50 protein-coding genes and 4 tRNA genes (2 of these 54 running past the window's edge) are annotated in these 57,671 nt (G+C 47.9%); 21 read left to right on the top strand and 33 right to left on the bottom strand.

The genetic code is table 11. The features are described from left to right. Together B9Y77_RS03865 and B9Y77_RS03870 are read right to left on the bottom strand one after the other, a co-directional pair. Positions 1–527 carry the 5' portion of a hypothetical protein gene (locus B9Y77_RS03865; RefSeq protein WP_085490528.1) on the bottom strand. It extends 244 nt beyond the left edge of the window, so only the first 527 of its 771 coding nucleotides appear in the window; the start codon lies at positions 525–527; its stop codon lies off the left edge, out of view. Between the two features lie 108 nt (positions 528–635). Beyond that, positions 636–1,391 (bottom strand): CAP domain-containing protein, encoded by a 756-nt coding sequence (locus B9Y77_RS03870; protein WP_139829254.1) that lies wholly within the window; start codon positions 1,389–1,391, stop codon positions 636–638. Between the two features lie 193 nt (positions 1,392–1,584). On the opposite strand from B9Y77_RS03870, the gene B9Y77_RS03875 reads away from it, so the two are divergent. Further along, complete coding sequence (locus B9Y77_RS03875; RefSeq protein WP_073424004.1) at positions 1,585–3,180, top strand: ABC-F family ATP-binding cassette domain-containing protein; 1,596 nt, start codon at positions 1,585–1,587, stop codon at positions 3,178–3,180. Positions 3,181–3,385: 205 nt separating this feature from the next. Here B9Y77_RS03875 and B9Y77_RS03880 read toward each other — a convergent pair whose 3' ends face one another. Then, the gene (locus tag B9Y77_RS03880) at positions 3,386–3,940 is read right to left on the bottom strand and encodes a hypothetical protein (RefSeq protein ID WP_085490530.1); all 555 of its coding nucleotides are present in this window, start codon (positions 3,938–3,940) and stop codon (positions 3,386–3,388) included. Positions 3,941–4,227: 287 nt separating this feature from the next. Here B9Y77_RS03880 and B9Y77_RS03885 point away from each other — a divergent pair, with 287 nt between their 5' ends. Next, positions 4,228–6,513 carry an AAA family ATPase gene (locus B9Y77_RS03885; RefSeq protein WP_085490531.1) on the top strand — a complete coding sequence of 762 codons (2,286 nt, stop codon included), beginning with the start codon at positions 4,228–4,230 and terminating at the stop codon, positions 6,511–6,513. Positions 6,514–6,618: 105 nt separating this feature from the next. Here B9Y77_RS03885 and B9Y77_RS03890 read toward each other — a convergent pair whose 3' ends face one another. The 6 genes from B9Y77_RS03890 to B9Y77_RS03915 form a co-directional block, all read right to left on the bottom strand. Then, the gene (locus B9Y77_RS03890) at positions 6,619–8,439 is read right to left on the bottom strand and encodes a BspA family leucine-rich repeat surface protein (RefSeq protein WP_085490532.1); all 1,821 of its coding nucleotides are present in this window, start codon (positions 8,437–8,439) and stop codon (positions 6,619–6,621) included. Positions 8,440–8,573: 134 nt separating this feature from the next. Then, positions 8,574–9,254, bottom strand: coding sequence for a hypothetical protein (locus tag B9Y77_RS03895; protein ID WP_085491440.1), 681 nt, complete (start codon positions 9,252–9,254; stop codon positions 8,574–8,576). A 105-nt stretch (positions 9,255–9,359) separates the two neighbouring features. Further along, positions 9,360–9,704 (bottom strand): hypothetical protein, encoded by a 345-nt coding sequence (locus B9Y77_RS03900; RefSeq protein ID WP_085490533.1) that lies wholly within the window; start codon positions 9,702–9,704, stop codon positions 9,360–9,362. A gap of 254 nt (positions 9,705–9,958) precedes the next feature. Continuing rightward, complete coding sequence (locus B9Y77_RS03905; protein WP_085490534.1) at positions 9,959–10,600, bottom strand: hypothetical protein; 642 nt, start codon at positions 10,598–10,600, stop codon at positions 9,959–9,961. Between the two features lie 77 nt (positions 10,601–10,677). After that, positions 10,678–12,957 carry a BspA family leucine-rich repeat surface protein gene (locus tag B9Y77_RS03910; protein WP_085490535.1) on the bottom strand — a complete coding sequence of 760 codons (2,280 nt, stop codon included), beginning with the start codon at positions 12,955–12,957 and terminating at the stop codon, positions 10,678–10,680. Positions 12,958–13,005: 48 nt separating this feature from the next. Then, entirely contained in the window at positions 13,006–13,896 is an 891-nt protein-coding gene (locus B9Y77_RS03915) for a hypothetical protein (protein WP_085490536.1), read from the bottom strand. 252 nt (positions 13,897–14,148) lie between these two features. Here B9Y77_RS03915 and B9Y77_RS03920 point away from each other — a divergent pair, with 252 nt between their 5' ends. From B9Y77_RS03920 to B9Y77_RS03930, 3 genes are all read left to right on the top strand, one after another. Continuing rightward, positions 14,149–14,709, top strand: coding sequence for a hypothetical protein (locus B9Y77_RS03920; RefSeq protein WP_073423995.1), 561 nt, complete (start codon positions 14,149–14,151; stop codon positions 14,707–14,709). 29 nt (positions 14,710–14,738) lie between these two features. Next, on the top strand, positions 14,739–15,275 hold the full coding sequence (locus B9Y77_RS03925; RefSeq protein ID WP_085490537.1) for a DUF5662 family protein: 537 nt from the start codon (positions 14,739–14,741) through the stop codon (positions 15,273–15,275). 74 nt (positions 15,276–15,349) lie between these two features. Further along, positions 15,350–16,183, top strand: a complete 834-nt coding sequence (locus B9Y77_RS03930; RefSeq protein ID WP_014544884.1) for a CvfB family protein — start codon at positions 15,350–15,352, stop codon at positions 16,181–16,183. 125 nt (positions 16,184–16,308) lie between these two features. Here the strand turns inward: B9Y77_RS03930 and B9Y77_RS03935 are convergent, their stop codons facing one another. Further along, complete coding sequence (locus B9Y77_RS03935; RefSeq protein ID WP_085490538.1) at positions 16,309–17,007, bottom strand: OmpA family protein; 699 nt, start codon at positions 17,005–17,007, stop codon at positions 16,309–16,311. Between the two features lie 123 nt (positions 17,008–17,130). On the opposite strand from B9Y77_RS03935, the gene B9Y77_RS03940 reads away from it, so the two are divergent. After that, entirely contained in the window at positions 17,131–18,183 is a 1,053-nt protein-coding gene (locus B9Y77_RS03940) for a hypothetical protein (protein ID WP_085490539.1), read from the top strand. Positions 18,184–18,503: 320 nt separating this feature from the next. Here the strand turns inward: B9Y77_RS03940 and B9Y77_RS03945 are convergent. Next, positions 18,504–18,576: transfer RNA gene (locus B9Y77_RS03945), tRNA-Glu, on the bottom strand. A gap of 179 nt (positions 18,577–18,755) precedes the next feature. Next, positions 18,756–20,687: a peptidylprolyl isomerase gene (locus B9Y77_RS03950; RefSeq protein ID WP_085490540.1), complete on the bottom strand. Its 1,932-nt coding sequence runs from the start codon at positions 20,685–20,687 to the stop codon at positions 18,756–18,758. A gap of 156 nt (positions 20,688–20,843) precedes the next feature. Here B9Y77_RS03950 and nadB point away from each other — a divergent pair, with 156 nt between their 5' ends. Genes nadB through B9Y77_RS03965 form a run of 3 tightly spaced genes read left to right on the top strand, consistent with a single transcriptional unit; the run spans position 20,844 to position 24,253 of the window. Beyond that, on the top strand, positions 20,844–22,424 hold the full coding sequence (gene nadB, locus B9Y77_RS03955; RefSeq protein ID WP_085490541.1) for an L-aspartate oxidase: 1,581 nt from the start codon (positions 20,844–20,846) through the stop codon (positions 22,422–22,424). A 22-nt stretch (positions 22,425–22,446) separates the two neighbouring features. Beyond that, positions 22,447–23,496 (top strand): serine/threonine protein kinase, encoded by a 1,050-nt coding sequence (locus B9Y77_RS03960; protein ID WP_085490542.1) that lies wholly within the window; start codon positions 22,447–22,449, stop codon positions 23,494–23,496. A gap of 22 nt (positions 23,497–23,518) precedes the next feature. After that, positions 23,519–24,253, top strand: a complete 735-nt coding sequence (locus B9Y77_RS03965) for a CvpA family protein (RefSeq protein WP_073423987.1) — start codon at positions 23,519–23,521, stop codon at positions 24,251–24,253. A gap of 3 nt (positions 24,254–24,256) precedes the next feature. On the opposite strand, the gene B9Y77_RS03970 is transcribed toward B9Y77_RS03965, so the two are convergent. From B9Y77_RS03970 to B9Y77_RS03995, 6 genes are all read right to left on the bottom strand, one after another. Further along, positions 24,257–25,513 carry an amidohydrolase gene (locus B9Y77_RS03970; RefSeq protein WP_085490543.1) on the bottom strand — a complete coding sequence of 419 codons (1,257 nt, stop codon included), beginning with the start codon at positions 25,511–25,513 and terminating at the stop codon, positions 24,257–24,259. Between the two features lie 241 nt (positions 25,514–25,754). After that, positions 25,755–27,182 carry a UDP-N-acetylmuramate--L-alanine ligase gene (gene murC / locus B9Y77_RS03975; protein ID WP_085490544.1) on the bottom strand — a complete coding sequence of 476 codons (1,428 nt, stop codon included), beginning with the start codon at positions 27,180–27,182 and terminating at the stop codon, positions 25,755–25,757. 95 nt (positions 27,183–27,277) lie between these two features. Further along, positions 27,278–28,555: an RluA family pseudouridine synthase gene (locus B9Y77_RS03980; protein ID WP_085490545.1), complete on the bottom strand. Its 1,278-nt coding sequence runs from the start codon at positions 28,553–28,555 to the stop codon at positions 27,278–27,280. Positions 28,556–28,696: 141 nt separating this feature from the next. After that, positions 28,697–29,266, bottom strand: coding sequence for a signal peptidase II (gene lspA, locus B9Y77_RS03985; RefSeq protein WP_085490546.1), 570 nt, complete (start codon positions 29,264–29,266; stop codon positions 28,697–28,699). A gap of 1 nt (position 29,267) precedes the next feature. Beyond that, positions 29,268–30,350 carry a squalene/phytoene synthase family protein gene (locus B9Y77_RS03990; protein WP_085490547.1) on the bottom strand — a complete coding sequence of 361 codons (1,083 nt, stop codon included), beginning with the start codon at positions 30,348–30,350 and terminating at the stop codon, positions 29,268–29,270. 5 nt (positions 30,351–30,355) lie between these two features. Further along, positions 30,356–30,934 carry a hypothetical protein gene (locus B9Y77_RS03995; protein ID WP_254899913.1) on the bottom strand — a complete coding sequence of 193 codons (579 nt, stop codon included), beginning with the start codon at positions 30,932–30,934 and terminating at the stop codon, positions 30,356–30,358. Positions 30,935–31,133: 199 nt separating this feature from the next. On the opposite strand from B9Y77_RS03995, the gene dnaA reads away from it, so the two are divergent. Then, complete coding sequence (gene dnaA, locus B9Y77_RS04000) at positions 31,134–32,459, top strand: chromosomal replication initiator protein DnaA (protein ID WP_073423981.1); 1,326 nt, start codon at positions 31,134–31,136, stop codon at positions 32,457–32,459. A 113-nt stretch (positions 32,460–32,572) separates the two neighbouring features. Here dnaA and B9Y77_RS04005 read toward each other — a convergent pair whose 3' ends face one another. Further along, positions 32,573–33,556, bottom strand: a complete 984-nt coding sequence (locus B9Y77_RS04005) for a diaminopimelate dehydrogenase (RefSeq protein WP_073423980.1) — start codon at positions 33,554–33,556, stop codon at positions 32,573–32,575. Between the two features lie 259 nt (positions 33,557–33,815). Between B9Y77_RS04005 and B9Y77_RS04010 the strand changes: the two genes are divergently transcribed. The 4 genes from B9Y77_RS04010 to B9Y77_RS04025 are packed head-to-tail and all read left to right on the top strand — an operon-like array spanning position 33,816 to position 39,441. Beyond that, on the top strand, positions 33,816–34,604 hold the full coding sequence (locus B9Y77_RS04010) for an outer membrane lipoprotein-sorting protein (RefSeq protein WP_073423979.1): 789 nt from the start codon (positions 33,816–33,818) through the stop codon (positions 34,602–34,604). A 20-nt stretch (positions 34,605–34,624) separates the two neighbouring features. Then, positions 34,625–37,024 (top strand): efflux RND transporter permease subunit, encoded by a 2,400-nt coding sequence (locus tag B9Y77_RS04015; RefSeq protein ID WP_085490548.1) that lies wholly within the window; start codon positions 34,625–34,627, stop codon positions 37,022–37,024. Then, complete coding sequence (locus B9Y77_RS04020; RefSeq protein WP_085490549.1) at positions 37,021–38,409, top strand: DUF1302 family protein; 1,389 nt, start codon at positions 37,021–37,023, stop codon at positions 38,407–38,409. The genes B9Y77_RS04015 and B9Y77_RS04020 overlap by 4 nt, the downstream gene beginning before the upstream one ends. Positions 38,410–38,466: 57 nt before the next feature. Further along, a complete protein-coding gene (locus B9Y77_RS04025; protein WP_085490550.1) occupies positions 38,467–39,441 on the top strand; it encodes a hypothetical protein in 975 nt (324 codons plus the stop codon). A gap of 3 nt (positions 39,442–39,444) precedes the next feature. Here the strand turns inward: B9Y77_RS04025 and B9Y77_RS04030 are convergent, their stop codons facing one another. Next, positions 39,445–39,879, bottom strand: a complete 435-nt coding sequence (locus tag B9Y77_RS04030; RefSeq protein WP_085490551.1) for a dUTP diphosphatase — start codon at positions 39,877–39,879, stop codon at positions 39,445–39,447. A gap of 106 nt (positions 39,880–39,985) precedes the next feature. On the opposite strand from B9Y77_RS04030, the gene B9Y77_RS04035 reads away from it, so the two are divergent. Next, positions 39,986–40,414: a sugar 3,4-ketoisomerase gene (locus B9Y77_RS04035; protein WP_073423973.1), complete on the top strand. Its 429-nt coding sequence runs from the start codon at positions 39,986–39,988 to the stop codon at positions 40,412–40,414. On the opposite strand, the gene B9Y77_RS04040 is transcribed toward B9Y77_RS04035, so the two are convergent. Genes B9Y77_RS04040 through B9Y77_RS04075 form a run of 8 tightly spaced genes read right to left on the bottom strand, consistent with a single transcriptional unit; the run spans position 40,398 to position 46,980 of the window. Continuing rightward, entirely contained in the window at positions 40,398–41,363 is a 966-nt protein-coding gene (locus tag B9Y77_RS04040) for a GNAT family N-acetyltransferase (RefSeq protein ID WP_085490552.1), read from the bottom strand. The genes B9Y77_RS04035 and B9Y77_RS04040 overlap by 17 nt on opposite strands. An 18-nt stretch (positions 41,364–41,381) precedes the next feature. Then, entirely contained in the window at positions 41,382–42,197 is an 816-nt protein-coding gene (locus tag B9Y77_RS04045) for an RNA methyltransferase (protein WP_073423971.1), read from the bottom strand. Positions 42,198–42,200: 3 nt separating this feature from the next. Then, positions 42,201–43,094: a sugar phosphate nucleotidyltransferase gene (locus B9Y77_RS04050; RefSeq protein ID WP_085490553.1), complete on the bottom strand. Its 894-nt coding sequence runs from the start codon at positions 43,092–43,094 to the stop codon at positions 42,201–42,203. 13 nt (positions 43,095–43,107) lie between these two features. Continuing rightward, on the bottom strand, positions 43,108–43,545 hold the full coding sequence (gene fabZ / locus B9Y77_RS04055) for a 3-hydroxyacyl-ACP dehydratase FabZ (RefSeq protein ID WP_014545193.1): 438 nt from the start codon (positions 43,543–43,545) through the stop codon (positions 43,108–43,110). Beyond that, positions 43,532–44,464 carry a UDP-3-O-acyl-N-acetylglucosamine deacetylase gene (locus B9Y77_RS04060; protein WP_085490554.1) on the bottom strand — a complete coding sequence of 311 codons (933 nt, stop codon included), beginning with the start codon at positions 44,462–44,464 and terminating at the stop codon, positions 43,532–43,534. Before B9Y77_RS04060 ends, fabZ begins: the two co-directional genes overlap by 14 nt. Positions 44,465–44,487: 23 nt before the next feature. Further along, a complete protein-coding gene (locus tag B9Y77_RS04065) occupies positions 44,488–45,507 on the bottom strand; it encodes a UDP-3-O-(3-hydroxymyristoyl)glucosamine N-acyltransferase (RefSeq protein WP_254899914.1) in 1,020 nt (339 codons plus the stop codon). Continuing rightward, a complete protein-coding gene (locus tag B9Y77_RS04070; RefSeq protein ID WP_085490556.1) occupies positions 45,507–46,472 on the bottom strand; it encodes a diacylglycerol/lipid kinase family protein in 966 nt (321 codons plus the stop codon). Before B9Y77_RS04070 ends, B9Y77_RS04065 begins: the two co-directional genes overlap by 1 nt. Then, positions 46,465–46,980: a gamma carbonic anhydrase family protein gene (locus B9Y77_RS04075; RefSeq protein WP_073423966.1), complete on the bottom strand. Its 516-nt coding sequence runs from the start codon at positions 46,978–46,980 to the stop codon at positions 46,465–46,467. The genes B9Y77_RS04070 and B9Y77_RS04075 overlap by 8 nt, the downstream gene beginning before the upstream one ends. Positions 46,981–47,095: 115 nt before the next feature. Between B9Y77_RS04075 and B9Y77_RS04080 the strand changes: the two genes are divergently transcribed. Then, positions 47,096–48,547, top strand: a complete 1,452-nt coding sequence (locus tag B9Y77_RS04080; protein ID WP_085490557.1) for an aldehyde dehydrogenase family protein — start codon at positions 47,096–47,098, stop codon at positions 48,545–48,547. Between the two features lie 10 nt (positions 48,548–48,557). After that, a complete protein-coding gene (locus B9Y77_RS04085) occupies positions 48,558–49,778 on the top strand; it encodes an iron-containing alcohol dehydrogenase (protein WP_085490558.1) in 1,221 nt (406 codons plus the stop codon). A 5-nt stretch (positions 49,779–49,783) separates the two neighbouring features. Here B9Y77_RS04085 and B9Y77_RS04090 read toward each other — a convergent pair whose 3' ends face one another. Further along, a complete protein-coding gene (locus B9Y77_RS04090) occupies positions 49,784–50,215 on the bottom strand; it encodes an acyl-CoA thioesterase (protein WP_015732505.1) in 432 nt (143 codons plus the stop codon). Between the two features lie 169 nt (positions 50,216–50,384). Between B9Y77_RS04090 and glgB the strand changes: the two genes are divergently transcribed. Further along, positions 50,385–52,601: a 1,4-alpha-glucan branching protein GlgB gene (gene glgB / locus B9Y77_RS04095; protein ID WP_085490559.1), complete on the top strand. Its 2,217-nt coding sequence runs from the start codon at positions 50,385–50,387 to the stop codon at positions 52,599–52,601. Positions 52,602–52,691: 90 nt separating this feature from the next. Here the strand turns inward: glgB and B9Y77_RS04100 are convergent, their stop codons facing one another. Both B9Y77_RS04100 and B9Y77_RS04105 read right to left on the bottom strand, forming a co-directional pair. Further along, positions 52,692–53,306 carry an outer membrane beta-barrel protein gene (locus B9Y77_RS04100; RefSeq protein ID WP_085490560.1) on the bottom strand — a complete coding sequence of 205 codons (615 nt, stop codon included), beginning with the start codon at positions 53,304–53,306 and terminating at the stop codon, positions 52,692–52,694. Between the two features lie 193 nt (positions 53,307–53,499). After that, entirely contained in the window at positions 53,500–54,414 is a 915-nt protein-coding gene (locus B9Y77_RS04105; RefSeq protein WP_085490561.1) for a tyrosine recombinase, read from the bottom strand. An 84-nt stretch (positions 54,415–54,498) separates the two neighbouring features. Between B9Y77_RS04105 and B9Y77_RS04110 the strand changes: the two genes are divergently transcribed. The 3 genes from B9Y77_RS04110 (at position 54,499) to B9Y77_RS04120 (ending at position 54,999) form a co-directional block, all read left to right on the top strand. Then, a tRNA-Lys gene (locus tag B9Y77_RS04110) sits at positions 54,499–54,571 on the top strand. Between the two features lie 130 nt (positions 54,572–54,701). Then, positions 54,702–54,774 (top strand) — tRNA-Lys (locus tag B9Y77_RS04115). A 152-nt stretch (positions 54,775–54,926) separates the two neighbouring features. Next, positions 54,927–54,999: transfer RNA gene (locus B9Y77_RS04120), tRNA-Lys, on the top strand. A 30-nt stretch (positions 55,000–55,029) separates the two neighbouring features. On the opposite strand, the gene B9Y77_RS04125 is transcribed toward B9Y77_RS04120, so the two are convergent. Together B9Y77_RS04125 and B9Y77_RS04130 are read right to left on the bottom strand one after the other, a co-directional pair. Continuing rightward, positions 55,030–56,235, bottom strand: coding sequence for a hypothetical protein (locus B9Y77_RS04125; protein ID WP_254899915.1), 1,206 nt, complete (start codon positions 56,233–56,235; stop codon positions 55,030–55,032). A 301-nt stretch (positions 56,236–56,536) separates the two neighbouring features. Next, positions 56,537–57,671: the final stretch of a carbohydrate binding domain-containing protein gene (locus B9Y77_RS04130; RefSeq protein WP_085490563.1), read on the bottom strand. Its footprint extends 2,027 nt past the window's final position; 1,135 of the gene's 3,162 nt are visible here — the last part of the coding sequence; its start codon lies beyond the right edge, outside the window — the gene reads right to left on this strand; it ends in the stop codon at positions 56,537–56,539.

Below are 57,671 nucleotides of genomic sequence, written 5' to 3' on the forward strand. Positions count from 1 at the left end.
TCATCCGATTGCGAAATGCCATAAGAATATTCTACCGTAAGAGAAGTTTCGTTAAAGAAGTAGATTGTCTTGGAATCAAAAACCTTCAAATAATTTTTGAGGAACGGCTGCACGAAAAAGCCATTGCTCACATACTTGCGGTGTTCCTTAACATCTGCAATATCTTCGAGGATTGAATAGTCGATATCGACATACGTGCGGCTGTAACCGGAGCGCATCCCCACCGCCATTGCATCACGAACAAAATATCCGCCAAATACTTCGGCTGTAAAAGTATAACCTTCCGCCTTGTAAATATCTCCGAAAAGAATGTTCAACGCATCTTCATCGGAATTTCCTTGAAGCAAGAAAAGTGTTGCTCCCGTGAGGATATTGCCACGATGAATAGCCTCATCTTCTTCAACTGAGAAAAGGCTCCCGAGAAGCCCACCTTTTTTCGTTGGTTTTGTAGAATCCGCAGAAGTTGCCGAAAACGCAAATGCAACAAGCGTCAGCAAAATAATGAAAAATTTTGACTTTAAACTCATAGGGTCAAAAATAAAAAATTGAACCCATGAGGTAAATAGAACTTTTATTACAAAAAAATTCCCATGTAACAAAATAACATGGGAAATTCTTACAATTTTATTAGGATTTTACTTTCTGAAGAAATTGATATTCAGCCAGCCTTTTTTGCCATCTTCTGTAAGAGCAATTCCGCAAGCAACTGTTTTGTAATTGCCCTTCATATTGAGGTAATGACCGATGTAGGAATAATCCTCTCTTTTGTCGGGATCGCGTTCGCCGCTAGTCACGAGAGCTTTTTCATCTTCCCACATCATCTTGAGGAAAGCATCGGTTGCTTCAGTTGCAGTTTTGCGCCAAGAGGTGCTGAAATTCGGCCCCGAGTTTTGTGCGCCTTCGCCGCAGTTGCCAAAATGCCCGTGAGCCTTGTTTTCGGCGAGGTCATCAGCGGCTTCTTGATCGGTGCAGGTCTGCTTTTCTTCAGGTGCAAGCGTCAGCAGTTCGAGATTTTCTGTCGCACGGTATTCGTTGATTTTAGCGAGGCAATCTTCACGCCATGTCGCGCTGAAAAAAGAATTTTCTGTCGAAGAAGAGGACTTCGCAGAGGATGAAGATGCAGCGACCTTTTCAGAAGAACTGCTAACAGGTTTCGACGATGAAGATGAGGATTTCTCCGAAGACGAAGATGCGGCAAATTTCTCGGACGACGAACTGTGTGTAGACTTTTGAGAAGACGATGAACTGAGCTCGGTATTTTCAGAAGATGAGCTCACAACTTCTGCAACATCCGGTATTTCTATATAAGTCACGCTACTGCTTTCGGAACAACCCGACACAACACAAGACATTGCAAAGGCAAAAGTTGCGCAAGTTGCATACTTTGCCATATTACCAAACAAATTAATTTTCATAGTAAACCTAAAAAACAACTGGATTCCTCGCGATGCTCGGAATGATGGTTTTTCTACTGGATCTTTCGACTTCGCTCAGGATGACACGTTTAATACATAATAGCTTTTTCGGGTCAGCGATGCACGCGCCCCCTACAATCCCAACCCACAATTTACTATCTTTGGCGCCATGCTTAATGTTTCTAATGTCAGTCTCCAGTATGGTAGCCGCGTCCTCTTCAAGGAAGTGAACCTTTCCTTCAAGAGAGGCAACTGCTACGGTGTCATCGGCGCAAACGGTGCCGGCAAATCCACATTCCTCAAGATTCTTTCGGGCGAACTCGAACCGAACACGGGTGAAGTCACAAAGGACCCGGGCGAACGTATCGCCGTTTTGAAGCAGGACCACTTTGCTTACGAAAATAACACGGTCCTCGAAACCGTAATGATGGGTTTCCCAGAACTTTATGAACTTAGCAAGAAGCGCGACGAACTTTACGCGCTCCCTGAAATGACCGAAGAACAGGGCATGCAGGCCATGGAAATCGAAACGCGCTTTGGCGAAATCGGCGGTTACGAAGCCGACTCCAACGCAGCCGTGCTCCTCAAGGGCCTCGGCATTCCCGAAGAATTCCACTACAACTTGATGTCCGAACTCGATGGCGGCCAGAAGATCCGCGTGCTCCTCGCCCAGGCTCTGTTTGGCAACCCGGACATTTTGCTCTTGGACGAACCGACGAACCACCTTGACTTGGAAACCGTCGGCTGGCTCGAAGACTACCTCGAACGCTTCGAAAACATCGTGATCGTGGTGAGCCATGACCGTCACTTCTTGAACGCCGTCTGCACGCACACTTGCGATATCGACTACGGCAAGATCAACATTTACGGCGGTAACTACGAATTCTGGTACGCAGCAAGCCAGCTCGCCCAGAAGCAGCGCAAGGACCAGAACCGCCGCGCTGAAGAAAAGATTGAAGAACTCAAGGCGTTCATCCGCCGCTTCGCTTCGAACGCCGCTAAGGCTAAGCAGGCAACCAGCCGTAAGAAGCTTTTGGACAAGATGACCGTCGAAGAAATGCCGGCCTCCAGCCGTAAGTTCCCGTGGGTGAACTTCAAGATGGACCGCGAACCGGGTAAGATTGTGCTCGAAGTCAAGAACGCCACCGTTGATGGCGGCGACGGCATCGTCTGCAAGGGATTCGACTTCTCGCTCGGCAACCAGGACAAGGTCGCTCTCGTCGGTGAATACGACACACTCAAGACGGCATTCTTCCAGCTCATTGCCGAAGAAATCAAGGCTCCGGATGGCGTGCTCAAGTGGGGCAACACCATCAGCTACAACTACTTCCCGAAGAACAACGACGCTTACTTCAAGACGGACCTCTCTCTCGTGGATTGGCTGCGCCAGTACAGCAAGGAACAGGACGAAACGTTCATCCGCGGATTCCTCGGCCGTATGCTCTTTACCGGTGAAGAAGCCCTCAAGAGCGCAAACGTGCTCTCCGGTGGTGAAAAGGTGCGCTGCATGCTTTCGAAGATGATGCTCTCGAACGCAAACTGCTTGCTCCTCGACGAACCGACCGCACACCTCGACTTGGAAGCCATCACCGCATTGAACAACGGTCTCAAGGCTTTCCAGGGTCCGGTCATCTTCTGCTCTCAGGACCATGAATTTGTCCAAACAGTCGCTAACCGCGTTTTGGAACTCACGCCGAACGGTGTTGTTGACCGCAGCATTACCTTCGACGAATGGCTTGAAACAAAGAAGACGAAGAAGAAGTAAAAATCACTTTGGATTTGAGAAATCCCTGTCACAGCAAGTGGCAGGGATTTTTTTCCACTAAACCTTCATGGCGAGCGGTACTCACACACGCATTAAATTCGTCTCTATCAATCATACTAGAGCCTCCATCATCAACTCGTTTAATATACTTTTTTCGAGAATTGGTCGGCAAGAGGGCGGAATTTTGTAGAATTTGAGCTTTTTTCTAATCCCATTCGACATTGCGGTTGTACGTTCCGTTACGCATTTGGACGTGCAAGTGTTCGTTTTCCAGCCCAATATCTTCGTGCAAGACTGTATAACGTTTTCCCAAGAAGTCACGCACCATTTGCGCAATCTCTATACGTTTTTCAAGGCTCCCCATATTCTTGATTCTAAAGTCGAGCGCAGCCCCCACATAATGAGCAGACCCTGCAGAATGCCCTTCGTAATCATTGGCACTTGTAATTAGCGGTTTGTATTCTTCATCATTCGATGCTATATGATAAACACTCACAACCACTGAAATAGCGCTATCCATTTCAGGGCGGAGCTTTTTAAAACATACCCCCGGTTTGTGCAATGTCATCGAAAGCATCTCCTCATGATATTCCTGTTGTGCAGGATCGCGATGCATTTCAAAAGATTGCTCAACAATCTCCGTTTGAGGAACGCATTCGGAACTATCCTCGCTACAGCCAAGAATACCAAAAACACCAATAGCAAGGCTCTTGCTGAGAGTCCCAATACCACTAATCATCTTTTCAAGAATTTCAAACATATACCATCTCCTTGAAGCCTCATTTATATATCGCTTATGATTTGCAATATGTAAACAAGAAAAAGAATTTCTTCTCAAACGCAAATCTATATTTAACCCTTGACAAAAAAAGTCATTTTTACTATATTTGGAAGCGTGATGCAAAAATCATGCATACACTAAAATTCATTTTTCAATTTTAATTTTCCATAAAATTCTTTTTTAAACGCCCCCATAAAAAAAAAATTTGGGGATATTGTACCCTTTTGAATAAAAGGTACGGTATTCTCGCTATATATGAGGTCATCATGAATAAAAAAGAATACTTCCAGAACATCGCCAACAAGCTCCAGAGCAACGCACCGCAAGGCTGCACAAGCTCCAAGTTCACACTCTTGAAGGTGCTGGAATACTGGGTTCGTTACTTACAAGCTAATCAAGACTATCTCAACCCCGAAGCGGTTGTCGGCCTCATGGATTTTGAAACGCAAACCGAGTTCGTCAACGCACTTGCCCAAATTGACAGACAAAACAAGCTCGAAGGTTCCGCACCACTCGCTGTCGCACGAGGAAACTACTGTGGTCCGCACGGAGCAATCTTCCTCAAAAAATACCCACACAAAGATTTCCACATCGAGGTTGCCCGCAGCATCGAAAACATCAAACACCTTACCAAGGACGTTTTCACCGATGATGAATGGAAGCGTTTCCTCAATACCGTCATTCCGCTGTTCATGAAATTCGCCTGGCAGGAACTCAACAAAGGCACCGACGAAAGCGACTCGACCATGCAGCGCGTCGAAAAACTCCAGGAAATGTTCCACCTGAGCGATGACGAAATCGAAATCATTCTCTATCTCTGGATACAGGAATACGACGAAATGGAAGTCAAGGGCGTCAAGAGACGCTTGACTTGCGGGATGAGGACTCGTTTCTCGGAAAAGGACTTGGAACTCATCCCCATCGCGACCGGACTTTCCAAGCAGCGCCTTTCTGAACTAACCAACAGCGACGCGCTCATCTCCAAGCTCGGCATTCTTGACAACGATATGGATCTGGACGGGGACATTGTCCGCCACCTGAATGGTCAAAACGAGATTACCAAAGTTGGCGATATCGGCATTGCTGAAGATTCCAAAATTCCGTTTGAGACGCTCGCCAAGGACCGCCCGGAAGCTGACACACTCGTGTACTTGCTTGCCAATCACGATTACAAGAAGCCGCTCAACATTCTGTTCTACGGTCGCGCGGGTACCGGCAAGACAGAGCTTTCAAAAGCACTCGCCAATGAACTCGGGCTCAAGATGTACACCATCAAAGCGCCGGCGGAGCAAGACCGATTCGGTGGCGATGGCGGCATGTACGACGCGATTCTCCGCCGCCGCGTGCGCACACTCCGACTCGCTGCCTGGCAATGCGAAAACACAAACGCCATCATCCTCGTCGATGAAGCCGACCAGATGCTGAACTGGCTTGAAAAAGGGATGCTCAACATGCTCATGGAAGACATCCACACGCCCATCATCTGGATTTCGAATTCTATGACGTTCGTCGAAGAAAGCACCCGCCGCCGTTTCGACTTTTCGATGGAATTCAAGAACTTTACGGCGGAAAAACGCGCTTTGCAGCTGCACTCCGTGTTGAACGCGCTCCACGTTCCCGACATGATCAGTGAAGAAGATATCCAGAACATCGCTGCGGAATATCCCGTTACGGTCGGAGGCTACACCAAGGCAGTCCAAAACGCCATCCCCGCCGCCAAGCAGGACAAGGGAATCGCGGTCACCGTCATCCGCAAGATGCTCGATGCCCACGCGAATTTGCTCAACATCGCCCGCGACAACACCCGCGAAAAGACAACGCACGCTCCCGCCTACACGTTGACCGGGCTCAACATCGACCAGAACATCGACGACATCGTTGAAATCGCCGAGAACTTCAATGGTATTTGGGACAAGTTAAACGACAAAGACGCTGCGCAGTCACTGAACATTCTGCTCTACGGCGCACCGGGAACCGGCAAGACAGAATTCGTGCGATTCCTCGCCCGCAAGCTGAACAGAAATCTCGTCGTCAAACGCGCTAGCGACTTGCTCGGGATGTACGTCGGCGAAACCGAAGCCAAAATCAAGGCGGCTTTCGAAGAAGCCGAAGAACAAAAAGCCATTCTCTTCTTCGATGAAGCCGATAGCTTCTTAAACGACCGCAATGGCGCCGTCCGCAATTTCGAAGTAACGCAGGTCAACGAACTCTTGACGCAGATGGAAAACTTCAACGGGATTTTCATCGCCGCCACAAACTTCAACGCTCGACTCGACAACGCCTCCCGCCGCCGCTTCGCGATCAAGGTCAAATTCGATTACCTCACCCGCGAAGGAATCGAAACCGTATGGCACTCGTTCTTCCCCAAGCTCGAATGCCCCGCACAGGTCAAGCACATGACGACGCTCGCCCCGGGCGACTTCAGCGCGGTCTACAACCAGTTACGTTACTTGCCTGCACACAAGCTCACCGCCGAATGCATCGCTGACGCTCTCGAAAAAGAAGTCGAAGCGAAGGAAGGTTGCGACAACAAGAGAAGGATGGGGTTCTAAAACGAGAAAGCTCCGCAGACATTAATCTGCGGAGTTTTTTTATACGAAATTCTTTTACACAAAAAAATGGCCCGCCGGTTTGAATGCCGACGGGTCTATATCGTTTTATTTTTCCTTATACCAAGGCGGAAGGGAATTTTCTTCCTCTAGAATAGAATCCGAGAACATATTATCCATACTGACATCATCAGAAACATTCCACAGGCTGATGTCACCAATAAAAAGGGAATCATAGAACATTTCGTCCATATTTTTCACATTTGATACATTCCACTGACTGATACCATCACTAAAACCACAGAATATTTCCCTTGTATAAGAGAACATTGAATACATATTAATCACATTTGATACATTCCATTGGCTTATATCGCCATCAAATTCGGAATAACAGAACATTAAGCTCATGTCTGTCACTTTTGAAACATCCCACTTACTAATATCGCCCATAAAACGGCTCCACCAAAACATTCCACTCATATTAGTCACATTCGACACATCCCATTGGCTGATATCGCCATTAAAAAAGCATCGATTCTTAATTTTCTTAGGTACACAAGCAAAACCAGTTATTGCCAAATCGTCGCAATAATCATAATCCCCAACACCAAATAAATTACTCATATCAGTCACATGCGACACATCGATGTAATTCAAATCGCACTCTAAACCATTTTTTTCAATAGCGACATCAATGATACTCAAAAGATGCTTTCTATTTTTAGCAACAATCTTTTTTTCTGGTACAATTTTTTTATACCACAAAGGAAGACTATTCGCCCATTCCAAATTAGAATCGGTAAACATGTCTTCAATACAAGTTCCTTCAGCAACATTCCAAAGCTCAACATCACCAGCAAACCAAGATTTAGAAAACAAGTATCTCATATCCGTCACATTCGACACATTCCATTGACTGATATTACCGTTAAATTCGGAGCAACTAAACATATATTTCATTTCAGTCACTTTGGAGACATCCCATTGGCTGATATTACCGTTAAATTGAGACTCTCTAAACATGCCCCACATATTCTCCACGTTCGACACATTCCACTGGCTGATGTCACCATTAAATCGAGAATTTGCAAACATCCGCCCCATATCCGTCACGTTCAACACACTCCATCGACTGATATCACCATTAAATTTGGAGCCATTAAACATGTCGCTCATATCCGTCACGTTCGACACATTCCATTGACTGATATTACCGTTAAATTCGGAGCAACTAAACATATATTTCATTTCAGTCACTTTGGAGACATTCCATTGGCTAATATCGCCATTAAACTTAGAGTCAAAGAACATCCAACTCATATCCGTCACCTTTGAGACATCCCATTGACTGATATCGCCTTTAAATTGAGAGTTTTCAAACATGAAACTCATATCCGTCACCTTTGAGACATCCCATTGGCTGATATTACCGTTAAATTGAGACTCTCTAAACATGCCCCACATATTCTCCACGTTCGACACATTCCACTGGCTGATGTCACCATTAAATCGAGAATTTGCAAACATCCGCCCCATATCCGTCACGTTCGACACATCCCAATGGCTGATGTCGCCGTTGAATTGAGAATTTGCAAACATCCGCCCCATATCCGTCACGTTCGATACATTCCATTGGCTGATATCGCCTTTGAAGTGTGAATTATTAAACATGCCCCACATATTCTCCACGTTCGACACATTCCACTGGCTGATATCTCCGTTAAACAAACTTCTTTTTTTTGTTTTTCGAAGCTCGTCATCAAATTTTTCTTCAGGAATATCATCTTCAAACGGATCGACTCCAAACAACTCGTGCATATCCGTCACACGCGATACATCGATAAAATTCAAATCGCATTCAAGACCATTTTCTTCAATAGCCTTATCTATTAATTCAATGAGATGTTCTCTGTTCCAGGCGATCATAATAAATCCTCTTTGATGTTTTTTAGAAATATACAATATAAAATTAAATCACAAACTCAAAGCCTAGATTAACCATGTTAAAAAAAGCCCCACCAACATAAAAGTTAGTGGAACCCAGGATTATATACTAAGCACTAAATATCTTCGAATACATCGTCAGGAGCATTATATAGATTGCTTTGGGGAGTCGCTAAATCGACATCTTTTTTTTCTTGTTCCTGTTCCGGTTCATCCGGCTTGTAGCCAGCCTTCAAAACATCCCTGACTCTGTCCAGAAGGTACTGCACTTTAGATGAAACTGCGACCTTAGACTTTTTCGAGACATTCCATTTAAGCAGAGCATCATTCAATTGTCCCTGCATAGCAGTGAAGATGCACGACAACATAAATTCACTTGTTCGATTTTGAATGCCATTACGCATCAGACAGAATCGGTCTAAAATTTTTTTGACATCAGCCAGTAGGAATTCTTCTTCAGAATCTCTTTGGGTAAATTCCTTCCAGTACGTCAGATGCATCTGCGGCCATCTAGTCAATCCTTCATAGAACTCCTTAAAACCATCATAATTGAACGTTTGGTTGTAAGAACATTCATCCCACATGGCTATGGTAACTGCGAAATGAAATAGAAATACACTAGATAGAACAAAATGACGGTCCGGATTTTCCTTGGACAAAGCCAAGTTCTTAGCCTGGATTTCAGACCATAATTCATTATGATAGTCGATGCAGAACCAACCATCATATCTTGGTTCTGTGTTAAAGATTTTCTTGATGTCTTCTTTGTATTCATTTTCCAAATAATTTTTAATCACAATTATATCCTTGTAAAAAAGAAATAGATACAATAAACCCCACCCATATATTATCGTCAAATGGGTGGGAATTGTAAAGAGCCTCGATTTCTAGAGGCAACCGAATTAATAATCTATTGTCTGACGAATCCATTGACGAAAACACAGTGACTTATTTTCGCTTTTAACATCAACAAAATCAGAGCAATCTATTTCGATATGAGTCTTATTCGCATCAGAAGTCTTTGCCCTAACGATATTCCTGTTAATCGCACCCGCAGGAACAACGACCAACCTAATTTTCTGTTCTTCAGGATCATTCAGAATGATTTTCCATTCGTTCTGCAAGAACGAGAATTCCGAATTAATCCAATAAACGTCTTTTCCTTTATTTCGTGACGCAAACGTAATGTTGCCTTCAATGTGGATTCCATTTTGACGAAGTAATTCGACAGCTTCTTTTTTATTCATAGAATGATTCCCTTTTTGAAAAAAAATGAGTGAAAAAATGAATTTCGATGGATACAGAGAAAAACTCAAAAAAATCTATTTTTTCTCTATAAAAAATCAACAATTTCTATTAAACAATTAAAAAATAAATTTCACAAAAGCTGTGCAAATATAGTAAAAAGCGCCCTATTTGTCAAGGTCAAGAATTGACATAAACAATAAAGGAGCAACCCTCTTTTTTTACGGAGAGTTGTTCCATACTTAATAGATTTCTGCTATTTTCCAAGAATCAAGCAACGATTTGGAATATCCAGCAAGACCTTAAAATGACGAAGCCATTCGTACCCGATAATGCCATCTACATTACATTGTTCCATTGCAGCTTCTATCGAATCCTTAGGGACACCATAATTCACGTCGATAGGAGATTCTGTTCCACATTCCGTTGGCAAAGAATAAATATCAGTTTCAAATTCCTTTTCTTCCCCGATAAAGAAATCCTTTATCTTACCAGCATAAGTCCCTTGAATCACAATACTCTTTGCCAAATAACTTGTTGCAGCTCCAGTATCCAGCAGCATCTTCCGTTTTTCGCCACCAATCTTTAAATATATAGCAAATAGACCACCTACCAAAGGAATCAAATCATATTTAGCTATCGGCGAATCAACTGTAATATTTTCCCCAAACACAAGTTCGTTTTTCGGATAATCAATGAATACCCGCTGAGATATCGAATCCATTCCTAAAATTTGGTCAACGGTCGGGTCAACGAACTTATTGACTTTAGGAAAAATCTCCCCCTGAACATCCTGCTCAGCAGAAATCGTTCGAACGCACCCTGTATCCAAAAGAACAACCCTTGCACCATCCTTATAGACGATGCACCCTCTTTTTATTTCAAAATTGTATTTCATGTTTACCTCTTTTATAAAATTGCAATTTTCCAACAATTTCTATTAAGTTAATAAAAAAATACCTCTACCCCGCCTCTCTACTCATCATCTTCGTCAAACATTTCATCATTTTCGGCAATCATATCATCATCGTTATCAAACATATCCTCTTTATCTATAACATTTGACATATCCCACTGACTGATGTCGCCTTTGAATTTTGAATATTGAAACATGCCGCTCATTTCCGTTACGTTAGACACATTCCATTGACTGATATCGCCATTAAATTCGGAATTCTGAAACATATTTTTCATATTCTTCACATGAGATACATCCCAATGGCTAATATCGCCATTGAACTTAGACCATTCAAACATGCCATACATATCTTTCACATTTGACACATTCCATTTACTAATGTCACCGTTGAATTCAGAGACCCAAAACATACCCATCATATTAGTCACGTTTGATACATCCCACCCGCTTATATCGCCATTGAATTCAGTGCTGCCAAACATATTGTTCATATCCGTCACGTTCGATACATTCCATCGACTGATATCGCCATTAAATTTTGAGCTGACAAAAAGCCCTTCCATGTTCGTTACATTTGACACATCCCATTGACTTATGTCACCATTGAAATCAGAACCGCGAAACATATCCGTCATATCCGTCACGTTCGATACATCCCACCCACTGATATCGCCATTAAACTTGTTTCTCAATCGAGCTTCTTTAGTCCATTCCCCATACTCCTCATCGAGGATTTCTTCGCCGTAATCATTAAAAATTCGCTTAAACCCAAACAACTTGCGCATATTCGTCACTTGCGACACGTCAATATAATTCAGGTCACATTGCAAGCCCTTTCTTTCAATCGCCGCATCAATTATCTCCATAAGATTATAACAGTCGGTAGCAACAACTTTCTGGTTCCGTTCATCTATCCCATACCAGGACGGATAGCAATTCGCCCATTCCGTAGCTGAATCTTTAAACATATCATCCTTAAGCGTCTCATTTGATACAATCCACTGACTAATATCTTTGTTAAACACGGAATTAACAAACATCATACTCATATCAGTCACATTCGATACATTCCACCGGCCAATATCACCATTGAATCGAGAATTGACAAACACACTCCTCATGTCTTTCACGCACGACACATCCCACTGACTGATATCGCCATTAAAAGAAGAGTAAAAAAACATCGCTTTCATGTCTGTCACATGGTGGACATCCCATTGACTGATATCGCCATAAAAATGACTTCTTTCTAAAGCTTTTCTCTGCGATTCATCCAATTCTTCTTCGGGAATGATTTCTTCCGTTTCATAATCAAATGGACAAAAACCAAACAGCCAACTCATATCCGTTACCTGCGACACATCGATAAAATTCAAGTCACATTCAAGACCGTTTCTTTCAATTGCCGCATCAATAAGTTCGATAAGATGATCACGATCCCGAGCAACAACCTTATGGACCTGTTCATCTTTTCCATACCAAGATGGATAGCGATTGTTTTTTTCAATACCAGAGTTGAAAAACATACTATCCTTAACCGTCTCTTTTGAAACATTCCACTGACTGATATCACCTGCAAATAGGGAATCTCTAAACATTCCCCTCATATCTGTCACATTCGACACATCCCACCCACTAATATCGCCATTGAATTGTGAATGAACAAACAGATATCTCATATTCGTCACTTGCGACACGTCAACATAATTCAAATCACACTCTGAGCCATTTCTTTTAATTGCGGCTTTAATAATTTCAATAAGATTTTCGCGGTTCTCGGCAACAATCCCATTTACTCGCTTACCCTTATACCAGGACGGATAACACATCGCCCATTCCGTAGCAGATTCGTCAAACATACAGCCAAAATCTTTCACATTCGATACATTCCAATGACTGACATCGCCATTGAATGGAGAATGAACAAACATGCCTCTCATATCTGTCACACTAGACACATTCCAACGGCTGATGTCCCCATTGAACTTAGAACAGCTAAACATACACGCCATGTACGTCACATTAGACACATCCCAATGACTGATATCGCCATTGAATTTAGACCTCCAAAACATGCTTCCCATATCCGTCACGTTTGATACGTTCCACCCACTAATATCGCCATTAAACTGAGAGAGAGCAAACATTTCTCTCATGCTCCACACATTTGACACATCCCATTTACTAATGTCGCCGTTGAACGGAGAATGGCTAAACAATCCACTCATATCTGTCACTTGCGACACATCAATAAAATTCAAGTCGCATTCATAACCATTTTCGTCAATGGCTTTACGGATAAGTTCAATAAGATGTTCTTTGTTTTTGGCGATCATAATAAATCCTCTTGGATGTCTGGGAAATTTAAATTAAAAAAAGGGCGACTAGCCCACTAGAGTGAGCTTGTCGTAGATATAGCAGATTTTTTCTTCAGTTCGGTTAGCTTTGTAGACCATACGGTCTTCGACCTTACCGATTCTGGTGGAGAAGTAGAGACCATCCTGTGTGAGCATTTGAGCGTAGTCCGATACTTTGTAATCTCGCAGCAGGTTGGAGTTATTTTCGACGTACTGAACTTTTGATTCATAATGGTAGAAGTCGATGTAACGGTCGGGATTACAGAAATGAAGCAGACCGTTGCGAATTGGAGCGACTGAATCAAGCTTGGTTTTGAAGATGAAATGGACCAAAGACTGTTTCAGTTCGAACAAGTTTTTGAACGTTGGTTTTTTCGGCCATGAGATGAACTGTTCGAAGATAGAATAGATCAACATCAGTTCTTTTTTGCGAGTGAGGCTATTTGTCGATGCATTCCAGAGACCTTCTTCTATATCGTAGTCGTCAATGTAATCTGCCCAACCTTCTTTGAAAGAAAGTGCCTTGCTATATTCACCGCAAGAAGTTTTACAAAAAGAAATACCCAAGCTCCACAACCAGTAGAAATGAGCAGCCAGCAGTAGTAATTTCTCCACTACCGGTTCGGATGTCGCTAGTTGCTTGATTTCTTTCGTGACCCGCTTAGCGATTAGTTGTTCAAAGCAAGCCTTTGTTTTATTGAGGACGGGCCCTCTAAATAAGTCAGAAAACCGATAGTCGCTTTCGTAGAATTCTATGGAGCCATCGTCGTTGAGTATTGCGGGTGCCGAAAAATCGATGGCGCGGTCTTCGACAAGAGTTTTTTTGATGAACGCATCGAACAATGCGTAGATGTATTCTTTATCCTCCTGCTTAAAGCGTGGAGAGTCATTTGTCTGTACAGCACAAGACATATCCATAACTTACCTCTTTAATTAATGGATTAAAAGTCAAACAAAGATGTCAAGGAAAAACGACAGAGGGAAACAGGAAAACAATTAATTTTCCTTAAACCCTAAAACATTATTTTCATTAAACAATTATAAAATAAAACTCATAAAAGCCGGGCAAATATAGTAAAAAATATGATTTTTGTCAAGGTCATTTTCTGTCACTCCAGCCAGTTGACAAATTTAGGCAAAACAACGATACAGAAAAAAAAGGAGATTATTATGAATTCTGCTACCGTTATTTTTTCTAACATGGGCGACACGGACACGTTGGTTCTCAAACACATCTGGAAAGACCTGCCGAACGTCAAGGTCATCGAGATCAACGGATTCAACGGGCCATGGTCAAAGAAAGTCGAACAAGCGTTGCTCACTGAAAAAGACACTATTATATTATGTGGGCACGGCTACCCCAGCGGACTCTTGTCACCACAAACCCACGGCAATCCATTTATTATATCTGAAAAAAATGTACGCCACATCAAGGCAAAACGCGTTATCGGAATCTGGTGTTACGCATCGTCATTTGCCAGGAACATGAATCTCCACGGATTTTTCTCGTCGATGTTCATCAGCAACCCCACCGAGGCACACATCAACGGCTGCACCAAATCAAACGGCGAAACAATCACCCGCGAAGAAATTCTGTTCGGTCAACGTCTGAACAAACTCATCGCAAGCGACATCCCGATGAGCGAATGGAAACAGAAACTGATCGAGCAAGCCGACAAGTCGATAGACATTGTACGATTCAATTATAATGGTCTAACGTATCTGGAATAGCAATTTTTATTATATTACATATTGCAATTATGTTCCACCCGATCCGTCATTTCATTACGATTACAAAACACCGAAACGAAGTCATTCGGCTTTGTATAAAGGCGGGTATCGGGTTACAGGGGCTATTCCACGATTTGTCGAAATACAGCCCTACCGAATTTATTCCTGGCGCGAAGTATTACACAGGCAAGGAATCGCCGAACAACGGCGAACGCCGCGAAACAGGTTACAGTCTTGCATGGATGCACCACAAGGGGCGCAACAAGCACCACTTTGAATTTTGGTACGATTACGACATGAAGACGAAGAAAATCGTGCCGATGGACATGCCGGACCGCTACATCAAGGAGATGTTCTGCGACCGCGTGGCAGCCTCCAAGACGTATAACAGGAAAGGTTACACGCAAGAGGCACCGCTCCTGTATTTGACGAAAAGCACCGCGCATGAGAAGATGACGGAAACGACTTACAAGAAGTTACTGTTCCTGCTCAAGAAACTCGCAAAGGATGGCGAAAAAGAAACGCTTAGGTTTATGCGGCATTGCAAGGAACTGCCAACGGAATAACTATATTTAATTATATCGCGGATGTCCGCGACGTTAACCCCACCCTGCGGGATACCAGAACGGAAAGGCAAATTATGGAACTTGGAAGAATTAACCGCGCACGCGTCGAATCTATCACGCCTCAGGGGTATTACCTCGAACTTGAAACCGGCGGAAGCGTGCTCCTCCCCGGCAACCGCAACAAATTCACACTCGTCGAAGGCGAAATCATTGACGTGTTCGTTTACACGGACTCCGAAGACCGCCCGATTGCAACGCTTGACAAGCCGCTCGCACAGGTAGGCGAATTTGCGGTACTTACCGTCAAGGAAGTCAACCGCGTTGGCGCATTCTTGGATTGGGGTCTCAACAAGGACTTGTTCCTCCCCTTCAAGCAGCAACTCGGCGAATTGCAGAAAGGCGACCGCTGCGTTGTCTTTGTGCTCGAAGACGAAAAGAGCGGACGCATCATCGCCACCGAAAAAATCAAGAGCTTTATCGATCCGGACACGAACGACTTGCATATCGGCCAGCGCGTGGAGCTCGCCGCTTACGAAGTCACACCCGACTATGTTGATTGCCTCGTGGATTATCGTTACACGGGTCGCCTCATGATGACGCCCGGCATGGAACGCATCTACATCGGCGATACGATGCCCGGATTTATCCAGCGCTTCACAAGCGACGGAAAGATTACGCTCAACTTAACTCCGATTGGCTACAAGGGCGTGATGAAAAGCGAAAGCCCCAATGCAGTCATGCAAAAGCTCGAAGCTGCGGGCGGATTCCTCCCCTACGGCGACCACACAGACCCGGAAACGATCCGTCGTGAATTCGGCATGTCCAAGAAGACGTTCAAGAAGATTATCGGAACGCTTTTCCGCGAAGAAAAAATCGTGATTACCGAAGACGGAATTCGCGCAGTTTAAAAATAATGGATTCCGTCGCTTCGCTTCGGGATGACTCTAAAAAAAAGCCGCGATTGCGGCTTTTTGCATTTTCAAGATTCGCGCAGCTCAACAACCGCGCATCTCGATTATTTAGATCTCGTTTTTTAAAAATTCACTTCGTCGGCGTTGAGCACTTTAAGCTCAATGCGACGGTTGGCACGGCGACCCGCTTCTGTCGAGTTGTCACCCTTCGGGCGGCTCGGGCCGTAGCCCACAGCAGTCACGCGGTCGGCGTCAATGCCCTGTTCAATCATGTAATTGCGGACACTGTTTGCGCGGTCTTCGGAAAGCTGCTGGTTGAGTTCTGCGGAACCCTCGCTACTCGTATGACCTTCCACCTCAATCTTAGCCTTCGGATTGCGCTTGAGCCCTGCAATTGCAGCATTGAGAGTTTTCAAGGAGCTCGGCACAAGTTCAGCGCTGCCCGCCTTGAACGTCACACCCGTAAGTTCCGAACGAGTATCGTCAAAAACAACCGAAATTCCACCCGTGCTTGCCGTGCGAGAAACATACGGAGTTTCGCCGCATTCGAACGGTCCCGTCAAACTTTCACAGAGAATCGTGTAAGAATCTTCACGCGGAATATGGAAGCTTGCTTCACCATAAACGTCCGTCGTGATGACCACCTTTTTTCCCTTGTTCTGACCCACAAACGTGAGCTTTTTCTTGGCATGCGGAACGTTATCTTCGTTCGTGTAAGTCACGTTCAACACGGCATGCGTCTTGTTCGGTGCGAGCTTGCCGGCAGATGCAAAAGATGCAGCCACCATAGCCGAAAGGGCAATACGGGAAATCATTCTCATTCTTGTACTCCAATGGATATTTTGTGAGGCAAAAATAAAAATTGATAGGCTTACTTTCAAATAATCTTTAAATATTTTCCGAAATTTCTAGATTTGCGCTCGAAAAACTTACACGGAGATACTATGAACTTCAAAAAAATGACAAGCGCACTTTTGGTTGCGGGCATGTGTTCTGCAGCCTTTGCAGCCGATGGCGAATTCAATCTCAGGGGTAATGTCCAGACTCAGGCAACCAAGATGATTGCCGACCACGACAACAACCTGAGCTCTTTCTGGATCCGCGCCAACATTGGCGGTCTCTACAAGAGCGAAAACTTTGATGCACAAGTGATGCTTCGCATTTTCGCCCCGCAGTTCGGCAACAAAATTAAGGACGGCGATGGCAAGACCACTAGCTACGACAAGATTCTCGCAGACCTCTACTGGGCTAACTACAAGTGGAATTTTGACACCTACAAACTCAACCTCAAAATCGGTCACTGGAAGACGGACTGGTCTCAGTCTACCCACTTCGGTACTTACATCGATAAGGACCTCACTGCCCGCGGCCTCTGGATGCGCGATTACAGCCACAATGCCGCTGAACTCGGCTGGCAGACCGGTTACTCGAACTTCACCGCCATGGTCGCCACAAGAGACAACAAGTTCAATACGGGTTATATCCGCCTTGAAGAAGATCTCAAGTTCGATTTCCCGCTCGAAGCAAAACTCGCCTATCGCGTGAACGCTATTGACCCATTCCAAAATACAGCAGCCCTCACCCACCGCATTGCAACCTACTTGAGCTACAAGCCGCTCGATTTCTTGCGCGTTTATGGTGAATACGGCTATATCGTCACGCAGGAAGATGCCGTCAAGACGACAGCTCCCAACTACGTTGCTCCGGAATACAAGTACATGAAACCGGGTGACGCTTACCATCCGTTCTACATCGGTGCTGAATACACTCCGAAGAAAGATTGCTTCATGAACACTCTCATGAGCAGCCTCTACGTTGAATGGGAACACATCAATGACCGCGACGTTCTCTCTAACAACAAGGACGTCGATAACTGGGCATGGACGGTGGCATGGGCAAAGAAGATTGCCAATTCCAAGCTCCAGTTCAGCGTATACAGCGGCAACGAAATCAGCGACGTTGGATTTGCATTCCGCTTGACCAGCACGATCAAGTAATAAACGCCAAAACGCGCGGGCATATTAACTAAACTGCGCAACGCTCGCTTAAAGCGTTTGAAAAGCCTGGGTAAAACACCCAGGCTTTTTTAGTTTTACAGAATCCTTCGCAGTAGCGCGCAAAACGAGTGTTGCGACGGGCTGCTTGCAGACCGGCATAACCGAGTGAAGCCGCTGACGCCGTAGGCGTCAACTCCGAGCTGGGGCCCCGCCCGCAAGACTTTCATATTACAAAAAAAGCCTAACCTTTTCGGTTAGACTTTTTTATACCCTGTGTCGCGGAAAGTAAAAACGACCAGCCTTTCGGTTGGTCGTTTTTATACCCCCAAGCGGACTCGAACCGCTGTTGCGGGAATGAGAATCCCGAGTCCTGGGCCACTAGACGATGGGGGCGAGTGCGGCACATTATAGCAATTTAAACTTTATCCGTCAACCAATAATTGAGTTTATTTGCTGAGGGTTGCTCTGCCGCATTTACTAGAATTCGTCCGTAGTTATTAGAAGTTAGTCATTAGTGATTGATTTTAGAAATCATCTCTAATGACTACTGACCAATAACCATTAACTAAAGACTAGTCTCTATAGAAGAGATCGAGGTTGCTCTGGACCGGCGTAGAAGCTTCGAGAGTCGTCACGTAGTCGTTGAAAGCAGTCATCACACCAAAGCGGTAGGAGTTGTCTACATCCTGCTTGATGGCGTCTTCGACTTCTTCGAGCTTCGGAGTCTTCTTGGAAACAACCTTGAGCATCACGGCACCGTTTTCAGCGACAACCGGAGCAGTCCATTCGCCAACCGTAGCCTTGCCAACAACCTTTGCGATCTGGGCATTGCCGTAGCCAAAGCCCGGAACAAAGCCATCGACAGAGGAATTCTTGGTTTCAAGTTCAACCTTTTCAATCTTGGTAGCAGTATCAGCCGGATTCCAAGCCTTGACCTGAGCAGCAACAGAGTTCAAGTAGATTTCGGCAGCCTTGCCAGCCTTCTGCTTGAGGAGAGTTTCCTTGATATCGCTGTAGTAGAGCGGGAGGCTACGTTCGCCAGCCTTGAAGGAACCAATCTTCTTGGCAATGACAACCCACTTGTTGTTTCTGAGCACGCCAGAGATTTCGCTTTCTTCTTTCGGGAGGTTTTCGTTCGGCCATGCGAAAGAAGCGAGACCCTTGAGGTAACCAAAGGCTGCCATGTTGCCATCACGAGAAACCCATTCAGAAGTCTTGACTTCGAGACCGCGAGCCTGAGCTTCAGTCAGCAAGTCTGAGCCAGCATCAACATCCTTCTTGATGTTGGTGAGAATCTTTTCGAGGCTATCAATAGTGTTAGAAGAAGCCGTCACGGTGAGGAGGATGTGGCCAACCTTGACCTTTTCAACTTCACCCTTAGCGTTCTTCACATTGCCGTAAGACTTGATGATGTGGTAACCGAACTGAGAGCGGACCGGTTCAGAAATCTTGCCAGAGTCAAGAGCAAAAGCAACTTCTTCGAACGGCTTCACATAAGTGCCACGACCAACGAAATCATCGCTCAAGATACCGCCCTTTTCAGCACTGCCCGGATCTTCAGAAGAAACGCGAGCCATGTCTTCGAAGGTCGTCGTAGAAGAGGAGTCGGTGAGCTGGTAGTAAAGCGTCATAGCGTATTCGCGGATGCTAGCGTCATCACCGGCGGTAGCTTCGACCGGGATAGAAACATACTGGAACTGAGCAGCATCACTCTTAACAAAGAAGCTGTCGAGATGAGCGTTGAAGTAGCCAGCGACCATCACGCTATCCACGGAGTTGCTATCCACAACAAATGCAGAATTCGGGGCGACCGCCACCTGCAGTTCGTAATCCGTCATGCGGCGTTCGACACTCCACTTGGCTTCAAGAGAAGTCGGATGGACAGAAGCACCAACCAAGGTCTGGAGCTGACGAGCCGGAATGGTGTTGTTCTTCATTTCGTCTTCGAGCATGAGCATGGAGCTCCAGCGGTATGCAGCCGGAGTTTCAATCCAAGCATCGTAATCAGCCTTGTTGAAAGTCGTGTCCGTGAGGAACTTCGGCAAAGAGCTGAGGTATGCCTGAGAACGCTGGATCAAGTCATCCTGAGAAGTAGCCTGCTGCTGGATGGCATAGAGGCGAGCCTGAGCTTCCTGGACCAAGCGGGCACGAACGGCGTCGGAATTGCGCTTGAATTCGTTCTTGAGTTCGGCAACCGAGGCACTCAGTTCGGCCTTTTCGTACTGTTCGGCAAAAAGAGCCTGACGAACGAAGCTGGAGAACACCTGAGCGCGGAGCTGAGAGTACTGTTCGTCGTCCAAGTGCTGGTTCTGGTACTGATTCTGCACGATCATCTTCACGCGAGAATCAAAATCCGTATAAGAAATCTTGGTATCATTGACAACGCCGATAGGATAGCTGCGGCCCTGGTCCGGAACACGGTCCATGGCGAGGAGACCGACGGCGATACCGGCGGCAAAGATCACAATTACCCACTTGGCTTTTTCATTAATCCACGTTAACATAGAGACAACTCCATTAAAATTTTGTCGCTCGAAAAATAGCAAAAAAAAATGTTTGCATTTTATTTTATTGATATTGCAAGCCAAATATAATGCCGAAAAGCCCTATTTTTTCTATTTATTGGACATAAAAATACATCAATTCCTTTGGAGTATCTCATGTACGATATTTTGGTTCTGGGTGCCGGCATTTCTGGATTGAGCGCCGCCCTCCACGCGGCAGAAAAAGGGTTCCACGTTGTCATTTTAACCAAAGGTGCAAAGCCGGACGGCTCATCGAACTACGCTCAAGGCGGTATCTGCTCTGTCACCGAAAAAACAGACAAATTTGAATTCCATGTGGCAGACACCCTCGAAGCAGGTGCAGGTCTTTGCAAAAAGGACTCCGTGAAAATTCTCGTGAAGAACGGTCCCACGACTATCAAGCAACTCGTGAAGTGGGGTGTCCAGTTCACACCGTCCCCCGAGGACAAAACGCAGTTTGACCTCCACCTCGAAGGCGGACACAGCCACCACCGCATTTTGCACGCCGCAGACCTCACCGGTAAAGAGATCATGCGCGCCCTCCTCTGCGAACTTCACAAGCAAAAGAACATCGACTACCTTGAAAACTGCTACATCAAGGACTTGATTTGCGAAGGCGAAGGCAAGGACAAACGCTGCGTCGGTGCAAAGATTATCCACCAGAAGTCCGGCGAAGTCGAAAGCATCTACGCCAAGGCAACCATCCTTTCGACAGGTGGTGCAGGCCGTATTTGGCAGTACACCGTCTGCCCGCCCGATAGCTGTGGCGACGGCATGGCAATTGCAGCCCGTGCAGGCGCAGCTCTCCAGGACATCGAGTTCATGCAGTTCCACCCGACTAGCTTGTACGCACCGAAGTTCAAGAAGCCGTTCCTCATTTCCGAAGCGGTGCGCGGTTTCGGCGGTATCCTCAAGAACGACAAGGGCGAAGAATTCATGAACCAGGTGCACCCACTGCACTCCCTCGCCCCGCGTGATATTGTCGCTCGCGCAATCCACAGCGAAATGCAGCGTCTCGGCAAGGACCACATGTTTATCGACCTCTCTGGCCGTACCCCGAAGGACATCAAGAGCCACTTCCCGCACATTTATTCTAAGTGCATGGATGCTGGCATTGACATCACGAAGGAATGGATCCCGGTCGTTCCGGCAGCCCACTACATGTGTGGTGGTGTTCTCGTCGATACTTGGTCCCGCACCGAAATCAAGGGACTCTATGCTTGCGGCGAAGTTGCTGCAACAGGCGTTCACGGAGCAAACCGTCTTGCCTCGAACTCGCTTTTGGAAAGCGTAGTGTTTGCCATCCGCGCTGTCGATGATATCGAAAAGAGCGGCATCACTAAGGATAAATTCACCGCACCCAAGTCCAAGAAAGAAACGGTCAGCTTCGCAAAAGCCGCCTACTGGCGCAAGCGCAAGAAGATGCTCCAGGACATGATGTGGACGCACTGCGGCATTGTCCGTACCGTCGCAGGACTCAACCAAGGTCTCAAGGTTATCGAAAGCCTCGAAGCCGACGTTGCAGCCGCTATCAAGAACAAAGAAACTGAAAACTTGCACTTCCTGGAATTCCTGAACGCCCTTCAGGTTTCCAAGATGATTCTCATCGCCGCCCTCCGTCGCAAGGAATCTCGCGGGCTTCACTACATCCTCGATTACCCAAATCAGGATCCGAAGACGAAGCACCAGAGCATTTACTTGAGCGACAAGAAATAAATCATTTTCTATATAGGGCAGCATGGAAGAGGTCAAGGCAACACAGTCTCGAAAGAAAGTCAAGGATCAACTCCCGTCTAAAATTGGCGGATACAAACCAATACAAGCTCTCAATAGCGGAGCCATGGGTAGCCTGTGGCTCTGTAGAGACCCGTCCCTTGACCGACTTGTCGTCGCCAAAAGGCTCAATACAAACTTGAACCAGCAGGACATCTACATCAAGAGATTCCTGCAAGAAGGGAGCATCCTCGCCCACCTGAACCACCCGAGCATCATCCAGCCGTATGCCCTCTGGAAAGACAGCGACGGCAACTACACGATGTCGATGGAGTACGTACAAGGTTCAAGCCTCAAGGACTTGCTCCTCAGGAACAAGCGACCGCCCGTCTGGGTTGTCGAGACCATTTTGTACGAACTCTTGAGCGCCTTGAGCCATGCCCACCGCAACAGCGTGACCCACCGCGACTTGAAGCCCGCCAACATGATGATTGACAAGGACGGACGAGTGCGCCTCCTCGACTTTGGCATTGCGCACACCGAAACCCCGCTCGAAATCGGCAAGGAACTTACGCAGACCGGTTGCATCATCGGGACCGCCGCCTACATGAGCCCAGAACAAATCATGGGGCAAAAGGTCAACTACGCAAGCGACCTCTTTAGCATCGGCATCATCGCAAGCGAAATGCTCATCGGCGAGAATCTTTTCCGCGGCAAGGACTTCGAGGAGACCCGCGAAAACATTCTCAAGATGAAGTTCAAGCTGGAAGTTTTCCCAAACGATGTTCCAAAACCGCTCCGCAAGTTCGTGTTGAAACTGCTCAACAAACGCGCCAGCAAGCGCCCCTCTTCAGCATGCGACGCCGCCAACGAACTCGCCGACCTCATGAGAGAATACCCGCGCGATATGACCCCCTACATCGCCGAATGGGCCGATACCGTAAACGAAGACCAACCGATCGATTCCGTGATATCTCCGAAGCCGCAAAAAACTACATTTAAGTATGGAATAGGATTTATACTAGGAGTGATAGTTACAGCCATCGCATTCATCGGTGTGCAGTTAGCTATCTAGAGGTTTTTAGAGGATTTGTCCAATGAATTGGATAGATATTACATGCGCAGCTTGCATACTCGTGTTCGGCATTCTCGGATTGTGGCGCGGGCTCTTAAGCAGTGTGTTTAAGCTGTGCGGTTGGGTAGCCGCTATCTTTGGTGCATATTTTGCACAAGGTTTACTTGGGGATTTTTTTATACGTAATTTCGCCTTTGGCGACTTTGCGGCACGCCTCATCTGTACCTGCATCGGCTTTTTAGTGCCGTTCCTTCTGTTCTCGCTCATCGGACACATCGTTGGCGATTCTATCAAGGACACGATCGTCGGTAAAACGAACCGCATTTTGGGTATGTTGTTCGGACTCATCAAGGCAGCCCTTATTTGCTTTGTCCTCCTGACCATTCTGCATTTGCTCCCCGTCGAAGGCAATCTCAAAGCCACCAGAAACGACGCCATCGCTTACAATGTCTATAAATCGACGCTTGAAACCATGGGCTATTCTTCAGACGAAGTCAATCTCCGCAAGATGGCAAAGGAAAAAGCAAGCGAACTTACTAAGTCGATTACAGACAAAACTATCAACAAGGCAAAAGATACGGCAGAAGAAGCCGCAGACAGCGCAAAGACTGCCGTCAAGAATGCAGCCGACAGCGTAGCAAATAAAGTTAGCGAAACAGCCGAAAAAGCAAAAGACGCCGCCATCGCCGCTAAGGATGCCGCAGTAAAAACGTTTGAAAACGGAAAGAGTTCGTCTTCAAACGCTGCTAAAAAATAATCGTTATTTAGAAGCGAGACGCGCAGCGCATTCGCGAGCATCGCGGAGGATTTCTTCTTCCCCATCGACATGGCGACCGCGCATCACGAACTTGCCGTTGCACATCACAGAATCAATTGCACTTGAATTTGCAGAATAGACCCAGTTGCTATAGATATTGTAGCATGGCACCATACGCTCGTTGTTCAAGTCAATCAGCAAGCAATCTGCGAGATAGCCTTCTGCAATGCGGCCGGCATTGATTCCAAAGAACTGCGCAACATTGCATGTAGCCATCTTGAGAGCATCTTCTGCCGGGAGCGTTTCTGCGGTTCCGAGATACTTCGCCAAAAGCGCAATCGTCTTCATTTCTTCTTGCATGTCGAGATTATTATTCGACGAATCGCCATCCGTGCCAAGACCAAGCTTCATGCCGTCCTTAATCATTTCGGCAACCTGCGGAATGCCGCTGTTCAGCTTCATGTTGGAGCACGGGTTCAGAATTGCGGTTGCACCCGATTCCGCAAAAATCTTGCGGTCAGACGCCGTGAAATGCGTGCAGTGCGCAGCCGAGAAATTCGAATTCAAACCGCCCAAACGTTTCCAGAATTCCACAGGCGTACAGCCGAACTGTTCCATACAATTCTTAATTTCGGTCATCGTTTCGGACAAATGCGTGTGAATCTTGTAATTCTCGGCATGAGCAAGTTCAATGAGTTCTGCAGTTTTCTCCTCGCCCACCGTGTAAATTGCATGCGGCATTACCACGAGCTGCACACGTTCCGATTCGCCCGTGTGATTCTTCAAGAAATCGACATTCGCCGCCCAAGCTTCTGGCGACATCAGCGGTTCCGCAAACGTAACGCCAATTGCCGCACGGATTCCCATCTCTTCGACAACGCGCATCGTCTGTTCACGATGCCAATACATGTCCGTAAAAAATACCGTTCCCGACTTGATCATTTCGAGAACTGCAAGGCGGCTCCCAACAGCGATATCGTCAAGCGTGAGTTTCGCTTCTGTCGGCCAAATGTATTCGTTGAGCCATTTGCCAAGTTCCATGTCATCAGCAAAACCGCGCAACAGCGACATTGATGCATGCGTATGGCCGTTATAGAAAGCAGGCATAATCGCGAAATGCGAACAATCAACGATTTCAGCGCCTTCGTAATCAGCAGGTTCCAGCGGACGCGTGACCTTTTCAAAGAGATTACCGACGATCAAGATGTCGCGCTTGGCGCCATCAAAAAACACATTTTTTAGAACAATCTTTTTGTCCATTGCAATTTTCCCCTATTTTCGACAAGACCGCGCAATCCTAACACGACCGCACGATCCTGATGCGCTTAACGATTTTCCAAAAGTTGCTTTACCGAGCGAGCGAACTCTTGCAAGCTCGGATCTCTCGCGCCCTGATAAGACCGCACGAGCCCTTCGCCTTCATTAAACTTAATCAGGCTCGTGCTCTCGCCGACACGACTCGTTAATACGAGTCGCTTACGGCTCACAACCTGATGTGCGCTTATCGATCTTCTAAAAGTTGTTTGACGTAACATGCATATTCCTTTAAGCTAGGATCTCTCGCGCCCATCAGCAAAATCGTGTCGCCTGGTTCTGCATATTCTAGCATTTTCTTGGCGCACTCGTTGCGGTCAGCAATGTAAATAGCCTCACAACCCTTGAGAATCAAGTCATCCGCGAGGTCGCCTGCGCTAATGTCACGCGTGACCGTTCCGCCAGCATAATAGATTTCGCTGAAGAACATCACATCGTTCTTGCGGTCAAAATCCATATCCATCGGGCGAAGCGTCTTGGCGATAAAGTCCACCAAGTCCTTGCGCAAGAATCGCGTCGGACCAAAGCCATGCGGCTGGAACCAAGCAATCACGCGGCCTTCGGTAAAGTCCTGGGCGCTCTTGATGCTCGCGGCAATTTTCGCCGGATTGTGGGCAAAGTCATCGACAAGCGTCACGCCGTTGAATGTCCCGAGAATCTGGTGACGGCGGAACACGCCCGGGAAAGACGAAAGCGCATCGGCACATGTGTGGAGCGAAACGCCCGCGCGAAGTGCGGCGGCTGTGGCGGCCAAAGCATTTTCCATATTGTGCTTGCCCGGCAGCGGAATTTCGAACTTCACAAGTTCATTGCCATGACGCACGCGGAACTGAATATGCGTTCCGACAGACTTAAAGTCAATTCCCTGAACGCTCACATAGCTTTCATAGCCAAAGTCAAATTCTCGACCGGCGCTAAACTTCTTTGCGAGCGGGTGCGCATCGTTCACAATCAAGATGTGACCTGCGCTCAAAACGTTCTGGCTAAACTTCAAGAAAATTTGTTCGAGCTCGGAGATTTCCTTGTGGTCTTTGTCGATGTTCAAAATGACGCCGATTTCCGGTTCATAGCGAACAAGTGTTCCATCGCTTTCATCGACTTCGGCAACGAGCCATTCGCCCTTGCCACTCACAGCATTTCCAATCTTGCCCTGAGCCTGCAAGTTCACGAGGCCAGCCCCCGTCATCACAGATGGCTGGAGTCCCGCATATTCGAGAATGTGGTAAACCATCGCGGTCACCGTTGACTTTCCGCTCGTACCGCTAATCGCAATCGTGCGCGCTTCCTTGGAAATCTTTGCGAGCATTTCGCTGCGGTGCATCACTGGGACGCCAAGTTCCTTCGCACGCTTCAAATCCGGATTCGAATCTTCGATAGCGGTGCTCACCACGACGGCGGTAAGGCCTTCGACAACGCCGGAACCATCCTGCGCAAAGCACTTGATTCCGCAATCTTCGAGTTGGCTCATGACAAGCGGCTTTTCGGCATTTCCGTTCAGGAACTCGCCGAACTGACGGTCGCTACCGCTCACAGCAACGCCCTTGCCCACCAAATACTGCGCGATGGCACTCATGCCCACGCCAGCAACACCGATAAAGAAGTAAGAATTAGTCATTGGTCACTAGTCTTTAGTCAATAGTTATTAGCAATTCGAGACTTTACTGGATTCTTCGACTCCGCTACGCTTCGCTCAGAATGGCTCGTTTTCATTTATTCCAACAGTTCCGGATCGATTGTGGGTTCGTATCCTGGTTCCACGAAATCTTCCGGGGCAATCCCCTTGCGGCGAGCAGCCTTCATCTGCTTGATGAGCTTGCGTTCGGCAGCAACGGCACGGCGCTTGGCGGCAGTCGCCTTTTTCTCGGCGAGGCGCTGAGCACGCGTCTTGCGTTCCTTCACAGGAGCAGCTTCATCCGGCGAGATTTCCAGCGGTTCTTCGTATTCGTCAAATTCATCATCTTCGTCAAAGCGAATCTGCGCATCGAAATCACGGAAACCTTCTTCTTCGTCATACACAGGCGCCGATGCCGGACATTCCTTTTTCAAGAGCTTGAGCACATTTGCAAACGGCTCTTCCATCGGAACCTTGAACGTAAGCTTCTTGTTTGTGCGCGGATGGATGAGTTCAATCTTCACGGCCTGCAAAAGCTGCGCCGGAGCAATTTCAAGAACCTTCTCGGCCACCGGCTTCATCAGAGGCGGCACACGGTTCAAGCTTTCATCGCGACCATCGTAGAGCGGATCGCCCACGACCGGATGGCCCGTGTAACGGCTATGCACGCGAATCTGGTGCGTACGTCCAGATTCCAACTGCAATTCTAAGAGCGTCGCAATCGCAAAGAACTGCTTCGCCACATAATGCGTACGGCTTTCCTTACCGCCCTTCACCACCGCCATCTTGAGACGGTTCTTCGGGTTACGACCAATCGGAGCGTCAATCGTTCCTTCAAGGTCACGCGGGCAACCCCACACAAGCGCATTGTATGTACGGTGGAGCGTGCGCGTTTCAAGTTGGTGCGCCAAATGCCTATGTGCGGCATCGTTTTTCGCGACCACCATAAGCCCCGGCGTATCCTTGTCCAGACGATGAACAATACCCGGACGGAGCGGACCGTTCACGGTCGAAAGATTTTCCTTGAAGTGATACAGGAGAGCAGCGGCAAGCGTTCCCTTGCTCACGCCATTACCCGGATGCACCACCAAATTGCGCGGCTTGTTGATGACCACGATGTCGTCATCTTCATAAACGATGTTCAGCGGAATATCTTCGGGTTCAAGTGTCGAAGATTCCTTCTCGATCATCTTTTCAACGACAACCGCCATTCCCGTTTCTACGCGGAAGTTCTTGGAGACTTTGCCACCGCCGACCTTGACTTCGCCCGCTTCGATCAGCTTCTGCACGTCTGTGCGGGAGACATTTTCCATAACGCCGACAAGGAACTTGTCGATACGTTCACCATTATGCTTTTCTTCTACGATGTAATTCATTTTTAGGGATTTGGTTTTAGGTGGTTAGGTAATAGGAATTAGCGATTAGGTTTTAAGATATACCGCGTTTTAAAAGGTCATTAGTAGTTAGTCATTAGTTATTAGTTGAATAATCAAGCTTAAAAAACTAATGACTATTGACTAAGTCTTAGCTTCCTTCTCCGCGTCTTTTTCTTCCTTAATTTGCTTATGCAATTTACGTAAGATCACGGGAGACAAAATCACAAGAGCAACGCCGACAGTCACGAACGAGTCCGCCACATTGAACGTTGGGAAACGGATCATAATAAAGTCCGGGAAATCACAGTCGATAAAGTCCACGACCATCTGCATGCGCATGCGGTCAATGAAGTTTCCGACAGCACCGCCGAGAATCATCACGACGCCCAAGCGGCTCAAGTAATCGCGCTTGTCGATGGACTTGTAGAACCATGCAAGTGCAAAAGCGGCAACAATCGAAATCAGCAAAAAGAACAGCCAAGGCGGCAAGAACGGCATCAAGTCTTGCGGACGGCTACTGAACGCAGCCCCCTTGTTGTACACAAGCTGGAAGCGCACAAGTTCACCAATCACAGGAATTTTCTCGTACGTAAAATTCCCTGCTTCGTCCGTAAAACGCGCCACCGCCCACAGCTTCGTCAGCTGGTCAGAAATAATGCTAAAAACAATCACCGCCACATGGAACGGCCACTTATTATAAAACTTTTCCATATTATCCTTTAATCTTCTTATAAGCTTCATCAATCCACTTGTCCGAATAGAAGTGCATCGACGTTTCCTTGACAATCCGCTTCACGGTATCACGCGTGATTTTCACCTTCTTGTCCGAAGTGAACACTGACACGCCATTCCCGATCAAACTCAAGTTCTCCGCCGCCATAAAGAGCGGCCATAGGCAGAAGAGCCTCGTGCGCATCTTGATGTTCGGGATGAGCTTCGTATAGGCAATCGCATCGTCCAGATGATGCCAAGCCTTCTCGACAAGTTCCGAAAGCACTGCGCCGCATTTTTGAGCATCTGCCCCTGCAGCAAAAAGTTCGCTAGGATGCGCAAAGCCATGACGCTTGCAAATCTCTTCAGGGATAAAGCACACGCGGCGTCCAGAATCCTCGACACAGTCCTTCACGATGTTCACGACCTGCAAGGCAAGCCCAAAGCTCACGTCCAACTTCGAAAGTTCCGCCTCACGTTCCGCACTGATAAAGCACGTGTCTGCCGAGAATAGCTTGGTCAAGAGCTTACCGACAATGCCTGCCACATAGTAGCAGTATTCATCAAGTTCGCCCACGTTCGCAAGCGTGAACCAGCCTGCTGAAAGCGCGGCTTCCTGACGGAGCGCAAACTTCGCCATGCCACCGCACATTTCAATCACAACATCGCAAACCGGCTTCTGGTAATTCCTGGGAAGCGACTTCAAAAGCGGCACCACAATTTCGGACTTAACGCAAAGATCCTTATTCGGGTCTTCAGAGCCATGCCAAGATTTAGGCAAGGCATCCACAAACGTACGAATCTTTTCCGTTTCAAGTTCGCCCGTCTTGAACACATCGGCAAACAGCGCAAGCACGCGGTCCTTTTCGGTCGCCTTCATGTCCGGGTCATCTTCAACCGTATCGGCAATGCGCAAATAAAGGTATGCGAGCAAAATACTGCGGTGCAACTTGCCACGCAAAACCTGGATGTTCAGCGCAAACGTACGCGACACCAACTGCAAGATATCCTCGGCGTACTTCCACGCCGCCTTGCCTTCGAGCACCTTCTCGCCCACATCCAAAGAATCCAATTTATCAATCATATGAGCTAGTACACCTCAAACATTTCCGGCGGCACCTTTTTAGACGCGGCCATCGACTTTACGTACTTCCAAAAACGGCCATGGTCTTCGGCGTTGCGGAGCTTATGCGCATAGCTGAGTCCCGCGCGGTCACGCACGTTTTCATCCGACATCACAATACCCTTGCGCTGGATCCCATAATTCACCCAACGGTACTCCAGGTAAAAAGCCGACTGGAACAAGTCCGTGAGCTTGAGTTCCGTCCTGCGCTTCATCAAATAAGCGATCCAGACAAAAAGAAGCACGGACACAAATCCATAATAAGCATTAGTACCAAGCCCAATCTTTTGGAGAGTCCACACCACCGTGGCAGAGGTCACCACCGACGTTATCGCCGTAAACAGATAATCGCAGAAACGTAAAAAACTCACGCGCCCCGGATTTTTCACAAATCCGCTCAACACGTAAGCCCATTTTTCGCCTCGATCGAGCTGATTTTTCAAAAAAACGACGTACGAGACATTCCTAAACCAAAAATGGAGACCGACCCAAAGCAAAACAGGGGTCCAAAAAATGTATTCCACAAGTGTACTTATTACCATCATAGCAAAAATTAGAAAATTTGCAAAATTTCGAGGATTCTCGCCAACGCACGGAGGCTCAAACATCGACGTTAATTTTCGTTTACAGAGAAGTAAGAAATTTTTTAGGTTTATTTCACTCCCAATCTATCAACATTCCAAAGAATTAGCTAAATTTTAACGCCTAGTTGTTGATAGATTATTAATCGGATGAGGATTGAAGATGCAGGTTGAATGGGAAAGATGCTTGAACTACCTCCACGGAATGCTGTCGGATACGGTATTCAAGACATATTTTGCACAGACCAAGCTTGTAAGCCAAACCCCAGGACACGCCGTTATCGCAGTGCCCCCCGGACTTGACGTCAAAGTCTATGCCGCTTACAAGGACCTGATCCGCCTCGCCTGGAAAGACGTTTCCCACGATGAGGCTCCAGTAGAATTTGAATTCCAGCCGCAAGACGTTTACCAGCCGCAAGTAAGCACCTCCGACAACTCTTTCCGCGAATTTATCAAGCCGAGCGTTCCACTTTCTGGCAGCTTCCGTTTCGAAAACTTCGTTCCGGGTGACAAGGCCCAGCTCGCCTTCAACGCCGCCCTCGCCGTCGCCAGAAATCCGGATGGAACGCAGTACAACCCGCTATTTATTTATGGGTCTTCCGGTCTTGGCAAGACGCACTTGCTCCAGTCCATCGGCAACTACATTCTCGAAGAAGATCCGACCAAGCGCGTCATCTACCTCACGTCCGAAGACTTCTCACAGCAGTACATGAAGTGCCTGCAAGAAAAGCGCATCACTGAAATGTCCGACTTCTACCGCAACGAAGTGGACATTCTCTTGATCGATGACATCCAGAACTGGACTGGCAAGTACGAAACGCAAAACGAATTTTTCTTGATCTTTAACGCACTGCACCAGGCAGGCAAGCAGATCGTGCTTACGTCTGACGCTCCCGCAGCCGAAGTCAAGAACCTCTCCGACCGTCTCGTGAGCCGTTTCTCCTGGGGCTTAACCGTTGACATCCAGCCGCCTGACGTCGAAACGCGCGAAGCCATCCTCCACAAGAAGGCAGAAGAACGCCACCTCGAAATCAGCGACGAAGTCATCCGTTACCTTGCTGAAAATATTGCAAGCAACGTACGTTGCCTCGAAAGCGCCATCATCAAGCTCACGCTCCAGTCGAGCCTCATGAGCCACGACATCGACATGAACATCGCACAGAAGGTCGTCACCGAAATCGCCCCGACACTCCGTCGCCGCGTAAGCCTTGACTCCGTGCTCCATGCCGTATCACAGCACTACGAAGTACCCGAAACCAAGCTCATCGAACCGGGCCGCGGCACCAAGGAAATCTCCAAGGCTCGCCAAGTCGCCATGTTCCTCATGCGCGAACTCTCCCCCATCAGCTTGCAGAGCATCGGTTCTCGTTTTGGCGGCAAGGACCACTCCACCGTCGTGCACGCCATCAAGAGCGTCAAGAAAGAGATGGAAACCGACCCGAGCTTTGCCCGCTTGATCGAAAGCCTCAAGAACACCATTCACGATTAATACGCCTTCAGCGCAGTTATCAGCGTATCCTTTATACAAAAAGCCTCGGGTTAAACCCGAGGCAATTTCTTTTGCATTGTCACCCCGGACGAGTTCCGGGGTCACCATACCGACTACAAGCAATGAGCTCTCAAATCTTCGTCGCTAAGCGTGCTGAGGTATGCAGGCGGAACGTCGAGAACAGTCTTGCAACCAGTCTGACCATTAGCCTTCATACGGAGAGCAGCGCGGGCATAAGCCACGAGAACGCTCGTCGTGAATTCCGGGTTGGAATCGAGCTTGAGGCTGTATTCAATCACGTGCGTGTGTTCCTTGTTCATGCCAGTCTTGCCGGTACGGATCACGAAACCACCGTGAGCGAGGCCGCTGTGGTTCTTGTTGAATTCTTCTTCGCTGATGAAGTTGACCGTAGTGTCGTATTCATCGAAGTAGTTCGGCATCGTCTTGATGGCATTTTCGATGTATGCCTTGTCTGCACCTTCTTCAGCAACCACGTAAACGAGACGAGTGTGCTTCTGACGAGTGGTGAGTTCCGGCATGGAACCGCTACGCACGGCTTCGAGAGCAGATTCCACCGGGCAGGTGTACTGCTTGGCGTTCTTCACACCCTTGATGCGGCGGACGGCGTCGCTGTGGCCCTGAGAAACACCCTTGCCCCAGAACGTGTAGTCCTTGCCTTCCGGAAGGATGGACTGAGCGTACACGCGGTTCAGGCTGAACATACCCGGATCCCAACCGACAGAGATCATAGCAATCTTGTTTGCGCCCTTGGCAGCAGCGTCAACAGCAGCGAAGTGCTGCGGAATCTTGGCATGCGTGTCGAAAGAGTCGATCACGTTGAACATAGAAGCGTACTTCGGAGTGAGCACCGGCAGGTCCGTAGCAGAGCCACCGCAAATGATGAGCACGTCAACCTTGTCCTTCCATGCTTCCATTTCAGAAACGTTCAACACCGGAACGCCAGCCGTCTGGATCTTCACCGTCGACGGATCGCGACGAGTGAAAACGGCGACAAGTTCCATATCCGGAGCCTGCTTCACAGCGCATTCCACACCGCGACCGAGGTTACCGTAACCGAGAATAGCAATCTTTGCCATAACAATGTCCTTGTTTAAAATTTTTGCGTGGAAAATATAGGAAAGTCGGAAGTCGGAAGTAGGAAATATACAGAGAAATTCATGTAAAAATAGTAGGTATGAAAAACGTGCTCTAGAACACACAAAACACCCCTATAATACAATTCGGACTATAATTTTACAGAAATTGTTACTAGAACGAGCAAAATGATATATTTTTCTTACAAAGAGCCAAGGCGATTTTCATAAACCGCCTTTAAATTTTTTGAAGGAGAAAAATATGAAAAATCATTTCTTGAGCGCTCTTAGCGCAGGTTTTCTGCTTTTCACAACTTGTTTCGCGCAGTCCGCGAATGAAATCGCCAAAAAAGTCCACGACTTGCCTTCCGGAAAAACATCGTCCGGACTAGTTTCTGTAACATTGATTGATAAAAACGGCAAGACCCGTAACCGCGAATTAGTCTCTTACACCATGAAGGACGGCACAACCGACAAGACCGTTCTCATGTTTAAAACGCCGCGCGACGTGGCTGGCATTAGTTACCTCACCTACGACTATCCCGACAAAGCCGACGGCTCCACAGTCGATAGCGACAGCTGGATTTATATCCCAGCCATGAAAAAGGTACGCCGCGTTTCTGGCTCCAACAAGGACGACGATTTCCAGGGAACCGACTTCACGTACGACGATCTCGGCACCCGCAGCCTCTCCAAGGACAACTTTGCCCTCCTTGGCGAAGAAAAAGTGAACGGAATCGACTGCTGGATTTTGGAAGCCAAGGCCAAAGACCCGAAGGCTAAAGTCAGCCGCCGAGTCACATGGGTGAACAAGAAGACCTTCGTCGTCCAGAAAGGCGAATACTACGACAAGCAGAACCGCCTGCAAAAAACGCTTACCGCAGACGATATCAAACAGGTGAACGGCTACTGGACCACGCTCAAGCAGACAATGACTAACGTCCAGACAAACCACAAGACCATCTACGAAGTCAAGAACCTCAAATACGATGAAAAGGTCAACGAGAGCTACTTCACTGTAAGCGCTCTTGAACGTGAACAGATTAAGTAGATAGAAAAGGACGGCAAAATATGAAAGTCGAAAAATTCAACAAATTTTTCGGCAAGATCGGACAGGCGCAAATTCGCAACCGCTGGAAGATTCTTGCCGGATTGCTTATCGTCACGGTCATTTGCTGTTTAGGCTTGAGCAATTTTTCGCTAGCGCTTGGCGAAGAAGGCTGGTTCGGCAACTCAGATGAAATCACCATCAACACTAAAAAATACGAAGAAACCTTCGGAAACCTGAACGGGATTGGCGTTCTTGTCGTAAAGCAAGGCGAAGGCGATGTCTTTAGCGAAGACATGCTGAAAGTCATCGAAAAAATCGGCAACCGCATGCGTGATGAAATTCCGTTTGCAGACCGCCTGACCTCCATCGTCGAAGTCGATATTCCAGTCGGCAATGACGAAGGATTTTCGATTGTAAAGCCTTACGAAAACGGCATCCCTTCGGATTCCGCGGGGCTTGCAAAAGCACGTGATCTCGTGATGCGCGGGAGCGAAAAGACGAATGCGCTCATCAATTCGCTTGTCAGCGATGATGGCAAAGAAACGTGGATTTCCCTTTCGCTCCATCCGTTCAAAGGAAAAGAGCTCGAAGAAAAGTACGGTGGGGACAACACCGAAGTTTCAACAGACATCGGCTACAAGCTGATGAACATCATCGAAAGCGAAGAATTCCAGAACAAAGGATTCAAGCTTTACGGTGGTGGTATGCCATACGACAGCGCTAACGAAGACCGTTATGAAGTTCCCGAATACGGTGTAAGAGTCCTCTGCAGCATTGTCGTGATGCTCTTGTTCTTGGCGATTTGCCTGCGCAACGTATTTGGCGTGATTGTTCCGGCTGTGGCAACGATCAGCGCAATCGCCACAGTTTTTGGAGCGATGTCGTTTTTTGGAGAAAAAGCAGACTCCGCTCTTGTGACTTTACCGGTTGTCCTTGGCATGGCACTTGCAGTTGGCTATTCCGTACACTACATCAAGATGTTCAAGTTGCATTTTAGACGCACGGGCAAACGCAAGGAATCCGCCATCAAGTGCGTCGAAGAATGCGGATGGCCGGTGCTGTTCACAGTTCTTACAACCATGGCTTCGTTTATCAGCTTCCTGTTTGTGAACATGAAGCCCCTCGAATGGATGGGCAAAACATCAGCCTTTATCGTGCTCGCAATTTACATCTATGTTACCGTGCTCATCCCGATTCTGCTTTCGTTCGGTAAGGACCGCGCGCCCAGAGCTACTCAAGTTAACGGCGCCACAAAACTGGATCTGTCTTTTTCGAGATGGTCTAAGTTTGTCCACAACAGAAAGAAATCGTTCATTGTCATTAGCGCATTGGTTATTGCCGCATTCATTCCGGGGATGTTCAAAATCACGGCACAGCTCGATTACCTGACCATCACGGGCGACAAGATGCCATACATTCAAGAAGTCAAAAAAATGTTGGCACAAAAACTCGGCAATCAGTACAGCTACACGGTCATGATTTCTTACGATGAAGAAGGCGCTTTCAAGAAGCCCGAAAACATGAAAGCGCTTGTGCAGCTTGAAGATTATCTCGGCACACTTTCGCTCACCAAATGGTCGGGCGGAAAGGCTCGCGTTACCTCAGCGACAAGCATCTTGAAGGAAATGAACCGCGCCCTCAACGAGGGTAAAGATTCGATGTACACCGTTCCCGAAGACGAATACGTTCTCGCACAGTTGATGGAACTTTCATCGATTGAAATGCATAACGACTTCAGCGATGTCATGGATGACGATTTCAAGACAACCGTGGTCAGCGTGGACATGACGCAGTTCGCCACAGAAGAAGCCCTCGCCAACATGAATGCTTTGAAATCAAAGCTCGCCGAACTTTTCCCAGGCGCAAAATGCACCTTGCTCGGCGACATGATTCGCTATTCCGAGATGAGCAACCGCATTGTCTTTGGCGGCTTGAAATCCTTCGGATTCTCGCTCGTTATCATCGCCATCATGCTCGTCTTTGCATTCTCTAGCCTTAAGCTCGGTCTTATCGGCATGATCCCGAACGTAGCTCCGGTAATTCTCGTGGGTGGTGTCATGGGATATTTCAATTACGCCCTTGACTTCAGCACCATCACCGTGATGCCCATGATTTTAGGTATTGCCGTTGACGATACCATCCATTTGACAACACACCTGAAAATGAAACACGAACAAATGGGTTCTAGCGAAAAGGCAATGGAAGTGACCTTCCGCGAAATTGGCGCAACGATGTTCCTGACGACCGTTATTCTGTGCTCCATGTTCAGCGTTTATCTGTTCAGCCCCATGCACTTTTTGGCGGTTCTTGGAGTTCTCATTATCGTCGGTCTTTCCAGTGCATTGGTTGCAGACTACACCATTACACCAGCCCTTTTACACGTGGCTAAACCCTTTGGCAAAGAAAAGGAGGAAGTATGAATAAGCAATCCTTTTTCACAACAGTCCCAGCCATTGCATTAGCAACAATGGTTAACCTTTATGCCCAAGAAACAACATATACAGGAAGCATCACTGCCAAAGCGGGCGTAAGCCTCGCCAATGCCCACAACCATGAAAACGACTTTACGCTAGGCCAGACGATTTTCGATGGCTCCTTCAAGACGTATTTTGACGAAGCTATGGTTTACGTCAACGGGCAATTGGTCCACGATGCTATCGGGAGCCAGTCTTCAAACGGAATGTCCGGATTCGTCGCCAACGACGGCTCTTTCGCTTTAAAATTGAAAGAAGCTTACATCGACTGGAAAAGCGGAATGTTCGCGCTCCGTATCGGTCGCCAAATTGTCTCGTGGGGTAAAGCCGACGACTTCCAGATTACAGATGTCGTGAGCCCCTTTGACGAATCTAACGTTGTCGCATACGATTACAACGAAGCCAAGCTCGGCGTCGATGCAGCCCGTCTTTCTCTCTTGACCGACAAAGCTCAAGTCGATGCGTATTACATCCCGTTCTTTACGCCGAGCATTCTCCCATTCGCAAAGAAAAATCCGCTTCGTTCTAAAATATTCCCAGAAACATACAATGAATTCAAGCTTCAATATCCTGAGAGTCATGAAGATCTTGAACTCCCTAGAAAGAACCTGAACAACAGCGAATACGCTCTCCGCGCCAGTTTCTACACGTCTGTAATGGACCTGTCACTTTATGCATTCTACGGTTGGGACGATAAGCCGTTTATCAAATATACCCCAATGACATCCGAAGACATTGAATTCAACGAGCTTTATCATGACGGATTCAATGTTTCAGGGAAATACAAACGCATGTCCATGGTGGGTGCCGATGCGGCAATTCCTGTAGGCGATTTTGTATTCCGCCTAGAAGCAGCCTACTTCCCCAATCGCCATATCCAGACAACTCCTGAATATCAATTCGATCTATTTACCAGCAATAAAAATATCCAATCCAGCAAGCGAAACGACCAGTTTTTAAGCCTTGCCGGAGTCGATTGGACATTTACATTTCCGTATATCGGAACCTGGACTGTGACCGCACAGTATATTTCGGACATTGTCTTCAAGTACAGAATTTACTTGGACCGCAAACAATACGAGCATCAGGTCGCTGGCAGTGTCGAAAAGTCGCTTTTGAACGAGACGCTTACCATTTCTGCATCAGGAGCGCTTGATTTATGCATGTGTTCCTCATCAAGTGAAATTGCAATCGATTACAGACTCACAGATGCCATCACACTCAGCATGATCGGAGACCTATTCTTAAAAGGCTCTGAAGGCAAAGACGGCACTTATGGCATTTACCGTGATTTCAGCGGAATTACATTCAAAGGAAAAGTCATGTTCTAAATAATTTTATTATCATTGAGCACCCCCACAAGGGGGCTCTTGGTTAAAGGATGTTTTATGAATAAAATCATTTCGCTTTTGTTAATAACCGCTTGCAGTTCTGTACTTTTTGCGGAAGAAATATCGCAAAAGGAAAAATCGCCACTAGAACTGTCGTTGTTAACAACGGCAGGATATTATCCTAAAACAGACCATAAAACAGGTTCATCGCACTTTTCTGGAATCAACGGAATTTACGATGGTGTCGAACTCGTCACCGAATTTGATGCCACCTACACCATGCCGTTTTTAAACGGTTCCGATGAGCTTACCGCTGACAATCATTTAGCATTCAAACTTGGATTGGAACTCTCCCCCGTCACAGTAGCCCCTTTAGCTTCTGTGACATTTTCACCGATCGCATTCCTCGAATTCTCTATCGGCGGAACCATTGGCACAGGCTGGGGACTTACCGATGACATACAAGGTCTTGCCAAACTTGATGAATCCAAGACCAAATACAAAGACCTAACGCCATTTGCGCACTGGTATCTTTATACTTGGGCAAGCGCCTGCTTTATGTTCGACTTGGCTGCCATCTGGGAAGGCGAATGGCATCACATCGTCACGACCGCTACATACAAAGCGGGTTACCAAAAAATGACGGGCACAAAAGCAACCGTTTGGGGTTGGCGAAATTCCTACGGTTTTGCAAACGGATGGGTGTACGAACAAGAATATTTCCTGGGATACCAAATGCCACTCAAGGTTTCAATGGCTGGCATTGGAGCCTCTCTTTGGGGGAATTACCAGAGCAGCGATTACGGCAAATTTTCGAGCAATTACGAAGGCGACTTTATGACCATCGATATTTGGCCCATGGTCGAAGTCAAGCTCAGCGATAAAGACCTGCTATATGTGCTAGCTGACTTTAGAGCCCGTCGCAGTTTCCTTGAAAAATACGATGACGATGCACACGAACCGTTCATGACCACAACAGGTCGCGAATGGCTATTCTATGCCATTGGCGCGCAGTGGAAACACACGTTCTAAAAATCAAATTCCTGTAGAGCCAAAGCCACCGCGGTCGGCGCCATCAAGCGCACCTTCCACGAACGTGATCGTCGGTTGGATTTCCATAATGCGGAACTGCGCAATGCGGCTCCCTTTTTCAATGGTAACATCACGGGTCGCATACACGGGCATTTTCCACCAGTCATTTGCGCCACTGTAGCTTGAATCAACCACGCCCACAGAATTTGCCTGCAAAATGCCGAAGTTCTTGAACGTCGAACTGCGCGGAGCGATATGCGCTTCGTAGCCTTCAGGCAACTTCATCGCCACACCTAGATGAATTAGGCGGAACTCGCCCGCCTTGAGCGTCACCGTTTCTGCAGCGGCAAGGTCAATCCAGTCGGATTTGCCACCAACGTAAGTAAGTTTCGGAATCGATTCATCAAGATATTGGATTTTTATAGTCTTTGCAGTCATGCGGTAAATATAATATTCCCGAGATACATAATTCCGGGGGTGCCATACACAATTATATTTTTCATCAAACAATTTCGTTTCGAAATTGTTTTGTTATATTAAGGGCATGGAATGGAACGAAGAACAGCTTAAAGAACCGCGTTTAATTGATATCCCGATCGCTCACGACCAGCGTGGCAACTTGAGCGTTGTCGAAGGCGGCGAACTCATCCCGTTTGATATCAAGCGATTGTACTACCTGTACGATGTTCCGGGCGGAACGACACGCGGGGGCCATGCCCATCGCAAGCTCCGTCAGCTGATTATCGCCGCAAGCGGCAGCTTTGACGTGATTCTGGACGATGGCAAAAAGCGTTCCAAATATTCGCTGAACCGTTCTTATCACGGGCTTTACATCCCGACAATGCACTGGCGCGAAATCGAGAATTTCTCTTCGGGCGCAGTTTGCATGGTACTCGCTTCCGAGCACTACGACAAATCCGATTACATTTATGAGTATGAAGATTTTGTGAAGGAAGCTACTTCACATATCTAGCGTTCACGCAGGGTTTCGCGCCGAGAGATTCCTTGAAGCGGATAAGAGTCTGATTTAAATAATCACCGCCATTTTCAGTAGAAATTCCCCACGAGAACTGTTTCATTTTCTCGCGAGCGGCTTCTCGCATAGCCCTCACATAAAGTGCAGTCGTAGGCTGGAACTTTGTATAATCCGGATTCGGGGCAATATATTGAGCGTGGATTGTCAATGTTCTTTCGAACACAAAGAGCATCATCGCAGCAACAAGCGTTTCGCCATCCCAAATTCCCCTGAAACGTATATTTTCAGGAATGTGGATTTCCTTCAAGTCGAAAAGTTCCTGCAACGTATGGACCGGATGCACATTGTGCTTCGCCTTGGAAATTTCCAGAAACCGGTAGAATGTTTCAAAATCTTCCGTCTTTCCAAGCGGGCGGTATTCCACGCCAATCCCTTCTGATTTTTTGAAAATGCGTCGACATTCCTTATTGCAATTTTCAAAGGGATCTTTATCGCAAGAGAGAGGTGTAAAGGAACTGAGTTCCGTATGGCGACTGTAGCCAAGGTGTTCCAACGTATATTCCAAAAGTTCCGGGCTTTCGACAGAAAAGAGCTGCGGTGTAATCTTAAGAGTCACGCCACTAAAATTTTTAGACAAATAGCGGTCGGCTTCGCTTAAAATTTCAGGCAGTCGCGATCCACTGTAAAAATCCTTGGAAATAACAGGACCGCCAAAAGTCGAGCCCGCATGCGATACAAAGCGGTTCCCTTCGACGACAACGCCCGGGAAATACGCAACAATCGTTCCACTTTTTTGGAGTGCAAAACTCGCATCGTTAAAACGACCTGCGGGATGGTAATTCAAAAAACGCCTAGTCTGCAAAAAGGTGCCATTCACCGATTCCGATTCCACGAAATGGTCAAATCGCTGGTCTAATTCAGGACTGTAAAGCAAAATTTCGTACATACCATCTCCGGCGTTGCGCTACTTGGACTTCTGCGAATCCTTAGCTTCCGCTTTTTGAGCGGATTCTTGTTCAGCACTCTGCGCAGCCTGTTTTGCAGCCTTTTCAGCGGCATGTTCCAAGCGAGCAGGCTTGCCAGCCAAATTGCGGAGCAAACCGAACAGAGCAGAGAGTTCATTACGCGTCGGGTGCAAACGCTGCAAGAGCGTGTTGAGGAAGCTATCGCGCCATGCCTGATCGTGATACTGACCTGTGAGATAGCGGTCAAGGAACTTCTTGAAGCCATCAATCTGCTGAATAGTAGCAGGACCCGTTTCGGCAACGCCTCGCGTTGTGCGCTTCGCGCGGCCCTCGCCGTTCGCGAGTGCCCCGGAACGACAAAGTTCGTACAAGCTAATCGAAACAGCCTGTCCAAGATTCAAGCTCATGAGTCCCGGCACCGGAATTTCGCACTGGTACGTGCAAGCGTTCACTTCTTCAAGCGCAAGCCCACAAGATTCACGACCGAACACGAGTGCAATCGTTCCATCTTCCGGGAGCATGTCAGACAAGTTCTGCACCATCGTATGCTTGATGGAACTTGCAAAAATGCGGCGGCTGTAAGCAACAGCGCAAGAGCAATCGCCAATGGCATCTTCGAACTTGTGGACGACCTTTGCGTTATCCAGAATGTCATGGCTGTTGGCGGCCGTATGGTAAGATTTGTCCAAGACTTTGTCGCGCTTCGGATAGACGATATAAAGTTCCGGCAATGCATAGCAATGCATGGCTCGTGCGACAAAACCCACATTATGCGGGTGTTCCGGTTCAACAAGTACTACTCTAAACTTTCTCATAATTTAAACTTTCCAAACAAAACCGCGACCGCGGATCTCGTTTTCGATGGTCTCGCCAGGTTGAATTTCGGCACCTTTAAAAATCACAGAATGTGCAATTTTTACGCCTTCAGGAATGACAACGCCAGGTTCCACAACCGCTTCATTCTTGTCGCGACCACATTCCACCAAACGCGCTTCCACTGCAGCCATAAGACCTTCAGGCGAACCCATATCAATCCATGTAGCATGCAACTGCGACATATCGACAAACGGCGCACGGCCTGCCGCAATTTCCTGTTTCCAGAATTCACGGATATCAAATTCGCCATCGCGGATTCTCGCAAGCGCTTCATCGCTGTACCACGAAATTCCAGAGAACGTCGCAGCCGTTCCCGTATCGGCTCCAAAACGTCCGGCAACACCAGCAAGGCAACCATCAGCCCCTACGCGGAACGTGTTTACCTTCGGGAAATCGACTGCCAGGAGTGCGGTCTCACAGCGGTTTGAGCCATCAGCCTTCCCCGCTTCGTACGCAGCTTGTGCATTCCGCACAAACGCACCCAAGTCAAAATTGCAGTACGCGTCGCCATTCATAATCAAGAGGCCACCGCGATACCCTGCCGCATAAATCCGGCGCAACGGGCCTGCCGTTCCGAGGATTTCAGGCGTTTCGACCCAGACTTTTTCAAAGCCAAGACGTTCGCCTTCGCTTACAATCTGGTCGGCCAGGTAATGTGCATTCGCGTGCAAGCGGACATCGCCAAGCGACTTTGCCCGCTCCATCTGGATTTCGAGAATGCTCTTGTCATAAACGCGAACCAACGGCTTCGGGATTTCCGACGTCAAAGGTCTCAGCCTTGTGCCAAGCCCAGCCGCTAGAATCAACACGTTCAATTTATCGTCAGCTCGCGTCATAACTCAGCCTTAATTAGACCATTGCAGCGCTAAAGGAGGCGTTGCAGATAAGCGTTTCGCCCTGCCAGATTTCGCCAGTGTACTTGTAAATGCCATGGCGAGCCATCACGAGCGTAGCCTTGAGTGTCAAGTCCTGCGGCGGAATCACCGGAGCGCGGAAGCGGCAGTTTTCGACTCCCATGAATGCCGGGCGCTTGCCTTCGACATCAGCCTTCTTGGCAATCATCGTCAAGAGCGTTGCAGCCTGAGCCATGGATTCGATCTGAATCACGCCCGGGAGCACCGGATTGTTCGGGAAATGACCGTCAAAGAACTTTTCCTTGCCCGTCACGTGCCAAACAGCAACGATAGACGGCTGGTCACCTTCGGTGATTTCCTGAATTTCGTCCACGAAAGCAAACGGAGCCTTCTGAGGGAGGAGGGCATGTACTTGTTCTTCATTGTAAAGCATAGGGTAACACCTTTTCTAAGATTGTTCTGTGGCTCAAGTGACCACCGTTGATGATTTCCAGACGAACTTTCGGGAGTGCAGGCTTTGCAAAGCAAAGGTCTCCCAACAGGTCGAGGATTTTATGACGAGCAGGTTCATCGGCAACTCTAAACACGGGAGCTACAGCTTCCGGAGAATTGTCGAGCAAGAGCCCACAGGATTCATCCACCCCGCCAAGCAAACCTGCCTTGCGGGCTTCGTCAAATTCGTTTTTTAAAATGAAAGTTCTCGCCGCAAAGACATTGTACAAGTCTTCTGCGGAGTAAATAGAAACATTCGCCGCCGACTTAAAGACGCGACCGTTTTCGTTTCGTTCCAGGATGTATTCCACCTCAAACGCTTCGCTCGGCGTGATTTTCACGGAACCGTATGGATTTTGAGCCTGAGCGGAATCCACGACATCCGTGCGGAACAAGTCCCATTCATCGTGCAAGGGAACGTCGTAAAAAGCGAGTTCTTCGGGCGCACCCACATTTCTGCGAAATTCGCTAAAGAACGGAAGCGCACTGCCGTCCATCAGCGGAACTTCAGCAACACAACCCTTGTCACCTTCTTCGTTGCAGGCGACATCCACCACAAAGCGGCGAGACGGCCACATCAAGAATACTGGTGCAAGGTGTTCCGGAGACGCAAGCGTCAATGCGTGAGCGCCTTCGCCCGATTCATAAATTGCAGTACGGGCCACGCTGAACTTCAAATCCGTGAAGCACTTTGCGCAATCGGTACTGTAAAAAGAACGACCGCCCACACGCCATTCAACGCGAGGCTCCAGTTGCGGATTGTACTCCTGGACTTCAATTTTTACGTTCGCTTTGCCATAAGACAAAGACGCAGAACTAAATTCCCACTCACGCGGGCTTTTACGAGAATCTTTTTTCATTTAGATAACGGGAATTTATAAAATTATTTCTTGCCCATCATTCGGAGTTTCACGACGGAGCGGCGCCAGACGTCAATTTCTTCGGCCGGATAGCCAGCATAAACCTTGCCCGCCTTGAGGCTCTTGGTCACGCCCGCCTTGGCAGCGACTTTCACGCCTTTCCCAATCGTCAAATGCCCCGCCGACTGCACGCCACCAGCAAATTCCACGTCATCTTCCATAATCACGGAACCCGCCACGCCAGACTGCGATGCCATCATGATGTTGTTCCCAAGGCGGCAGTTATGCGCCACTTGCACGAACGTATCGAAATGGCAATCATCGCCAATCACCGTCGGAGAGACAAAGCCTGCAGCGACCACGTCATTAGCGCTAAAGCTACAGCGGTTTCCGATGCGGACTCCCGCCAAATGCGGCACCATACGACGCTTGCCCTCGTACTCGTAAAACCCAAAACCGCGAGGTCCCACGACAACGCCCGCCTGGAACACGCAATCTTCGCCAATCGTCACACGCGGGTAAACAGTCACATTCGCTTCAAGAATCGTGCCTGCGCCAATCGTAGCGCCCTTCATCACCACGCAATTCGGGCCGATGATAGCGTTCTCACCCACCACACCCTCGACAACTGCCGAAGCATGAACTTGTGCAGAAGCAGCAATTTTCGTTTCTTCAAAAACTTCACGACGTTCCACAAATTCCTTCATGAACGTCACCATCGCATGGTACGGACTTTCAACCGGGCATACAAAATGCACATTCGGCAAGAGTTCCGAACGACCATCTACGCAATACTTTTCGTACAAACTCGGCACAAAGAGGAGCCCTGCCGTAACGCCCGCAAAAGCACTTGCGCTCACGCCACCGGCATTCCCTGCAAGCCCCGTTTCTGTCTTGGCGTCGCCCGTCCAGAACGAGACATCGTGCGGTCCCGCCTGATCGAGCGAAGAGAATCCAGTCAGTTCAAAATTTAAAACGCCCTCGTTCGAAGGCATTTTAAGATTCATCGTTTCAAGAATTTCAGATAAAGAAACCGAAAACATTATTCCTCTAGCGTGAGCATGTGAACTTGACATGCAAACTGAATGGTAACGTGGTTGCCCACCTTGCCACTTAAATCCTCGCCATCGAGCTGGATGTATTCATCATCCGCAAGTTCAAGCGTCAAAGAGCGTACTTTACGCGACTTGAGCAAGTTCTTCTTCAAGAAGTACCCGATGACCGGGATGTTCCCGACGGCAATCGCAAGCAAAAAGTTCAACATGTTCGGCACGCAAACCACTTCCAAATAGCCATCCGCCATGTCGGACTTGAAGAACGGATTAGCACCGCTCGCAAAGCTCGGGATATTCCCAACAATGACCGTCGTATGCCCCGTCAAATCCACCGTTTCATTGAGTTCCGGCGTATTGACGACCATCGAAATCTTTCCGCTTTTCAAGTGATAGGCACGGTCTGCAAAAAAGCGCTTGACGTAATGCAATTTATTTGCAATTACGGAATTCGAGGAAATAACACCCGTGGCTCGGTCATGGTTAAAATCATGCGCAATACGGGCATCAATGCCTGCAGAGAAATAATTGGCAAGCGCAAACTTGTCGTTCACCGTCCAAATGTCAAACGGTCTCGACTTCGCCATCAAGAGTCTGCGCACCAAGTACAAAAGCCCCTTATCGGCAAACGGCTTGTACAATCCAAGCACGCGAGCCAAGTCATTGCCAGTGCCCAACGGGATAAGCCCAATCTGAACTTTGTCCGCATACGCCGACACAAGCATCATCGAAAGCACCGACGAAACAGTTCCATCGCCGCCCACCGCAACAAGTTTTTCCGTCGAAGAAAGAGCCGTCAAAATTTGCTCTTCCATTCCTTCCTTGCGCGTGAATTCTGCCTTCCATTCGTCGGCCTTAAAATCCATAGACTCCATAATTTCAGGAAGAAATTTATGGATAACCTTTCCTTGTCCACCTCCACTCACCGGATTTATTAGGAAAAAGAACTTATACATTTTTTAGAAGTTCATCCTTTGCGTCCAAGTAGTGTTCTACGCCAATCTTTACGTTTTTAATTTCTTCTGCCGTCAGTGTTCTAACGATTTGCGCCGGAGATCCCACAATGAGGGAATTTTCAGGAAAATTTTTTCCAGCCGTTACAAGAGCGCCTGCACCGACAATGCAATTTTTCATAATAAGGGCACCATCCATGATAATCGCGCCCATGCCCACGAGAACGTTATCTTCAATCGTGCAGCCGTGAAGCACCGCACCATGACCAACAGTCACCTCGTCGCCAATGTTCACACCGACACCCGTCGAAACATGGACACTCACATTATCCTGGATATTTGTACGCTTGCCAATTTTTATTTCTGCCAAATCGGCACGCAACACCGCATTGTAGAAAACAGACGAATCATCGCCAATGCTCACATCGCCCACCAGGCATGCGCCTTCGGCGATAAACACGCGCTCGCCCACCTGCGGGGCTTTGCCTTTATACTTAATTAAGGAACCCATAGTTTCAATTTACAAAAATACATGAATAGATGAAACAGGATAATTTTTAAAAAAGCTTTGTTTTTCACCACCCCCAAAAGCCTTTTTTTGCTCAATATGTTCTATCTTATTGAATATGAACGAAATACAAGGGATTGATATCAAAAAGATTTTTGACGCTCAAGGAGAAAATCGCTGGAAAATAGCCCAGACGAGCGCCAAAGAGCGTATTCAAAAGCTAAAAAAGCTTCGCGAAGCCGTCGTGAAGTATCAAGAAGAGTTTTACGAAGCGGTTTGGCAGGACTTCCACAAGCCGCGTTTCGAAGCATGGCTCAGTGAAATTTTCCCGACCATCGAAGAAATCGACCACACCATCAGCCATCTGAAAAAATGGATGAAGGACAAAAGTGCAAGTCGCGTGTTCTTTTTGCCCACCTCCAAAAGCCGCCTCCACTACGAGCCCAAAGGTCGTGTGCTGATTTTTGCACCGTGGAACTATCCATTTTTGTTGCTTGTGAACCCGATTATTTCGGCGATTGCGGCAGGCAACGTGATTATGGCGAAGCCTTCGCACAAGACGCCGCACGTGAGTGAAGTTCTCGTGAAGATGTTTAAGGAGAACTTCCCAGAAAATGAAATTGCACTCATCGAAGGCGAAGGAGCTGAAATTGGAGACAAGTTATTAGAACTCCCGTTTGACCACGTGTTTTTTACAGGGAGTCCGAAGGTCGGCGCACACATTGCAGAAATGGCAGCCAAGCACCACGCCAGCATCACACTTGAGCTTGGCGGAAAGTCCCCCACGATTTTGCTCCCCGGCATAAACGTCAAGAAGCATATCAAGCAGATTGCCTGGGGCAAGACTTTGAACGGCGGGCAAACCTGCATTGCGCCGGATTACGCCCTTTGCCCAGAAGATAAAGTTCAAGAATTTGCAGAAGCTTTTGCCGAAGACATTAAACGCAGATTCGGCGATACCGAAGCCAAGCGTCACGAAAGCAAAGACCTTGTACACATCGTCGATAAGCGAGCCACAGAACGCCATGCTGCACTCATCAAGGATGCGATTGCCAAAGGCGCAAAGCAAGTCATCGGCGGAGTGAGCGATATCGAAAATTGCTACACGCCAATTACCGTACTCACAAACGTCACGCCCGACATGGAAATCATGAAGTCCGAAATTTTCGGACCGATTATGCCGATTATCGCCTACAAGAATCTTGACGAAGCGATTGCATTTGTACAAAGCCGCCCGAAACCGCTTGCGCTGTACATCTTCGGTACAAACAAACGCGATATCAATTACGTTTTGAGCCATACCACATCGGGTTCCACCTGCGTGAACAACACCATTATCCAAATCGAGAATTTGGAGGTTCCCTTTGGCGGTGTGGGCATGAGCGGTACAGGCAATTACCACGGATTTTTCGGATTCAAGACATTTAGCCATGAGCGCAACATCATGGAGCAAAAGGGATTTGATGCGGTGACATTTTTCCACCCGCCCTACGGAATTGTTCCGGGTTATTTGCGTTCAAAAATTCAAAATTTTGCAGAAAAAGCTTTGCGCTTTTTAAAGTCAATGTAGGAGGTAAAACATGGCATCTTTCTTTTACAGATTCGCCTGTCGCGCTTTCCAAAAAACATTCTTCATTGGCATACACTTTATGCCTTGGCGCGAGCCGCAGCTCATTCACGGCGCCGGGAGTTTGCAACAGCTTCCCAACCAGCTCAAAGCGAATAACGTAAGCAACGTTCTCCTCGTCACAGACGTATTCTTGGCACAAACAGAGCACTTCCAGAATATCAAAAAATACTTGGAAGAAGCAGGCATCAAGTATTCAATTTACGACCAGACGATCCCAAATCCGACGATTGACAACATCAATGACGCCGCCCGCATTTACCGCAAGAACAAATGCAACGGACTTGTTGCGTTTGGCGGAGGTTCAGCAATCGACTGCGCGAAGGGTGTGGGCATACGCATTGTAAGGCGTTGGACACCGATTTCGTTTATGCGAGGGACGCTACGCGTTCTTCGCAAGATTCCATATCTCGTAGCCATCCCGACGACGGCGGGGACAGGAAGCGAAGCGACTGTGGCCGCCGTGATTTCTAATCCGCAGACACATGAGAAGTATCCGATTAACGATTTCGTCTTGATTCCGCGCCTTGCGATTCTCGACGCCAATATCACGCTCGACTTGCCCGCAAATCTTACGGCAACCACTGGCATGGATGCGCTCACGCACGCCATTGAAGCCTACATCGGCTACAGCAATTTCGGCGGAAGCGAAGAAGCTGCCATCACCGCAGGGCAATTGATTATCGAAAATATCCAGAATGCCTATCGCGATGGACACAATATCAAGGCTCGTGAAAACTTGCAGAAAGCGGCATACCTCGCTGGTTACGCATTCACTCGCGCTTACGTTGGCTACGTTCACGCCATTGCACATAGCCTTGGCGGTATGTACCACACGCCTCACGGGCTTGCAAACGCAGTCATTCTGCCACACGTTCTAGAGTTTTACGGTGAAACCTGCGAAAAGCGTCTTGGAACATTTGCAAAAGCCATCGGTGCAGTTCCCTCGGAACTCGACAACCATGAAGCCTCCAAAGTCTTCATTATGCAGATTCGCGAGCTGAACCGTTCGATGGACATTCCGGAGCACTTGGAATTTATCCAAACCGAGGACATTCCAAGACTCGCAAAGTCGGCAAGCAAGGAAGCAAACCCGCTTTACCCAGTGCCGAAAATATTAAATGCGAAAGAGCTCGAAACACTCTATCGCATTGTGAAAGGGACGAAGTTGTAAAACGACTACTTTACTTGAAAGCGGTCTTTAATTTCTTGAGGGATGGCGAACGGTCGTCCCTTTTTCATATCCATGAGAACCCACTGCGTCTCGGATTCAAACACGACCTTGCCATCAGAAACGCGTTCAAAGCGGCACTTGCGTACGCTCGCGACCTTGCTGTAGCCAGCGACCCAAGTCGTACCACGGATTTCATCGCCCAAGAACGCCTGATTCTTGTATTCCACAAACTGCGTATGGATCATCCAACCGCAACCGAACTGGTACATGACATCGGTCGCACCAACGGAATCCGAATGAGCAATCGAAATATCCTGGACCCACTGCACCGCCCACACATTGTTCATGTGCTTGTTTTCGTCAATCATCTCGGGCGTCACCTTGAAAAGCTTTTCAAACTTCATCGGATTTGCATTTTCTTCCATCACTACAGCCATTATAAGCCTCCATTTGTTATAAATGTAACAAAAAAGTCTAGGCGACAAACCAATGACGAACGACCTTTGACTAACTACCAAAATATTACGGTTTTTATTGCAATTATTCGCATAACATTCCCATTTTATGTTATTTTTCTTTGCGTTAAAACATTAAGTGAGAAAATCTATGGAATGGAACGATTTCACGAGCCTGACCGCAGAAAACATGCAGGCAATTTGGGACTTCAAGACTAAAGACCCGTTTTCAATTTTAGGTATCCACCCGCTCGAAACCGATCGCGGGATCAAGACCGTCATCCGCACCTACCAGCCGCAGGCTAGCTTTATCCGCGGTGAATCGTGCGACGGCACTGAAGAATTTGACTTTGTGAAGCTTGGCGACACTGGATTTTTCGAAGCCATCCTCGACTTGGAATACAAGCCGTTCTTTTACAAGCTCATCATCAAGCAGGGCGACGGCATCGAATACACGCTCGTCGATCCGTATGCTTTCTTGCCGGTCCTCAGCGACTTTGACCGCCACCTGATTGCAACAGGCACGCACTACGAACTTTACCGCAAGCTCGGCGCCAACCTCATCGAACACCAGGGTTTCAAAGGCGTACACTTCGCCGTCTGGGCTCCGAACGCACACGCCGTTTCTGTAGTCGGCAACTTCAACAGCTGGGACGGTCGCCGTCACCAGATGCGCATGCTCGGTGCAAGTGGCATTTGGGAAATCTTCATTCCGAATCTTGGTGAAAACGAACTTTACCGTTTTGAAATTCACGGTGCCGACGGGAACCTCCATGTGAAGGTAGACCCGCTTGCAAAGCTCGCCGAAGTCCGCCCGGCAACCGCCTCCATCACAACGCACCTCGACGGTTACGAATGGGGCGACGATCTTTACATGAAGACGCACTGGGCGACAAAGGTCTTTGGCGCTCCGATGAACATTTACGAAGTCCACGCCGGTTCCTGGCGTCGCGACCCGGCTAATCCGGACCGTTTCCTCAACTGGGACGAACTCTCCGAACGCCTCATCCCGTACCTCAAGGAAATGGGATACACGCACGTGGAATTCTTGCCGCTCGCCGAACACCCGCTCGATGAATCCTGGGGCTACCAGGTCACCGGTTACTACTCCCCCACGAGCCGCTACGGCACGCCGGACCAGTTCCGCCACTTTGTGGACCTTTGCCACCAGAACGAAATCGGCGTGATTTTGGACTGGGTTCCAGCCCACTTCCCGAAGGATGCACACGCTCTCGGACGTTTCGACGGCACCGCCTGCTACGAGCACGCCGACCCGCGTCAGGGCGAACACCCGCACTGGGGCACATACATCTTTAACCTCGGCCGTAACGAAGTCAAGAACTTCCTCATCGCAAACGCGATGTACTGGCTCAAGGAATTCCACTGCGACGGTCTCCGCGTCGACGCTGTGGCCTCCATGCTTTACCTCGACTACGGTAAGGGTCCGGGCGAATGGGTGCCGAACAAGGACGGCGGCAACATCAACTATGACACGCTCGAATTCCTGAAGCACTTGAACAGCATCATGGGTCGCTTGACCCCGCATGCCATCCTCATCGCCGAAGAATCGACAAGCTTCCCGAGCATCACTCGCCCGCCAGAGCAGGGCGGTCTCGGCTTCCACTACAAGTGGAACATGGGCTGGATGAACGACTTCTTGAGCTACATCCAGCATGAACCGATCCACCGCAAGTACCACCACAACCAGCTTACGTTCAGCATGGTCTACGCTTATTCTGAAAACTTCATACAAGTTTTCAGCCATGACGAAGTGGTGCACGGCAAGGGTTCCATGCTCGGCAAGATGCCTGGCGACAACTGGCAGAAGTTTGCAAACCTCCGCCTCACCTACGCTTTCCAGTACGCACACCCGGGCAAGAAGCTCAACTTCATGGGCAACGAATTCGGTCAGTTCCGCGAATGGAACGAAAAGCGTTCGCTCGACTGGCACTTGGTCAGCTGGGATAGCCACGGCAAGCTCCTCGAAATGATGAAGGTCTTAAACCACATCTACAAGGAAAATTCTCCGCTGTGGGAAATCGACCATTACTACACCGGCTTTGAATGGATTTGGTGCGACGATGCCGACAACTCCATCGTAAGCTTTGTCCGCAAGGATGACCATGGCAACATGATTCTCTGCGTGTTCAACTTCACGCCGGTTGTCCGTAACGATTACCGCCTGGGCGCTCCTGCTCGCGGTGCTTGGAAAGAAATTTTCAACACCGATGCAGCCATGTTCGGCGGATCTAACGTCGGTAATCTCGGTGAAGTCTGGACGCAAGACATTCCGTGGCAGAATCGCCAGTGCAGCTTAAACATCAAGCTTCCGCCTCTTGCGGCAGTCTACTTCAAACTCGAAAGATAATAGCGCATTCGCGCAGTTCTTAGTCACTAGTCATTAGTTACTAGAATTTCATTAAAAAGTCCCTGAATTTATTTCAGGGATTTTTTTTGCTTAATTCAATGTTACCGAGAACATGAGCATCACGGATGACGAACTAAAAACGCCATCGTCATCGGACCAGTATTTGCCATAATTATACGCGATGGACGCACCCAAAGCCAAGTGCTCACTCACCCACCAATCCTTGCCAAGATCGACATCAAAGCTAAAAGCCTTGAGTCCTGTATTCCCTGCATACTTGTGGCAATCAAGCTCATATCCGGTAACCCCTAGAGAGCCACCCAAAAACACATTATTCCATTGGGGGATATAATACGTTACGCCTGCGCCTAAGTAGACGGAGCTCAGCACATAAAAATCATGGTCTACGTACGTCGGGAGCCCTTCACGTGCTTCGCGGAAATTAGAATACATCACATAGCCCAAATTGGCATGCAACGCCAAGTCCTGCACAATGTAATAGCCCAGCTTGCCATGCAGTTTCATCCCAAAGCCATCAGCAATCAGAGATTCTGTGCCATCCGCATTTTCAAAGGAGGCGTAGCCCAGGCCCACAGAAGCACTTGCAAATAGCCCGTTATGCGTATAGGGAGTCGAAAGCGGTCCAGCCCAAACAGCCGAAGCCATCAACACAACGAGCGACAATAAAGCAACGAGGCGATTCATACACTAATAATTTAGAAAAATTTCTTATTTGTTCGCCCGTGCGGTCTCTTGTGAGCCGAAAGAGCCTTGTATTAACAAGGCTTGTCGGCGAGAGCACGGGCCTAAAGCGCTTTACCTTCGACTCTTGCCTGTGCGGTCTCTTGTGAGCCGAAAGAGCCTTGTATTAACAAGGCTTGTCGGCGAGAGCACAGGCCTAAAGCGCTTTACCTTCGACTCTTGCCTGTGCGGTCTCCCTCGGATGGAAGCTACGATGTTCAACCTTGATAAAGTCTTTATCGACGTGCGTGTAAATCTGCGTGGTACTGATGTCTGCATGCCCGAGAAGTTCCTGCAAAACGCGCAAGTCCATGCCAGCCTCCAGGCAGTGCGTCGCAAAGCTATGGCGGAACGTATGCGGTGAGACTTGCTTGCTCAAATGCATCGTATGCTGCTGCACAATTTTCCACGCCCCCATGCGAGTCATAGGCTTCCCTCGCGAATTGAGAATAATATTGTCAGCCGTCGGGTGCGTTAAGGGGCGCCCTTCATCAATCCATGCGCGGAGATTATCCTTCGCCTTGCTCCCGAGCGGTACAAGGCGCTGCTTATTGCCCTTGCCAATCGGCAAAAGCCATTCGTTCTCAAGATCGATTTGCGAGAGCTTTATACTAAGCGCTTCCGAAATGCGGAGCCCTCCACTGTACATGAGCTCAATCAGAGCCGTATCACGGAGTGGATTCCGACCATTTGCGGCACTTTCAAAAACGCTATCGATTTCTTCGCGGGTCAGGTACTGCGGCAGGTAATGCCCGAGCTTCGGAGTCGCAAGCATCGATTCCGTGCTGTAATCGTACTCGCCCTGGTTTTGCATGTACTTGAGGAACCCGCGCAAGCTCGAGAAATGCCTCGCAACCGATGTCGGAGAATACTCATCCTGCCCCGCCGTAAGCGTCAGGAACTCGTCCAGCTTTTCGGGCTTCAGCTCCTTAAGGTCAATGCCGTTATCGTCTAGCCAGGCTATAAAATGTCTCAAATCCTCCTGGTAACTTTGAATAGTTACCGGAGACAGGCTTCTTTCCACCCCGAGGTGCGAAAGAAAAGCGTCCAGACGGTTAGAATTGAGACTCATAGCAGAAAAAATAAAAAAAATCGCCCTTTCCCCTTGCCAGTTTATTCCGTTATTTCTATAATTGTGCGCGTCCTAAGCGACTATGGATGATTAGCTCAGTTGGTAGAGCAGCTGACTCTTAATCAGCGGGTCGCAGGTTCGACCCCTGCATCATCCACTAGATACCAAACCGAAAGGCAAGGTATTGCAAATACAAAAGCGTCAGACAAAGCTAAGCGTCTAACGAACTTTGAAACTGCGGCTTTTGATTTTTGCAAAAAGACATTGCTGAAAGGCGACCAAATCATGGATGATTAGCTCAGTTGGTAGAGCAGCTGACTCTTAATCAGCGGGTCGCAGGTTCGACCCCTGCATCATCCACTAAATACCAAACCGAAAGGCAAGGTATTGCAAATACAAAAGCGTCAGACAAAGCTAAGCGTTTTTGAAAGCGAAAGTGGAATCTAACGAACTTTGAAACTGCGACTTTTGATTTTTGCAAAGACATAGCCAAAAGGCGACCTAAGAATTTTGGATGATTAGCTCAGTTGGTAGAGCAGCTGACTCTTAATCAGCGGGTCGCAGGTTCGACCCCTGCATCATCCACTAAACACCATCTCAATGAGATGGTGTTTTTTAATACCGTAATCCCATGCAATGCCAGGTAATGCCAAACGAGACAAACGGTGAAAGCCCCTTCGCATGCCCGATATCCGAAATATTGATGTTCTGCATTCCAAGCTTTAAACGCACGCCAAAACGGTTCCCAATTCCACGTTCAAAGAAGCTATCGACAGGTTTCCCAATCAGCTTCGGGAACAGCGCCTCGACAAAAATGCCAAAGCCATAGCGGAAATATCGCTCGTGCTGGTATTCCGAATCTTGACTTCCTCGTTCAGGTGGGATTTCGATTGCCGAAAAACCGAGATTTCCCCAAACGCCACTCTCGATATAATCCGTTTTCAGCCACAAATATCCAAATTCCACGTGCGCACCAAAATCGCCCGTACCGCATGAATCGCACTTGGCATCAAGCTTACGGATACTCACCCCAAGCCCCGCAAACCAATTGCGGTTATAAAGATTAAAACCAAAATCCAAATAAAAGACCGGATCAAAGTCTGGAAAATCCCCCGCTAAGAACGGACGCCCAAAATCGGCATACGCATTAAAACGCCCCCTCCCCTCGCTCTTAACAAGTTTTTGCGGCATTGAGCTAGGCTTATCGATATTCGCGGTCATCGAAGTCCGTGCGTTCTCCGCATTCAAATCAACATCATACTTCAATCGGTGTGGGAAATACTGAATTCTTTCAAAAATAGATGTATCGACCAAGGAATAACATTCTTCGGAATAGCCATCCATGAAGAAGATTCTCCTAACAGGCATCAACTTTTCTTCAGGCTCATTCAAACGGCTCATCATTCGCTGTGAAATTTTCCAGGACGTATCTTGCGAAATATCCGGTCCGACATACGCAAACGAAAATAGTTCCTTTTTCTCTTCACCCGGCTTGGGCGTTACCCACGTTTTTGTTTCTTTGTCATAAATTTTGTCTACACGAATTTCATCGTGGATTAAGAAAAAGCCTTTCACATTCATTGCCGAATAACGTTGTTCAAACATCTGCTGGTACTTTTCAGGCGCCTGCATCAACAATTCATTTTGTCGTTTCAGCTTGTAGTCAGACCAGCCCATAAAAGATTGGTACACATCAGGAAAGTTCTTTTCGAATTCTGGATTGTACACTTCAAAATATTCACGTTGCAAGTATTCTCTTTGAATGAGCTTGCCATAATAAGCAACCGGGGCGGTTTCGAGCTTTTCAGCCACGGTTTGCATTTTTGAGAATTTATCTACAACTGATTTAAATGAGATATGCCAATCATCAATTTCCCAATTGGCAAAAGAAACCGAAATAGAAATCAAAAGGAGTACAAGGCTACGCATTATCATTTTCACGATTCTCCTTTTATTGAAGGTATTATTGATGGTTTGAATACAATAGACTTTTGGGATTAATATACACAAAGGACAGTTTCCAAAACCACGCTATTTACACACAAAAAAAGAACTCCGCCGTTTCCGACGGAGTCCTTTTCAAGATTTCGAGAATCTAGTTTGCGAACCTTAATTCATCGACTTAGTTCAAAGTGATGAGAGTAAGAGTGCGCTTGCCGACCTTGATACCCTTAGAGATATCGACAGTCTTAGCCTTCTTGGACGGATCGTTTGCCCAGCCTTCTTTGAGCTTTTCAGAGCTCTTGTCGAGAGTCTGGACAGAAGCCTTGCCCTTGAAGCCCGGAATGTCAAGCTTGATGTCGAATTCGCTGTACGGGCTCTTGTTCACGAGGAGGAGCTGCTTCTTGTTGCCGTTTACAGTGTAGTAAGCGGTAAGGAGAGCGTCTTCGTCACCCTTGATGGTGGTCTTCATGAGCTTGCCACGGAGAGCGTCGGAAGCCATCTGGAATGCCCAGTAGCTCGGGCGCGGGCAGTTCATGCATTCTTCACCAGAACGGGTCAAGTAACCGTAGTCACCGCCTTCCGGAGTGATGTCGTTGTGAATATCCCAGTACTGAGCGTTGTCGACGTTTTCAGTAGCGAGCATACCGAGGTAGTCAGCGACGAACAAGCCGTTTTCGACAGACAAGGTCTGCGGACCCGGGTTGAAGTCAACAGAGTTCCATTCGGTGAGCCAGAGTTCGATCTTCTTGCTCTTGTTGAACTTTGCAGTCCACTTGTCCACGACCTTGTGCAAGCGTTCGTAGATTGCAGTGAGGGTCTGCGGAGCAGAGAGCATAGCGAAGTCGTTTTCTTCACCGAAGTGCTGCGGGTAGTGGTGGACGATAAGACCGTCAGCGATGTCACCCGTTTCAGCAAGGACCTTTTCGTTCCAGTCGCCTTCGAGAACGCCGAGCACAGCCACCTTGATGGTCGGATCAACTTTTTTCATGGCTTCGATGAACTTACGAGCGCGCTTACCATAGATGGTACCGCCGTCCTTACCATACTTTTCGTAATACGGATGCCAGTTACCGTAGATTTCGTTACCGATTTCCCAGTAGAGGATGCCGGCCTTCTTGTCGATGTTCGTGTGCTTGACCCAGTCAGCAGCTTCCTTTTCAGTGCCGGAACCGAAGTTCACAGTGAACATGGCGTTAGAGCCAGTCTTCTTCAACCATTCGAGGAATTCGTCGGTGTCGACCATCCAGTCGTGGTTGTCGAGGATTTCCTTCCAGTGGTCGTCATCAGCACGGAGACCACCCGGATAACGGATA

This window comes from Fibrobacter sp. UWB13, from assembly GCF_900177805.1.
Lineage (GTDB): Bacteria > Fibrobacterota > Fibrobacteria > Fibrobacterales > Fibrobacteraceae > Fibrobacter.

What these genes read in the sequence shown, in the direction of transcription:
- B9Y77_RS03870 (WP_139829254.1), bottom strand. Translation starts at nt 1,391, where the DNA reads ATGGCAAAGTATGCAACTTGCGCAACTTTTGCCTTTGCAATGTCTTGT.
- B9Y77_RS03875 (WP_073424004.1), top strand. Translation starts at nt 1,585, where the DNA reads ATGCTTAATGTTTCTAATGTCAGTCTCCAGTATGGTAGCCGCGTCCTC.
- B9Y77_RS03880 (WP_085490530.1), bottom strand. Translation starts at nt 3,940, where the DNA reads ATGTTTGAAATTCTTGAAAAGATGATTAGTGGTATTGGGACTCTCAGC.
- B9Y77_RS03885 (WP_085490531.1), top strand. Translation starts at nt 4,228, where the DNA reads ATGAATAAAAAAGAATACTTCCAGAACATCGCCAACAAGCTCCAGAGC.
- B9Y77_RS03890 (WP_085490532.1), bottom strand. Translation starts at nt 8,439, where the DNA reads ATGATCGCCTGGAACAGAGAACATCTCATTGAATTAATAGATAAGGCT.
- B9Y77_RS03900 (WP_085490533.1), bottom strand. Translation starts at nt 9,704, where the DNA reads ATGAATAAAAAAGAAGCTGTCGAATTACTTCGTCAAAATGGAATCCAC.
- B9Y77_RS03905 (WP_085490534.1), bottom strand. Translation starts at nt 10,600, where the DNA reads ATGAAATACAATTTTGAAATAAAAAGAGGGTGCATCGTCTATAAGGAT.
- B9Y77_RS03910 (WP_085490535.1), bottom strand. Translation starts at nt 12,957, where the DNA reads ATGATCGCCAAAAACAAAGAACATCTTATTGAACTTATCCGTAAAGCC.
- B9Y77_RS03915 (WP_085490536.1), bottom strand. Translation starts at nt 13,896, where the DNA reads ATGGATATGTCTTGTGCTGTACAGACAAATGACTCTCCACGCTTTAAG.
- B9Y77_RS03920 (WP_073423995.1), top strand. Translation starts at nt 14,149, where the DNA reads ATGAATTCTGCTACCGTTATTTTTTCTAACATGGGCGACACGGACACG.
- B9Y77_RS03925 (WP_085490537.1), top strand. Translation starts at nt 14,739, where the DNA reads ATGTTCCACCCGATCCGTCATTTCATTACGATTACAAAACACCGAAAC.
- B9Y77_RS03930 (WP_014544884.1), top strand. Translation starts at nt 15,350, where the DNA reads ATGGAACTTGGAAGAATTAACCGCGCACGCGTCGAATCTATCACGCCT.
- B9Y77_RS03935 (WP_085490538.1), bottom strand. Translation starts at nt 17,007, where the DNA reads ATGAGAATGATTTCCCGTATTGCCCTTTCGGCTATGGTGGCTGCATCT.
- B9Y77_RS03940 (WP_085490539.1), top strand. Translation starts at nt 17,131, where the DNA reads ATGAACTTCAAAAAAATGACAAGCGCACTTTTGGTTGCGGGCATGTGT.
- B9Y77_RS03950 (WP_085490540.1), bottom strand. Translation starts at nt 20,687, where the DNA reads ATGTTAACGTGGATTAATGAAAAAGCCAAGTGGGTAATTGTGATCTTT.
- nadB (WP_085490541.1), top strand. Translation starts at nt 20,844, where the DNA reads ATGTACGATATTTTGGTTCTGGGTGCCGGCATTTCTGGATTGAGCGCC.
- B9Y77_RS03960 (WP_085490542.1), top strand. Translation starts at nt 22,447, where the DNA reads ATGGAAGAGGTCAAGGCAACACAGTCTCGAAAGAAAGTCAAGGATCAA.
- B9Y77_RS03965 (WP_073423987.1), top strand. Translation starts at nt 23,519, where the DNA reads ATGAATTGGATAGATATTACATGCGCAGCTTGCATACTCGTGTTCGGC.
- B9Y77_RS03970 (WP_085490543.1), bottom strand. Translation starts at nt 25,513, where the DNA reads ATGGACAAAAAGATTGTTCTAAAAAATGTGTTTTTTGATGGCGCCAAG.
- murC (WP_085490544.1), bottom strand. Translation starts at nt 27,182, where the DNA reads ATGACTAATTCTTACTTCTTTATCGGTGTTGCTGGCGTGGGCATGAGT.
- B9Y77_RS03980 (WP_085490545.1), bottom strand. Translation starts at nt 28,555, where the DNA reads ATGAATTACATCGTAGAAGAAAAGCATAATGGTGAACGTATCGACAAG.
- lspA (WP_085490546.1), bottom strand. Translation starts at nt 29,266, where the DNA reads ATGGAAAAGTTTTATAATAAGTGGCCGTTCCATGTGGCGGTGATTGTT.
- B9Y77_RS03990 (WP_085490547.1), bottom strand. Translation starts at nt 30,350, where the DNA reads ATGATTGATAAATTGGATTCTTTGGATGTGGGCGAGAAGGTGCTCGAA.
- B9Y77_RS03995 (WP_254899913.1), bottom strand. Translation starts at nt 30,934, where the DNA reads ATGATGGTAATAAGTACACTTGTGGAATACATTTTTTGGACCCCTGTT.
- dnaA (WP_073423981.1), top strand. Translation starts at nt 31,134, where the DNA reads ATGCAGGTTGAATGGGAAAGATGCTTGAACTACCTCCACGGAATGCTG.
- B9Y77_RS04005 (WP_073423980.1), bottom strand. Translation starts at nt 33,556, where the DNA reads ATGGCAAAGATTGCTATTCTCGGTTACGGTAACCTCGGTCGCGGTGTG.
- B9Y77_RS04010 (WP_073423979.1), top strand. Translation starts at nt 33,816, where the DNA reads ATGAAAAATCATTTCTTGAGCGCTCTTAGCGCAGGTTTTCTGCTTTTC.
- B9Y77_RS04015 (WP_085490548.1), top strand. Translation starts at nt 34,625, where the DNA reads ATGAAAGTCGAAAAATTCAACAAATTTTTCGGCAAGATCGGACAGGCG.
- B9Y77_RS04020 (WP_085490549.1), top strand. Translation starts at nt 37,021, where the DNA reads ATGAATAAGCAATCCTTTTTCACAACAGTCCCAGCCATTGCATTAGCA.
- B9Y77_RS04025 (WP_085490550.1), top strand. Translation starts at nt 38,467, where the DNA reads ATGAATAAAATCATTTCGCTTTTGTTAATAACCGCTTGCAGTTCTGTA.
- B9Y77_RS04030 (WP_085490551.1), bottom strand. Translation starts at nt 39,879, where the DNA reads ATGACTGCAAAGACTATAAAAATCCAATATCTTGATGAATCGATTCCG.
- B9Y77_RS04035 (WP_073423973.1), top strand. Translation starts at nt 39,986, where the DNA reads ATGGAATGGAACGAAGAACAGCTTAAAGAACCGCGTTTAATTGATATC.
- B9Y77_RS04040 (WP_085490552.1), bottom strand. Translation starts at nt 41,363, where the DNA reads ATGTACGAAATTTTGCTTTACAGTCCTGAATTAGACCAGCGATTTGAC.
- B9Y77_RS04045 (WP_073423971.1), bottom strand. Translation starts at nt 42,197, where the DNA reads ATGAGAAAGTTTAGAGTAGTACTTGTTGAACCGGAACACCCGCATAAT.
- B9Y77_RS04050 (WP_085490553.1), bottom strand. Translation starts at nt 43,094, where the DNA reads ATGACGCGAGCTGACGATAAATTGAACGTGTTGATTCTAGCGGCTGGG.
- fabZ (WP_014545193.1), bottom strand. Translation starts at nt 43,545, where the DNA reads ATGCTTTACAATGAAGAACAAGTACATGCCCTCCTCCCTCAGAAGGCT.
- B9Y77_RS04060 (WP_085490554.1), bottom strand. Translation starts at nt 44,464, where the DNA reads ATGAAAAAAGATTCTCGTAAAAGCCCGCGTGAGTGGGAATTTAGTTCT.
- B9Y77_RS04065 (WP_254899914.1), bottom strand. Translation starts at nt 45,507, where the DNA reads ATGTTTTCGGTTTCTTTATCTGAAATTCTTGAAACGATGAATCTTAAA.
- B9Y77_RS04070 (WP_085490556.1), bottom strand. Translation starts at nt 46,472, where the DNA reads ATGTATAAGTTCTTTTTCCTAATAAATCCGGTGAGTGGAGGTGGACAA.
- B9Y77_RS04075 (WP_073423966.1), bottom strand. Translation starts at nt 46,980, where the DNA reads ATGGGTTCCTTAATTAAGTATAAAGGCAAAGCCCCGCAGGTGGGCGAG.
- B9Y77_RS04080 (WP_085490557.1), top strand. Translation starts at nt 47,096, where the DNA reads ATGAACGAAATACAAGGGATTGATATCAAAAAGATTTTTGACGCTCAA.
- B9Y77_RS04085 (WP_085490558.1), top strand. Translation starts at nt 48,558, where the DNA reads ATGGCATCTTTCTTTTACAGATTCGCCTGTCGCGCTTTCCAAAAAACA.
- B9Y77_RS04090 (WP_015732505.1), bottom strand. Translation starts at nt 50,215, where the DNA reads ATGGCTGTAGTGATGGAAGAAAATGCAAATCCGATGAAGTTTGAAAAG.
- glgB (WP_085490559.1), top strand. Translation starts at nt 50,385, where the DNA reads ATGGAATGGAACGATTTCACGAGCCTGACCGCAGAAAACATGCAGGCA.
- B9Y77_RS04100 (WP_085490560.1), bottom strand. Translation starts at nt 53,306, where the DNA reads ATGAATCGCCTCGTTGCTTTATTGTCGCTCGTTGTGTTGATGGCTTCG.
- B9Y77_RS04105 (WP_085490561.1), bottom strand. Translation starts at nt 54,414, where the DNA reads ATGAGTCTCAATTCTAACCGTCTGGACGCTTTTCTTTCGCACCTCGGG.
- B9Y77_RS04125 (WP_254899915.1), bottom strand. Translation starts at nt 56,235, where the DNA reads ATGCAAACCGTGGCTGAAAAGCTCGAAACCGCCCCGGTTGCTTATTAT.